This window comes from Neorhizobium petrolearium (genome assembly GCF_029854435.1).
In the GTDB taxonomy this organism is placed as follows: Bacteria; Pseudomonadota; Alphaproteobacteria; order Rhizobiales; family Rhizobiaceae; genus Neorhizobium; species Neorhizobium petrolearium.
The window spans coordinates 167087-224098 of record NZ_CP123000.1 but is presented as its reverse complement, the minus strand read 5'-3'; the positions used below and the strand labels follow the sequence as shown (position 1 = coordinate 224098).

The 57012-nt window shown below is 61.9% G+C and carries 50 protein-coding genes and 1 pseudogene (1 of these 51 running past the window's edge); 32 read left to right on the top strand and 19 right to left on the bottom strand.

The window, feature by feature from the left end:
• Window positions 1–893: the end of a PAS domain-containing hybrid sensor histidine kinase/response regulator gene (locus tag QEO92_RS01165; protein WP_227701888.1), read on the top strand. Its footprint begins 2623 nt before the window's first position; 893 of the gene's 3516 nt are visible here — the last part of the coding sequence; the start codon falls outside the window, past its left edge; it ends in the stop codon at window positions 891–893.
• A 218-nt stretch (window positions 894–1111) separates the two neighbouring features.
• The gene (locus tag QEO92_RS01160; RefSeq protein ID WP_227701887.1) at window positions 1112–2353 is read left to right on the top strand and encodes an OpgC family protein; all 1242 of its coding nucleotides are present in this window, start codon (window positions 1112–1114) and stop codon (window positions 2351–2353) included.
• A 199-nt stretch (window positions 2354–2552) separates the two neighbouring features.
• On the opposite strand, the gene QEO92_RS01155 is transcribed toward QEO92_RS01160, so the two are convergent.
• Together QEO92_RS01155 and QEO92_RS01150 are read right to left on the bottom strand one after the other, a co-directional pair.
• Complete coding sequence (locus QEO92_RS01155) at window positions 2553–4085, bottom strand: UxaA family hydrolase (RefSeq protein WP_227701886.1); 1533 nt, start codon at window positions 4083–4085, stop codon at window positions 2553–2555.
• A 30-nt stretch (window positions 4086–4115) separates the two neighbouring features.
• Window positions 4116–4817, bottom strand: coding sequence for a FadR/GntR family transcriptional regulator (locus QEO92_RS01150; RefSeq protein WP_227701885.1), 702 nt, complete (start codon window positions 4815–4817; stop codon window positions 4116–4118).
• A gap of 298 nt (window positions 4818–5115) precedes the next feature.
• Here QEO92_RS01150 and QEO92_RS01145 point away from each other — a divergent pair, with 298 nt between their 5' ends.
• The 9 genes from QEO92_RS01145 to QEO92_RS01105 all read left to right on the top strand — a co-directional run bounded on the left by QEO92_RS01145 (window position 5116) and on the right by QEO92_RS01105 (window position 14064).
• Window positions 5116–6648, top strand: coding sequence for a sugar ABC transporter ATP-binding protein (locus tag QEO92_RS01145; protein ID WP_227705064.1), 1533 nt, complete (start codon window positions 5116–5118; stop codon window positions 6646–6648).
• Window positions 6649–6656: 8 nt separating this feature from the next.
• Window positions 6657–7685 carry an ABC transporter permease gene (locus QEO92_RS01140; protein WP_227701884.1) on the top strand — a complete coding sequence of 343 codons (1029 nt, stop codon included), beginning with the start codon at window positions 6657–6659 and terminating at the stop codon, window positions 7683–7685.
• 92 nt (window positions 7686–7777) lie between these two features.
• Entirely contained in the window at window positions 7778–8719 is a 942-nt protein-coding gene (locus QEO92_RS01135) for an ABC transporter substrate-binding protein (RefSeq protein WP_037158903.1), read from the top strand.
• 67 nt (window positions 8720–8786) lie between these two features.
• Window positions 8787–9800, top strand: a complete 1014-nt coding sequence (locus tag QEO92_RS01130) for an aldo/keto reductase (protein ID WP_037158906.1) — start codon at window positions 8787–8789, stop codon at window positions 9798–9800.
• A 1-nt stretch (window position 9801) separates the two neighbouring features.
• On the top strand, window positions 9802–10620 hold the full coding sequence (locus tag QEO92_RS01125) for an amidohydrolase family protein (protein WP_037158909.1): 819 nt from the start codon (window positions 9802–9804) through the stop codon (window positions 10618–10620).
• A gap of 4 nt (window positions 10621–10624) precedes the next feature.
• Complete coding sequence (locus tag QEO92_RS01120) at window positions 10625–11632, top strand: zinc-binding alcohol dehydrogenase family protein (RefSeq protein ID WP_227701883.1); 1008 nt, start codon at window positions 10625–10627, stop codon at window positions 11630–11632.
• Window positions 11633–11642: 10 nt separating this feature from the next.
• Complete coding sequence (locus QEO92_RS01115) at window positions 11643–11972, top strand: L-rhamnose mutarotase (protein WP_037159978.1); 330 nt, start codon at window positions 11643–11645, stop codon at window positions 11970–11972.
• Between the two features lie 49 nt (window positions 11973–12021).
• A complete protein-coding gene (locus QEO92_RS01110) occupies window positions 12022–12756 on the top strand; it encodes an SDR family oxidoreductase (protein ID WP_037158915.1) in 735 nt (244 codons plus the stop codon).
• A 30-nt stretch (window positions 12757–12786) separates the two neighbouring features.
• Complete coding sequence (locus QEO92_RS01105; RefSeq protein ID WP_227701882.1) at window positions 12787–14064, top strand: L-fuconate dehydratase; 1278 nt, start codon at window positions 12787–12789, stop codon at window positions 14062–14064.
• Here QEO92_RS01105 and QEO92_RS01100 read toward each other — a convergent pair.
• Window positions 14061–15461: a mannitol dehydrogenase family protein gene (locus tag QEO92_RS01100; RefSeq protein WP_227701881.1), complete on the bottom strand. Its 1401-nt coding sequence runs from the start codon at window positions 15459–15461 to the stop codon at window positions 14061–14063. The genes QEO92_RS01105 and QEO92_RS01100 overlap by 4 nt on opposite strands.
• 195 nt (window positions 15462–15656) lie before the next feature.
• On the opposite strand from QEO92_RS01100, the gene QEO92_RS01095 reads away from it, so the two are divergent.
• Entirely contained in the window at window positions 15657–16940 is a 1284-nt protein-coding gene (locus QEO92_RS01095) for a cystathionine gamma-synthase family protein (RefSeq protein WP_227701880.1), read from the top strand.
• 126 nt (window positions 16941–17066) lie between these two features.
• Here QEO92_RS01095 and QEO92_RS01090 read toward each other — a convergent pair whose 3' ends face one another.
• Window positions 17067–17456: a hypothetical protein gene (locus QEO92_RS01090; RefSeq protein ID WP_227701879.1), complete on the bottom strand. Its 390-nt coding sequence runs from the start codon at window positions 17454–17456 to the stop codon at window positions 17067–17069.
• Between the two features lie 698 nt (window positions 17457–18154).
• Window positions 18155–18747: pseudogene (locus QEO92_RS01085) on the bottom strand (SOS response-associated peptidase).
• Between the two features lie 564 nt (window positions 18748–19311).
• Here QEO92_RS01085 and QEO92_RS01080 point away from each other — a divergent pair.
• Complete coding sequence (locus QEO92_RS01080) at window positions 19312–19596, top strand: GIY-YIG nuclease family protein (RefSeq protein ID WP_227701878.1); 285 nt, start codon at window positions 19312–19314, stop codon at window positions 19594–19596.
• Window positions 19597–19729: 133 nt separating this feature from the next.
• On the opposite strand, the gene QEO92_RS01075 is transcribed toward QEO92_RS01080, so the two are convergent.
• A complete protein-coding gene (locus QEO92_RS01075; RefSeq protein ID WP_227701877.1) occupies window positions 19730–20503 on the bottom strand; it encodes a hypothetical protein in 774 nt (257 codons plus the stop codon).
• 142 nt (window positions 20504–20645) lie between these two features.
• Between QEO92_RS01075 and QEO92_RS01070 the strand changes: the two genes are divergently transcribed.
• The 3 genes from QEO92_RS01070 to QEO92_RS01060 all read left to right on the top strand — a co-directional run bounded on the left by QEO92_RS01070 (window position 20646) and on the right by QEO92_RS01060 (window position 22866).
• A complete protein-coding gene (locus QEO92_RS01070) occupies window positions 20646–21683 on the top strand; it encodes an IS110 family RNA-guided transposase (RefSeq protein ID WP_210058920.1) in 1038 nt (345 codons plus the stop codon).
• A gap of 120 nt (window positions 21684–21803) precedes the next feature.
• Complete coding sequence (locus tag QEO92_RS01065; protein WP_227701876.1) at window positions 21804–21995, top strand: hypothetical protein; 192 nt, start codon at window positions 21804–21806, stop codon at window positions 21993–21995.
• A gap of 37 nt (window positions 21996–22032) precedes the next feature.
• Entirely contained in the window at window positions 22033–22866 is an 834-nt protein-coding gene (locus QEO92_RS01060; RefSeq protein ID WP_210058921.1) for an IS5 family transposase, read from the top strand.
• On the opposite strand, the gene QEO92_RS01055 is transcribed toward QEO92_RS01060, so the two are convergent.
• The 4 genes from QEO92_RS01055 to QEO92_RS01040 form a co-directional block, all read right to left on the bottom strand.
• Window positions 22860–23354 (bottom strand): hypothetical protein, encoded by a 495-nt coding sequence (locus tag QEO92_RS01055; protein WP_227701875.1) that lies wholly within the window; start codon window positions 23352–23354, stop codon window positions 22860–22862. The genes QEO92_RS01060 and QEO92_RS01055 overlap by 7 nt on opposite strands.
• Window positions 23355–23587: 233 nt before the next feature.
• A complete protein-coding gene (locus QEO92_RS01050; protein WP_227701874.1) occupies window positions 23588–25804 on the bottom strand; it encodes an FAD-dependent oxidoreductase in 2217 nt (738 codons plus the stop codon).
• Between the two features lie 134 nt (window positions 25805–25938).
• The gene (locus QEO92_RS01045) at window positions 25939–27147 is read right to left on the bottom strand and encodes an acetyl-CoA C-acetyltransferase (RefSeq protein WP_227701873.1); all 1209 of its coding nucleotides are present in this window, start codon (window positions 27145–27147) and stop codon (window positions 25939–25941) included.
• Between the two features lie 194 nt (window positions 27148–27341).
• A complete protein-coding gene (locus QEO92_RS01040; RefSeq protein WP_227701872.1) occupies window positions 27342–29135 on the bottom strand; it encodes an acyl-CoA dehydrogenase C-terminal domain-containing protein in 1794 nt (597 codons plus the stop codon).
• A 492-nt stretch (window positions 29136–29627) separates the two neighbouring features.
• On the opposite strand from QEO92_RS01040, the gene QEO92_RS01035 reads away from it, so the two are divergent.
• The 3 genes from QEO92_RS01035 (at window position 29628) to QEO92_RS01025 (ending at window position 35492) form a co-directional block, all read left to right on the top strand.
• Window positions 29628–33509 carry an SEL1-like repeat protein gene (locus tag QEO92_RS01035; protein WP_227701871.1) on the top strand — a complete coding sequence of 1294 codons (3882 nt, stop codon included), beginning with the start codon at window positions 29628–29630 and terminating at the stop codon, window positions 33507–33509.
• A gap of 253 nt (window positions 33510–33762) precedes the next feature.
• Window positions 33763–34689 (top strand): sulfite exporter TauE/SafE family protein, encoded by a 927-nt coding sequence (locus QEO92_RS01030; protein ID WP_037159984.1) that lies wholly within the window; start codon window positions 33763–33765, stop codon window positions 34687–34689.
• Entirely contained in the window at window positions 34689–35492 is an 804-nt protein-coding gene (locus QEO92_RS01025; protein ID WP_227701870.1) for a TIGR02186 family protein, read from the top strand. Before QEO92_RS01030 ends, QEO92_RS01025 begins: the two co-directional genes overlap by 1 nt.
• A gap of 27 nt (window positions 35493–35519) precedes the next feature.
• Here QEO92_RS01025 and QEO92_RS01020 read toward each other — a convergent pair whose 3' ends face one another.
• The gene (locus QEO92_RS01020) at window positions 35520–36026 is read right to left on the bottom strand and encodes a winged helix-turn-helix transcriptional regulator (RefSeq protein ID WP_037158953.1); all 507 of its coding nucleotides are present in this window, start codon (window positions 36024–36026) and stop codon (window positions 35520–35522) included.
• A 95-nt stretch (window positions 36027–36121) separates the two neighbouring features.
• Between QEO92_RS01020 and QEO92_RS01015 the strand changes: the two genes are divergently transcribed.
• The 3 genes from QEO92_RS01015 (at window position 36122) to QEO92_RS01005 (ending at window position 39087) form a co-directional block, all read left to right on the top strand.
• Window positions 36122–36682 (top strand): dihydrofolate reductase family protein, encoded by a 561-nt coding sequence (locus QEO92_RS01015; RefSeq protein ID WP_227701869.1) that lies wholly within the window; start codon window positions 36122–36124, stop codon window positions 36680–36682.
• Between the two features lie 96 nt (window positions 36683–36778).
• Window positions 36779–38566 carry a chloride channel protein gene (locus QEO92_RS01010; protein WP_227701868.1) on the top strand — a complete coding sequence of 596 codons (1788 nt, stop codon included), beginning with the start codon at window positions 36779–36781 and terminating at the stop codon, window positions 38564–38566.
• Between the two features lie 83 nt (window positions 38567–38649).
• Complete coding sequence (locus QEO92_RS01005) at window positions 38650–39087, top strand: universal stress protein (protein WP_227701867.1); 438 nt, start codon at window positions 38650–38652, stop codon at window positions 39085–39087.
• On the opposite strand, the gene pdeM is transcribed toward QEO92_RS01005, so the two are convergent.
• Window positions 39088–39822, bottom strand: coding sequence for a ligase-associated DNA damage response endonuclease PdeM (gene pdeM / locus QEO92_RS01000; RefSeq protein ID WP_407720661.1), 735 nt, complete (start codon window positions 39820–39822; stop codon window positions 39088–39090).
• A 153-nt stretch (window positions 39823–39975) separates the two neighbouring features.
• Window positions 39976–42552: a ligase-associated DNA damage response DEXH box helicase gene (locus QEO92_RS00995; protein WP_227701866.1), complete on the bottom strand. Its 2577-nt coding sequence runs from the start codon at window positions 42550–42552 to the stop codon at window positions 39976–39978.
• Window positions 42553–42647: 95 nt separating this feature from the next.
• On the opposite strand from QEO92_RS00995, the gene QEO92_RS00990 reads away from it, so the two are divergent.
• Window positions 42648–43148 carry an RrF2 family transcriptional regulator gene (locus QEO92_RS00990; protein WP_037158964.1) on the top strand — a complete coding sequence of 167 codons (501 nt, stop codon included), beginning with the start codon at window positions 42648–42650 and terminating at the stop codon, window positions 43146–43148.
• 45 nt (window positions 43149–43193) lie between these two features.
• Window positions 43194–43655, top strand: a complete 462-nt coding sequence (locus QEO92_RS00985) for a carboxymuconolactone decarboxylase family protein (protein WP_227701865.1) — start codon at window positions 43194–43196, stop codon at window positions 43653–43655.
• 70 nt (window positions 43656–43725) lie between these two features.
• On the opposite strand, the gene QEO92_RS00980 is transcribed toward QEO92_RS00985, so the two are convergent.
• The 3 genes from QEO92_RS00980 to QEO92_RS00970 form a co-directional block, all read right to left on the bottom strand.
• Window positions 43726–44370, bottom strand: coding sequence for a YitT family protein (locus QEO92_RS00980; RefSeq protein ID WP_227701864.1), 645 nt, complete (start codon window positions 44368–44370; stop codon window positions 43726–43728).
• Window positions 44370–45023, bottom strand: coding sequence for a YitT family protein (locus tag QEO92_RS00975; RefSeq protein ID WP_227701863.1), 654 nt, complete (start codon window positions 45021–45023; stop codon window positions 44370–44372). The genes QEO92_RS00980 and QEO92_RS00975 overlap by 1 nt, the downstream gene beginning before the upstream one ends.
• 103 nt (window positions 45024–45126) lie before the next feature.
• Window positions 45127–46056, bottom strand: coding sequence for a class I SAM-dependent DNA methyltransferase (locus QEO92_RS00970; protein ID WP_227701862.1), 930 nt, complete (start codon window positions 46054–46056; stop codon window positions 45127–45129).
• 136 nt (window positions 46057–46192) lie between these two features.
• On the opposite strand from QEO92_RS00970, the gene QEO92_RS00965 reads away from it, so the two are divergent.
• Genes QEO92_RS00965 through QEO92_RS00955 form a run of 3 tightly spaced genes read left to right on the top strand, consistent with a single transcriptional unit; the run spans window position 46193 to window position 48295 of the window.
• The gene (locus QEO92_RS00965; protein WP_037158979.1) at window positions 46193–46459 is read left to right on the top strand and encodes a DUF6460 domain-containing protein; all 267 of its coding nucleotides are present in this window, start codon (window positions 46193–46195) and stop codon (window positions 46457–46459) included.
• 1 nt (window position 46460) lies between these two features.
• Complete coding sequence (locus QEO92_RS00960; RefSeq protein ID WP_227701861.1) at window positions 46461–46949, top strand: CAP domain-containing protein; 489 nt, start codon at window positions 46461–46463, stop codon at window positions 46947–46949.
• Window positions 46950–46951: 2 nt separating this feature from the next.
• On the top strand, window positions 46952–48295 hold the full coding sequence (locus QEO92_RS00955) for an MATE family efflux transporter (RefSeq protein ID WP_227701860.1): 1344 nt from the start codon (window positions 46952–46954) through the stop codon (window positions 48293–48295).
• Here QEO92_RS00955 and QEO92_RS00950 read toward each other — a convergent pair.
• Both QEO92_RS00950 and QEO92_RS00945 read right to left on the bottom strand, forming a co-directional pair.
• Window positions 48271–49362, bottom strand: coding sequence for a quinone-dependent dihydroorotate dehydrogenase (locus tag QEO92_RS00950; RefSeq protein ID WP_227701859.1), 1092 nt, complete (start codon window positions 49360–49362; stop codon window positions 48271–48273). The two genes, QEO92_RS00955 and QEO92_RS00950, sit on opposite strands and share 25 nt — an antisense overlap.
• Window positions 49359–49709, bottom strand: coding sequence for a DUF952 domain-containing protein (locus tag QEO92_RS00945; protein ID WP_407720656.1), 351 nt, complete (start codon window positions 49707–49709; stop codon window positions 49359–49361). Before QEO92_RS00945 ends, QEO92_RS00950 begins: the two co-directional genes overlap by 4 nt.
• Window positions 49710–49785: 76 nt before the next feature.
• On the opposite strand from QEO92_RS00945, the gene QEO92_RS00940 reads away from it, so the two are divergent.
• The 3 genes from QEO92_RS00940 to QEO92_RS00930 all read left to right on the top strand — a co-directional run bounded on the left by QEO92_RS00940 (window position 49786) and on the right by QEO92_RS00930 (window position 51787).
• The gene (locus QEO92_RS00940) at window positions 49786–50193 is read left to right on the top strand and encodes a hypothetical protein (protein WP_037158996.1); all 408 of its coding nucleotides are present in this window, start codon (window positions 49786–49788) and stop codon (window positions 50191–50193) included.
• An 88-nt stretch (window positions 50194–50281) separates the two neighbouring features.
• Entirely contained in the window at window positions 50282–50929 is a 648-nt protein-coding gene (locus QEO92_RS00935; RefSeq protein ID WP_037158999.1) for a response regulator, read from the top strand.
• Between the two features lie 192 nt (window positions 50930–51121).
• Window positions 51122–51787, top strand: a complete 666-nt coding sequence (locus QEO92_RS00930) for a S24 family peptidase (RefSeq protein ID WP_037159993.1) — start codon at window positions 51122–51124, stop codon at window positions 51785–51787.
• Between the two features lie 56 nt (window positions 51788–51843).
• On the opposite strand, the gene QEO92_RS00925 is transcribed toward QEO92_RS00930, so the two are convergent.
• Entirely contained in the window at window positions 51844–52728 is an 885-nt protein-coding gene (locus QEO92_RS00925; protein ID WP_227701857.1) for a transporter substrate-binding domain-containing protein, read from the bottom strand.
• Window positions 52729–52788: 60 nt separating this feature from the next.
• Between QEO92_RS00925 and QEO92_RS00920 the strand changes: the two genes are divergently transcribed.
• Together QEO92_RS00920 and QEO92_RS00915 are read left to right on the top strand one after the other, a co-directional pair.
• Entirely contained in the window at window positions 52789–54714 is a 1926-nt protein-coding gene (locus QEO92_RS00920) for a glycosyltransferase family 2 protein (RefSeq protein ID WP_227701856.1), read from the top strand.
• A gap of 186 nt (window positions 54715–54900) precedes the next feature.
• Window positions 54901–56892, top strand: coding sequence for a methyl-accepting chemotaxis protein (locus tag QEO92_RS00915; protein ID WP_227701855.1), 1992 nt, complete (start codon window positions 54901–54903; stop codon window positions 56890–56892).
• Window positions 56893–57012 lie beyond the last annotated feature (120 nt).

Below are 57012 nucleotides of genomic sequence, written 5' to 3'. Positions count from 1 at the left end.
CATCCGTGCCGCTCGAGGATCTCTTCCGTCGCATCGAGACGGACTATGCACCCATGGCGCGCGAGAAGAACCTGCAATTTGTTGTTGTTCCGACGTCGCTGCGGGTTCGGTCGGACGTCAATCTTCTGCGCCGTCTGGTGCAAAACCTCGTCTCCAACGCGATCAAATACACGATCAGCGGCAAAGTTCTCGTGGGCGCGCGCCGGCGGGGTGACCAGGTGGTCATCGAAGTTCTGGATTCGGGCATCGGCATTCCCCCCTCGAAGTTCCGCACTGTCTTCAAGGAATTCGCAAGGCTGGACGAAGGCGCAAGGACGGCGGGAGGGCTCGGGCTTGGCCTGTCGATCGTCGATCGCATCTCCCGTGTCTTGGACCATCCCGTCCGGCTTGCCTCGACGCCCGGTCGCGGCACGATATTTCGCGTTCAGGTGCCCATGGATCTCTTGGTGCAGCAGACAGCCCGCGCCGCCGATCAACCCGAACGCCGCAAGCGCTCGCAGCCGCTCAACGGGCTGCGCGTCCTCTGCATCGATAACGAACCGAGAATTCTTGAAGGCATGGCACTCCTCATCACCGGCTGGGGCTGCACGGTCGGCCAGGCGGTTTCGATTGCCGCCCTGGACGACATCGTCGACCATCGCGAACCGCCGCCTGAAGTGATCATCGCCGATTACCATCTCGACGATGGAGATGGCATCGACGCGATTCTGAAGCTGCGTGCCCTATATCAGGCCGAGATCCCTGCATTGCTCATCACCGCCGACCGGACGCCGGAAGTCCGGGCCGAAGCGGAGAGGCACGACATCAGCGTGCAGCACAAGCCGGTCAAGCCCGCTGCCTTGCGCGCCTACCTCACACAGGTTGCAGGCCTCAAACGCGTCGCGGCCGAATAGACCTGAACACCGGCCAACCTTCCGTTCATCGTAGGGTCATCACGCACAGTTTACGCTCGATCCTGCTTAAACTGTCTAGAAGAACCGTGCTTACCGATTTGCAGACGGAACCCTCAGGCTTTTTTCGACGTTTAGGCGGGTAAGTTCCCGGCCCGGAGAGGCCTTACGGACCGACCGGCGCCAGCCATCGGGACCGGCAAAGACGGAGACCGCGACCGATGAAACGCTTTGATATAATTGACGGAATGCGAGGATATTTCCTCGTTTTCATGCTGATCAATCACCTGATCTTCGCCGGCGGCTACTTCCTGGTGAAAATCAATCACAACCAGCTTGCTTTCGTGGAAGATGCGCAAGGCTTCGTCTTCTTGTCCGGCCTGCTGATCGGCATGGTCTATGCCAAGAAGATGATGAGAAACGGCTATGCTGCCGGCCGTGCCGCCATCTACACCAGGGCGTTCGAACTTTATCGTTATGCGATGGGCATCGTCCTGGTTGTACTGGCCGCACAGATGCTGCTGCCCGGCGCCTATACGATCTGGTTCAATTGGCTCGGCTACACGAACTTCGACGATCCGCTGCGTCTGGCCGCGATCGCCTCCTTCCTGTACCAGCCGACCTTCATGGACATCCTGCCGCAATACATCGTCTACATGCTCTTTGCGCCGATGCTCGTGAAGCTCGTGCTGGAAGACAAGTGGCACTATGTCATCGCCGGCTCGATCATCCTCTGGATGACCGCGCAGCTCGGTCTGCAACAGATCGTCACAACCCCGCTCAATGACGTGGTTATGGGCGTGGACGACCAGGGCGTCCGCGTGTCGTTCAACCTGCTCGGCTGGCAGATTGTCTTCTATTCGGCCCTGGTGCTCGGTGCGCTGACCTCGGCGGACAAGATAGACTGGAAGAAGATCCTTTCGCCGGACAACACCTTCATCCCCAAGGTGGCGCTGGTGCTGGTGCTGTTTTTCCTGCCGCTGCGCCTCATCACGGCACATGAACTGATGCCGCCGCACATGATCGGCAAGTTCGCCTCAATGGAAATCCGCGCCGATTTCGGCCCGGTCTATCTCCTGAACTTTGCCGCCGTGGCTATGCTCGTCACCTGGCTGATCGTCGCGGGTCCGAAGCACAAGGCTGCGTGGGTTCGCCGTATCGCAGGCGCTCTCACCTGGGTCTTCTCGCTGAAATACCTGCAGCTTCTCGGCCGCCATTCGCTCTATGTCTATGTGTGGCACGTCGCGATCGTCTATTTCGTCTATTATTTCGACGGGCGTTCGCCGGAACTCGATGAGCTAACGAAGACCGCGATCGCCTTTGTCTCGATCGCCCTCCTGTCGATCCCGGCGCTGTGGCGCGAGCGGGACAAGCTGTTCGGCACCTCGTCACAGCAGTCCACCCCGGTCAAGGTGCATCAGTCGGCCAAGTCCGGTGCACGGCAGCAGATGGTTATTCGGTAAGGCCATCTATGGCTAGGGAAAAAGGGCAGCGGCTCAGGCCGCTGCCCTTATTTTCTGGACTTAGCGATTTTCGAAGAGCGTTTCGCGTGCGCTCTGCGTCATTCTCGGGCTTGTCCCGAGAATCTGTCCACATTGAATTCGGAGAGCCGGCTTAGATCCTCGGGACAAGCCCCGAGGATGACGGAGGTGAAGTCGGCTCTTAGGTCACCGCCCCGACCTGCCACGGCACGAATTCGTTGTCGCCATAGTCGTAGATCTCGCTCAGCGTCTTCTTGCCGGAAGCCACCGCGATCACATCCTCGAAAATGCGAACTCCTGCCTCCTCGATCGTCTCCTCGCCGGTGACGATGCCGCCGCAGTTCAGGTCCATGTCTTCCTTCATGTGCTCGTACATTTCGGAGTTGGTGGCGATCTTGATGCAGGGCGCCGGCTTGAAGCCCGAGACCGAGCCGCGGCCGGTGGTGAAACAGATGACATTGCAGCCACCCGCAACCTGGCCCGTCACCGCCACCGGGTCGTAGCCCGGCGTATCCATGAAGACAAAACCCTGATCGGTGACGGTCTCCGCGAATTCGTAGACCGCCTTCAGCGGCATGGAACCACCCTTGGCGACCGCCCCGAGCGACTTTTCAAGAATGGTGGTCAGGCCACCCAGCTTGTTGCCATGAGAAGGGTTGTTGTTGAGCTCGTCTCCGTTGCGGGCGGTATAGTCCCGCCACCAGTCGATCCGCTGCAGAAGTTTCCTGGCGACATCCGGCGTCACTGCACGCCGCGTCAGGAGATGTTCGGCGCCGTAGATTTCCGGGGTTTCCGAGAGCACGGTCGTCCCGCCGTTGCGGACGATGAGATCGGAAGCATGGCCAAGCGCCGGGTTGGCGGAAATACCGGAGTAACCGTCCGAACCGCCGCATTCCAGCGCAAGCTTCAGTTTCGAAAGGGGCTGCGGCGTGCGTTTCGCCGCATTCACACCTGGCAGCATCTCCTTGATGATGGCGATCGCCGCATCGATGGTCTTCCTCGTTCCGCCATGCTGCTGGATCGTCATGGTCCTGAGCCGATCGCCCTCTTCCATGCGATAATGTTCGAGGATCGGCGCGATCTGGTTCGTCTCACAGCCCAGCCCGATCATCAGGATGCCACCGAAATTCGGGTGTTTTGCATAGCCCTGGATGGTGCGGATCAGGAGCTGGTAGCCTTCCGACTTGGTATTCAATGCACAGCCGCCGCCGTGGGTGAGCGCCACCACGCCGTCGACGTTCGGGAACCCGTCCAGTCCCCCCATTCGATTGAAGTAGTCGGCGATGTAGCGCGACACGGTGGCGGAACAGTTCACCGAGGAAATGATGCCGATAAAGTTGCGCGTGCCGGCACCGCCCAAACCCCGGTCGTAGCCTAGGAAAGTGCGCCGCTCCGCTTCCGGCAGCATGCCCCTTTCCTCGATATCGACGCTGAACTGATGCTTGTGCTCTGAGGGCAGCATGGCAAGATTGTGCAGATGCACGTGACTGCCTGGCTCGATATCCTGCGTCGCGATACCGATCACCTGGCCGTATTTCTTCACTTCTCGACCGGCCGGGATTGGCCTGATCGCCACCTTATGGCCGCGGCCGATCAGCTCGCGTGCCACAAGATCGGCGTAACCGGTCGGTCCGCCCGCCGGCAGAGACCGCCGCGCGACCCCCACATCATCGGCCGGATTCAAAATGATGATCGGCGAAACCGCCTCGTTCATGCCTGTCTCCTCCCCAGACCGGCGCAAATATCACCGGGCCTCATTGTTCATCCAGCGCTGTTTGGATTCCTCTAGATGCGCATGCATCATCGCCTGGGCCAGAAGCGGATTGCGCGCCTCCAGCGCCGCATAGATCGCCTCGTGCTCGGCAAGCGCGAAACCCCAGGTCTCGGGCGTTTCGAAACGGACACGGATCTGCGCCGAGAGCGGGCTGTGCCGTTCGTCGAAAAGGTCGCCCACGATATGCGCCAGCACGGAATTCCCCGACTGGCCGGCAATCGTCAGATGGAAAAGCCGGTCAAGATCGAGCGGCTTGCGGCCTTCGGCGATCTCCGCCCGCATCTGGTCGAGCGTCTGGCGCAGCGATTTGAGCCCATCCTGGGTGATCCTCGCCGCCGCCAGAAGGATGACCGCGCCTTCGACGGCGGCACGCGCCTGCATCAATTCCAGCGGGCTCTCACCCATGGAGCCGGTCTGCCACGGGCGCCTATCCGGCTCGGCCGTTACATAGATGCCGGAGCCCATGCGGATTTCGACGCTGCCGTCGATTTCGAGCGCGATCAGCGCCTCACGCAGGGAGGGGCGCGACACGCCGAGTTGCTGGGCCAGTTCCCGCTCCGCCGGCAGGCGCGCACCCGCCGGAAACTGTCCCGCCTGAATGAGGGACCGGATCTGGTCGGCAATCTGCTGATACAGCCGCCGCGGCTCAGCCGCCTTGATGGATTCGTTCATGGATTTCGTCATCCCGAATATTTGGCCTTACCATAAGCCCACCGACCGAACAGAGCAAGGCGCAAATCATATAACTGAAATACCGTAACTTTTCCTGTTTTCAGGTCAGAAAGCCCCCATCAGTCAGCAACCATTCCGCTGCTTGAATAAAAATTGGCTTGACCACTTTTCCCCTGAGGGTTACCCATTAAGCAACGCCAGCGGGAGGAGCCGAAGGCGGATCGGGCCATCCGGGCCCCGGGAGGAGATCATGGAAAGCAGGCCCGCCGAGCCACGCCAGAGCGCCCATAGGCCCGCCATGACGGCGGGGCCTGCGCTTTCGGCTTCCGGCGAGCCGCTGCTCCGCCTCGACAATATCAGCAAGGAATTTCCCGGCGTCCGGGCGCTCTCCAACGTGCATTTCGATCTCCGGCGCGGCGAGGTGCATGCCGTCTGCGGCGAGAACGGCGCCGGCAAATCGACACTGATGAAGATCATCAGCGGCGTCTACCAGCCGAGCAGCGGCACGATCAGCTACAAGGGCGAGGAACGGCAGTTTTCCTCGACGCGGGAATCCGAGGCGGCCGGCATCGCCATCATCCACCAGGAGCTCAATCTCGTCCCGCATCTCTCCGTCGCCGAGAACATCTATCTCGCCCGCGAACCACGCCGCGGTTTTCTGGTCGATCGCAAAAAGCTGCGTGCCGACGCCAAACGCTGCCTCGACCGGCTCGGTGTCGACATCAACCCGGACCGACCGGTGCGCGGGCTTTCCGTCGCCCAGTGCCAGATGGTCGAGATCGCCAAGGCGCTGTCGCTCGACGCCGAAGTATTGATCATGGACGAGCCGACCTCTTCGCTCACCGAGCAGGAGACGCGCCTCCTCTTCAAGGTCATCCGCGACCTGAAGGCCTCAGGCGTCGGCATCGTCTATATCTCGCACCGGCTGGACGAGATGGCTGAGATCGTCGACCGCGTCACGGTGCTGCGCGACGGGCGCTATATCTCCACCGACGATTTTGCCACCACCAGCATCGACGCGATCGTCTCGAAAATGGTCGGCCGGTCGCTGGAGGAGAAATTCCCGGACCGCACCTCGGTGCCCGGCGACGAGATCATCTTCAGCGCCGAGCGACTTACCCGCGCCGGCACCTTCCGCGACGTTTCCTTCACCCTTCGCCGCGGCGAGATCCTCGGCTTCGCCGGGCTGATGGGCGCCGGCCGCACGGAAGTCGCCCGCGCAATCTTCGGCGCCGATCCGCTCGATGCCGGCACGGTCACGCTGCACGGCGAGACGCTGTCGATCACATCGCCACGCGACGCGATCGCGGCCGGCATCGCCTATCTTTCGGAAGACCGCAAGGCGCAGGGGCTGGCGATCAAGATGCCGGTCGACGCCAACATGACGCTCGCCAACATGGAAGCCGTCTCGAACCGTTTCGGCCTGATCGACTTCGCCAAACACGCCAAGGCGGCCAGGGATTATGTCGATCTTCTCAACATCCGCACGCCTTCGATCAGGCAGCCCGTGCGGCTGCTCTCCGGCGGCAACCAGCAGAAGATCATCATCGGCAAGTGGCTGTTCCGCAAATCGAAAGTGCTGTTCTTCGACGAGCCGACGCGCGGCATCGACGTCGGCGCCAAGCTCGCCATCTACCGGCTGATGGACGAGCTGGCGGCAGACGGCATCGGCGTCGTGCTGATCAGCTCGGAACTGCCGGAAATTCTCGGCATGACCGATCGCGTCGCGGTCTTCCACCAGGGCCGCATCACCGGCGTGCTGGAGACGCAAAAGACGACCCAGGAAGAGATCATGCGATACGCTTCCGGCTATGCACGGCCGGCGGGATGAGGAAAGACATGGCCGAAATCACCGAAGTTTCGAAGCAGAAAAGCGTCTCGTTCAGTGACCGGCAGAAGGACATCATTCAGAAGTTCGCCGCACTCGGCAGCCTGTTCGTGCTGATTGCCGTCTTCTCTTTGACGAGCAGCGCTTTCTTCACCCTCAACAACGGCATGACGATCGCACTGCAGGTGACGTCGATCGCACTGCTCGGCATCGGCGCCACCTGCGTCATCATCACCGGAGGCATCGATCTTTCCGTCGGCTCGGTGCTGGCGCTGTCCGGCGTCGTCGCGGCGCTGGCGGTCAAGGATTTCGGCACGCCCATCTGGCTCGGCATGATCGCCGGCATCCTGACCGGAACGATCTGTGGCTTCATCAACGGCATGCTCGTCACGAAGATGAGGCTTCCGCCTTTCATCGCCACGCTCGGCATGATGCTGATCGCCCGCGGCGTTGCGCTGCAGATCACCGGCGCCCGCGCGGTTTCCGGCCTTGGTGAATCCTTCGGCGAACTCGGCAACGGCTCTTTCCTGCGCGTGGTCAATATCGGCGACGACGGGTTTCCGACCGTCGTCTTTCCGGGCATCCCCTATCCCGTCATCCTGATGGTGGTGATTGCGATCGCTGTTTCCCTCATGCTGAACCGCTCGGTGCTCGGTCGGCATATCTATGCCGTCGGCTCGAACCCGGATGCCGCGCGGCTTTCCGGCGTCAACGTCACCCGCATCGTCAGCTTCACCTATGTGCTGTCCGGCACGCTGGCCGGCCTCACCGGCTGCGTATTGATGTCACGCCTCGTCACAGCCCAGCCCAACGAGGGCGTCATGTACGAACTCGACGCCATTGCCAGCGCCGTCATCGGCGGCACCTCGCTTATCGGAGGGGTCGGCACGATCTCGGGCACGGCAATCGGCGCCTTCGTCATCGGCATCCTGCGCAACGGATTGAACATGAACGGCGTCTCCGCCTTCACGCAGCAGATCATCATCGGCCTCGTCATCCTGGTCACCGTGTGGATCGACCAGCTTCGAAATCGCCGTTGAGAGAGGGGTGCGGACCCGTTTCCGCAAGACTTCAGGGAGTGAGGAGCTCTCTCGAAAACCGGCCGGTCAGGCCATCAAGAGGAGGAAGACAAATGAGAAAGCTTGCTGCCGCACTGCTGACATCCGTGATCGCGCTCGCCGCCGTTCCGGCCCAGGCCGGCGAAATCGCGGTCATCGTCAAGACCGTCAATTCCACGTTCTGGCAGAACGTCCAGAAAGGCGCCGATGCCGCCATGAAGGCCGGTGGCGGCGACAACACCATGACCTTCCAGGGGCCTGCCGCGGAATCGGCCATCGCCGACCAGGTGAACATGGTCGAGAACGCCGTCAACCGGAAAGTTTCCGGCATCGTGCTGGCGCCTTCCGATCCGGATGCGCTCGTCCCCGCCGTCAAGAAGGCCTGGGAAGCCCGCATCCCGGTCGTGATCGTCGACTCGATGCTCTCCAAGGATGCCGAGCAATATTATCAGTCCTTCCTCGCCACCGACAACAAGAAGGCGGGTGAGCTTGCCGCCCAGGCGCTGATCGACAAGGTCGGCACCGAAGGCAAGATCGCGGTCATGTCCTATGTGGCGGGCGCCGGTTCCGAAATCGGCCGCGTCGGCGGTTTCACCGACTATATCAAGGCGCATTCCAAGCTTCAGATCGTCGGCCCGTTCTATTCGCAGTCCCAGATGGCCACCGCACTCAACCAGACGACCGACGTGCTGGCCGCCAATTCCGACCTCAAGGGTATTTTCGGCGCCAACGAACCGACCGCAATCGGCATGGGCCGCGCGCTGAAGCAATCCGGCAAGGCGGGAAAGGTCGTGGCGATCGGCTTCGACGGAAACCAGGATCTGCAGGAATTCGTCAAGGACGGCACGCTGTCGGCCATCGCGGTGCAGGGCTCGTTTCAGATGGGCGAACTCGGCATCCAGACCGTGCTCAAGATCATGAACAAGGAGAAGGTCGAGAAATTCGTCGATACCGGCGTCGTGGTCGTCACCAAGGACAATATCGACAAGCCGGAAGCCAAGAACGTCCTCTACTGAGCCGCCTCCTGCGGACACGCATCGTCAATGATGCGTGTCCCTTATTGCTTATCCAGGGATTACACCGATGCACGTCGCCGACCGCCGAAAGCTGCCCAACGCCACCGTCGAACTGACCGTCATGGGGCTCGGCTGCGCGCAGATGGGCAATCTTTACCGCAAGACCTCCTACGAAGAGTCCGCCGGCGCGTTCAAGGCGGCCTGGGATGCCGGCATCCGCTATTACGACACGGCGCCCTTCTACGGCTACACGCGTTCGGAACGCCGGCTCGGCACCATGCTGACCGACCTCGATCGCGGCGACTATGTGCTCAGCACCAAGGTCGGCCGCGTTATGGTGCCGGACGAAACGGTCGGCCCGGAAGAGGATGGCTACATCGCGCCGCTGTCCTTCCGCCCGGTCTATGACTACACCCATGACGGCATCATGCGCTCCTTTGAGGCGAGCCAGCAGCGGCTCGGCATCCTGAAACCCGATATCCTCTATGTGCACGACATCGGCAGCATGACACACGGGGATAGGCACCTGCACTATTGGGAGCAACTGACCGACGGTGGCGGCTTCCATGCGCTCCGCAAGTTGCGTGAGCAGAACCTCACCAAGGCCATCGGCCTTGGCGTCAACGAATGGGAGATCATTCGCGACGCCATGGGGGTTTGCGACATCGACGTCGCGATGCTCGCCGGGCGCTACACGCTTCTCGAACAGCGGAGCCTTGCCTTCATGGACGAATGCGCAAAGCGGGGCGTCGGCATCGTCGTCGCCGGTCCCTTCAATTCCGGCCTGCTCGCCGGCAACCGCAAATTCAACTACACGGACGCGCCAGCCGAAATCCTGGCGCAACTCGACACCCTCAACACGGTCTGCGAAGAAGAGGGCGTGACCCTGCAAGCGGCTGCGCTGCAATTTCCCCTCGCCCATCCCGCTGTAATGACCATCGTCTCTGGCGCCCGCACCGCCGAACAGATCAAATCCAATGTCGACTGGTTCTCCGAAAGCATTCCGGCATCGTTCTGGGTTCGGCTGAAGGAGCGCGGGTTGATTGCCGAAGGGGCTCCCATTCCACGGGAGGAGGCCTGAGATGCGGATAGACGCCCACCAGCATTTCTGGCGGATCGCCGACCGGGCCGGCCAATGGCCGCCACCGGAGCTTGCCGCCATCCATCGGGACTTCACGCCGGAAGACATGCGGCCGCTTCTTGCCGACGCCGGTGTGGACGGCACCGTTCTGGTCCAGACAATGGAGAACGAGGCCGATACCGCTTTCATGCTGGACCTTGCGGACAGGACGCCCTTCATCCTCGGCGTTGTCGGCTGGACCGACATGAAGGCTTCGGATGCACCTGCAAAAATCACCCGGCTGGCGCGGCATCCGAAGCTGAAAGGCTTTCGCCCGATGCTGCAGGATATTTCGGACGACCGCTGGATCGACGATCCGCGCCTCGATCCCGCGGTCGTCGCGATGATCGAACAGGGCCTTGTCTTCGACGCACTCGTCCTGCCGCGCCACCTTGAGCCTTTGCTTGCATTCGCCCGACGCTATCCGAACCTGCCGATTGTGATCGATCACGGCGCCAAGCCCCCCATCGTGGAGGGCCGCATTATCGGCTGGCATGTCCATATGAAGGCGCTCGCGGAACTGCCGCATGTTCATTGCAAGCTTTCCGGCCTGCTGACGGAGGCAGGCGACCAGAGACCACAGGCAGTGCGGCCTTACGCGGAAACCATCCTCGATCTATTCGGCTCGGAACGGGTCATCTGGGGCAGCGATTGGCCGGTTCTGCGGCTGGCAGGCGAATACGGCACCTGGCTCGATCAATGCCTGGACATCGTGCCTGCCGAACATCATGCGGCGGTCTTCGGGGGCAATGCCAACCGCTTCTATCGGCTTGGAGTGTAAGTATATGCTAACTATAATCTGCGACGCGCCCGGCAAGCTCAGCGCCATCGACCGCCCGAAGCCTGCCCGCGGCGAAGGCGAGGTGCTGGTGAAGCTCCGCCGCATCGGGGTTTGCGGCACGGACCTGCATATCTTCACCGGCAACCAGCCCTATCTTTCCTATCCACGGGTCATGGGACACGAGCTTGCGGCGACCGTCGAGGAAGCGCCCCCCGGCAGCCACCTTTCGCCGGGCGATACCGTTTCGATCATTCCCTATATTTCCTGCGGCCGCTGCCATGCCTGCCTGAAGGGCAAGACCAATTGCTGCCGCACCCTCGGCGTGCTCGGCGTTCATCGCGACGGCGGCATGAGCGAATATCTCAGCCTGCCGCAGGAATTCGTCTTGAAGGCCGATGGGCTTTCGCTCGACCAGGCCGCCATGGTGGAATTCCTGGCGATCGGCGCCCATGCGGCGGCCCGCGCCCGGGTCGAACCCGGTCAGAAGGTTCTGGTGACCGGCGCCGGGCCGATCGGCCTCGCCGTGGCGATCTTCGCACTGCTCGATGGCGGCGACGTAACGCTGCTTGACGGCCGGACCGATCGGCTCGATTTCGCCCGACGACATCTCGGCATCACCTCGATCGTGCAGCTCGGCGCCGAAGACGAGGCTCAGCTTTCGACTGTGACCGATGGCGATTTTTTCGATGTGGTCTTCGACGCCACCGGCAACCCAAAGGCGATCGAACGCGGTTTCGGCTTCGTCGGCCATGGCGGCACCTATGTGCTGGTCTCCATCGTCTCAAGCGACATCGCCTTCTCCGATCCGGAATTCCACAAGCGCGAGACTTCCCTGCTCGGCAGCCGCAATGCGACACGAGTGGATTTCGAGCGCGTCATGCAGGCCATGCGGGAGGGCCGAATCCCCGCGGCGCTGGTCACCCATAGAATGACGCTGGCGGATGTGCCGGAACGTTTTCCGAGGCTGACCGATCCGGCGGCCGGCGTGGTCAAGGCGCTGGTGGAGGTCTGAGGAGGAAATGATGCAACGCATGGGCATGCTGATCGGCGTCGAACCGCATATGATCGCGGAATACAAGCGGCTGCACGCCGCCGTCTGGCCGGAAATTCTCGACCTCATCAGCCGCTGCAACATCAGGAACTACACGATCTTCTTGCGCGAACCGGAGAACCTGCTGTTCGGCACCTGGGAATATCACGGCACGGATTTCGAAGCCGACACGGCGAAAATGGCGGCCGATCCAAAAAATCTGGAATGGTGGTCCTTCACCATCCCTTGCCAGAAGCCGCTTGCGAGCCGCAAAGAGGGTGAATGGTGGGCAATGATGGAAGAGGTCTTTCATCTGGATTGAGGATTCCTCAATCAGACTGACCGGCCACACCACGAACCGAGGACATGACATGACGACCAGACTGGATGGAAAGACCGTACTCGTGACCGCCGCGGGCCAGGGCATCGGCCGCGCGACCGCGCTCGCCTTCGCCGAGGCTGGAGCGACCGTCCGTGCGACCGACATCAACGAGGCCCTGCTCGCGGAACTTCCGAATATCGGCCATCTCACGACCGCCCGGCTCGACGTGCTGGACGATGCCGCCGTCAGGGCTTTCGTCGAGAAGACCGGGACGATCGACATTCTCTTCAACTGCGCCGGCATGGTGCATGCCGGCTCCATCCTCGACATGAAGGATAGCGATCTGGACCTCGCCATCAACCTCAACGTCAAATCCATGGTGCGCACCATCCGGGCCGTGCTGCCCGGCATGCTGGAGAAGAAGGACGGGGCCATCATCAACATGTCCTCTGTCGCCTCCAGCATCAAGGGCGTGCCGAACCGGTTTGCCTACGGCGTCACCAAGGCGGCCGTCATCGGGCTCACCAAATCGGTCGCCGCCGACTATGTGACGCAGGGCATCCGCTGCAATTGCATCTGCCCCGGTACGGTCGAAAGCCCCTCTCTTCAGGACCGCATGAAGGCGCAAGGCGACTACGAGGAAGCACGTGCTGCCTTTATCGCCCGCCAGCCGATGGGCCGGCTCGGGACGCCGGAAGAAATCGCCGACCTCGCCGTCTACCTTGCCTGCGCCACCTATACGTCAGGTCAGGCTTACGTAATCGACGGCGGCTGGACCATCTGAATACACGAGAGACCCCAACACGAGAGCCCCATGACCCGCATCACCGATCTCCGCGTCTTCGACCTGCGTTTCCCGACATCGCAAAGCCTCGACGGCTCCGATGCCATGAATCCGGACCCGGACTATTCGGCAGCCTATGTCATCCTCGACACCGATCGCGACGGTCTTGCCGGCCATGGCCTGACCTTCACGATCGGCCGCGGCAACGACATCTGCTGCATGGCAATCAAGGCGATGCGGCATCTGGTGGTCGGCCAGGAACTCGAGGCCTTCGCGGCAGCGCCCGGAAAGTTCTGGCGGCATCTGACAAGCGACAGCCAGCTTCGCTGGATCGGTCCCGAGAAGGGTGCGATCCATCTCGCTACCGGCGCGGTCGTCAACGCCTTCTGGGATCTTTACGCCAAGGAGCGCGGCAAGCCGGTCTGGCAGCTCGTCTCCGAGCTCTCGCCGGAACAGATCGCCGATATCGTCGACTACCGCTACCTCACCGACGTTATCACCCGCGAGGATGCGCTGGCGATCCTGAAAAGGGCCGAAGCCGGCAAGGCGGAGCGGACCGGGACGCTGAAGCGCGAGGGTTACGCCTGCTACACGACCTCCGCCGGCTGGCTGGGATATCCGGAGGAGAAGCTGCGCCGCCTCTGCCGGGAAGCCGTCGATGCCGGCTTCAACCACGTCAAGATGAAGGTCGGCCGCGATCTCGAAGACGATATCCGGCGGCTGACCATCGCCCGCGAGGTGATCGGCCCCGACCGCTACCTGATGATCGACGCCAACCAGGTCTGGGAAGTCGGGCAGGCGATCGACTGGGTGAAGAAACTCGCCTTCGCCAACCCCTTTTTCATCGAGGAGCCGACCAGTCCGGACGACATCGCCGGCCACCGCAAGATCCGCGAGGCGATCGGCCCGGTCAAGGTCGCGACCGGCGAGATGTGCCAGAACCGCATCATGTTCAAGCAGTTCATCGCGGAAGGCGCAATCGACATCGTGCAGATCGATTCATGCCGCATGGGCGGTCTGAACGAGGTGCTGGCGGTGCTGCTGATCGCCGCGAAATACGGCCTGCCCGTCTGGCCGCATGCCGGCGGCGTGGGCCTTTGCGAATACGTGCAGCATCTGTCGATGATCGACTATGTCGCCGTATCCGGCACCAAGGACGGAAGGGTGATCGAATATGTCGACCACCTGCACGAGCATTTCGTCGATCCCTGCGTCATCAAAAATGCCGCCTACATGCCGCCGGTGCGGCCCGGCTTCTCGATCGAGATGAAGCCGCAGTCGATCGCCGATTACACATTCCGGGGTTAAAGCTTTTCGAGCTCCGCGTTCACCAGCGCACGCCAGGCGCGGTTCTCGACCAGGGCCTGCGGAAACAGGCCCGGAATTGCGAAGAACGGCGCCGAAGGATCATTCGGCATCGATTTCGCGGCCGCAGCCTTGAGTTCGGCGGCGCGCGGATCGTTGATGTCGCTTATCTTCATCAGATAGGCCATCCAGACCGCCGATACGTAAGCGAATGCCGACGCATCCTTGCCTTTAGCAAGCTCTTCCACGGCCGGCACCATGATCCGCTGAGGCAGTTTCTGCGATCCGTCCATGGCGACCTGGCGCGTCAGATGGGCGATGCCGGGATTGGAGAAGCGCTCGATGAGTTCGTCCTGATAGGCGGAGAGATCGATGCCGGGGACCGGATCGAGCGTTTCCAGAACCGCCGCCATGTGCCGCCGGACTCTTTCACGGTATTCCGGCACGGCGATCACGTCGCGGATATAGGTGAGGCCGTGAAGCTGCCCGAGATAGGCCATCATGGAATGGGAGCCGTTCAGGAGCCGGAGCTTCATCTTCTCGTAGGGCTCGACATCGCCGACGAAAAGCGCGCCGCCGGCTTCCCATTTCGGCCGGCCGGAGACGAAGCGGTCTTCGATGACCCATTGCAGGAACGGTTCGGTGTCCAGCGCCAGCTTGTCTTCCGCGCCGAGCAGCTTTTCGGCGCGGGCGCGGGTTTCCTCCGTTGCGGCGGGGACGATACGATCCACCATGCTGCAAGGGAAGGCGCCCTCGCCGGCGATCCAGGTGGCGAGCGCCGGATCGCGGCTGCCGGCCATCTCGATCGTGAGCCGCCGGACGATGCGGCCGTTGGTCGGCAGGTTGTCGCAGCAGAGAACCGTGAACGGCGGCAGGCCGGCGGCATGGCGGCGCGCCAGGCCCTCGACGATATAACCGATCACCCCGACGGGGGCGGTGGGGTTGGCGAGATCGGCCACGACGGCTTGATGGTTGCGGTCGAGGCCGCCCGAAACCGGATCGTAGCCATAGGCCTTTTCGGTCACCGTCATGGTGACGATCCTGATCGCCGGATCGGCCATCAGGGACAGGATTTCCTCCTGGTCCTCCGTGCCCGACAGCCCCTGCACCACCGAACCGACGACCCGGGCGCTGTCTCCCGCGGCACTGCGGGCGATGACCGTATAAAGCCCGTCCTGCGCCCTCAGGTCATGGACGATATCGACCGAGCGTAAGCTGACGCCGACAATGCCCCAGTTCCCGAACTCCTCCGCCAGAGCCGCGTCCGTATAGACCGCCTGATGCGCCCGGTGGAACGCGCCAAGCCCTATATGGACAATACCGGGCTTTAACGAAGCACGGTCATAGGCAGGCTTTATAACATGGGCCGGAAGGGGGGTGGACGCGGTAAGACGCTGCATTTTTGATCAATGATGCCCGAGACTTCGTGGCATCCTCCCGTTTGGAACCGAAGCAGTGATAGCCTCCGCCGGACGGGAGGGTCAACGTCATACTTGCGACATTGCGGACCTTTTCTCCTTCTCCCCGCGGTGCTTGAGAATGCCGGCGGCGACCTTATTTCAAATGATGCAGCTTCTCACCCGCAGGAGACGAAAATGACCGCGCCGCACCCTTCCAAGACGCATATCGGCAACCACAAGCTCCATCCCGAAACGCAGATGCTGAACTACGGCTACGATCCGGAGCTTTCCGAAGGGGCGGTCAAGCCGCCGGTCTTCCTCACCTCCACCTTCGTGTTCAAATCGGCGGAAGAGGGCCGCGACTTCTTCGATTTCGTCTCCGGCCGCCGCGAGCCGCCGCCCGGCACCGGCGCGGGCCTCGTCTATTCCCGCTTCAACCACCCGAACAGCGAGATCGTCGAGGACCGGCTGGCGGTCTACGAACAGGCGGAAAGCTGCGCGCTCTTTTCCTCCGGCATGTCGGCGATCGCCACGACGCTGCTAGCCTTCGTCAAGCCGGGCGACAGCATCCTGCATTCGCAGCCGCTCTATGGCGGCACCGAAACGCTGCTTGCGAAAACCTTCCTCAACCTCGGCGTCGCGGCGGTCGGATTTGCCGACGGGGTCAACGGGTCGTCGGTCACCGCCGCCGCGGAAGAGGCGATGGCGAAAGGCCGCGTCTCGGTGATCCTCATCGAGACGCCGGCCAACCCGACCAACAGCCTGGTCGACATTCCGCTGATGCGGAGCGTGGCGGAGGCGATCGGCAAACGGCAGGGCCACACGCCGGTGATCGCCTGTGACAACACGCTGCTTGGCCCGGTCTTCCAGCGGCCGATCGAGCACGGGGCCGACATCTCGCTCTATTCGCTGACCAAATATGTCGGCGGCCATTCGGACCTGATCGCCGGGGCGGCACTCGGCTCCAAGGCGGTGATGAAGCAGGTGAAGGCGCTGCGCGGGGCGATCGGCACGCAGCTCGACCCGCATTCCTGCTGGATGCTCGGCCGTTCGCTCGAGACGCTGTCGATCCGCATGGAAAAGGCGAATGCCAATGCGGCCGCGGTCGCCGAATTCCTGCTCAGCCATCCGCGGGTGGAAAAGCTGCACTACCTGCCCTTCAACGATCCGCAATCGCCGGCCGGAAAGGTCTTTTCCCGGCAATGCAGCGGCGGCGGCTCGACGTTCTCCTTCGACATTCAGGGCGGGCAGCCGGCCTCTTTCCGGTTTCTCAACGCACTCTCCATCTTCAAGCTGGCGGTGAGCCTCGGCGGCACGGAATCGCTTGCCAGCCACCCGGCGACCATGACCCATTCCGGCGTGCCGGCGGAGGTGCGCGAGCGGATCGGCGTGCTCGACAGTACCATCCGGCTTTCGATCGGCATCGAGCACCCGGACGACCTGATCGCGGATCTCACGATCGCGCTCGACAAGGCGTGAGCGGGGGGCGTGAGCGGGGGGCGTGAGCGGGGGGCGTGAACGGGGGCGTGAACGGACCCGCTTCCCAAATCCTGCAAATCTGTTAGCAAGGATGGCGGGTAAAGGGGACAGGCGGCGGACCGCATGTCAGCACTCCTCCACACCGTCCGACGGCCGCCCCGCGTATTTAGGCTCGTCGTTCCTGGAGGGGAAAAGTTTCTCAAGCCCGTCATAGAGGATTTTTGCGCGGCGCGTCTCTTCCCCGCGGGCGCAGGGCGGATAGGCCGCGTTATAACCGGCCTTGTATTGTGCATCGCTGAGGAACCCGACGCAGCGTTTTGCGCGACGGCATTTGCCCAGGGCACAATCCTTCCAGAAGCCGACATGGGTGGCGCCGAACTGGGTGACCCTTTGGCGTATTTCGTGCTGCTTTCGCTCCGGCAGCCGGCGGAATTCGCCCCAGGTCATGCCAAAATACCAGGGCTCGGCATCCTCCTCTTCCTCTCTGCGCTTCCATTCCGCCTCACTCAATGCCATTGCTCGCCCTCCTTTCGCGCATGCTTTCTCGTTCACGCGACCGGTCCGGCCCGTGGTTTGCTGATTGATGGAGAGCCCACACGAATGCGGAACCTCAAATGATTTTAGTATGTGGCTCCGCATTCGCGTGGCCTTCGGCGTCTTGTCAGGGCTTCCGGCCCCTACAGGTGATCACCTCGCCTCGCTGCATGGCTTCATTCGCGGTCTCCTTTCGGGAAACCCTGCCACTTGGACGGCTCAACCGAACCCGGCCCGGCGGCCAGGGGAAGGCTTGATAGGAGCGTTTGTCTTGCGACGAACTCTCCATGGCTTTCACCTCCTTGACCTTTCCTGCACGTTACAGGTCCAGCCAAGGCGCCGGCTCCCGCCTGCCCGCGAACGTCTCGCGAAACACTCCGGCGACGGAAGCGAGGGGGATTGTAGGCATAGAACGGGAGGGCGGGGATGAAGAGCAGAGAATTTACCCCCTCACCTGAAAAATCTAGCACTTAGCTTTCAGCTAAGATGCTGATTTTTCTTCCTCTCCCGCCAAGGGAGAGGTAGGGTGCCACGATTGCCCGTCGAGCAAGCTTCCACGTTTCTCAGAGCAAAAGCAGTACGGCTGGCGCGTTATCTCTCCCCTTGCGGGAGAGAAAGCAATTTCGAAGCCTTAGCGAAGCTAAGCTTCAGAAATTGCAAGTGAGGGGAAACTCTGCCCCTCAATCGCTGCCGCCGCGCACCTCTTCCACCGCAAGCGAGCCCTCCGGCAACGGCCGCAACAGTTCGCTTTCCGGCTTCGTCAGATGCAGCCAGTGGCGCCAGTCTTCCGGCCTCAGCACCACGACCTGGCGGTTGTGGACCGGCGCGACATCCGGCCCCGGCGCGGTGGTCAGCATGGTGAAGGCGGGCGGCTGGTTTCCCTGCCCTTCCCTCCAGAGGCCGGCGATCGCCATGAACGGCGCGTCGTTCAGCGTGAAGCGGTGTTTTGCCTTCGGATATTTCGTGCCGGTGAATTCGAAGAAGGCCGAGGCCGGGACGAGGCAGCGGCGGCTTGCCGCAAAACTGCGGCCCTCCGAGCGGAAATTGAAGACCGGCCCGCCTTTTCTCCCCTCCGGTGGCGGAAAACCGAAGGTCATGGGGAAAAGCTCGACCACCTCGCCCTCCGCAAGCCGCATCACCGGACTGGTATCGCCGATGCGGATGTCATCGGCCTGAGGCAGCGCGAGCTCGGTCTCGTGCGGCGGGACGCGAAGGTCTCCATGGCCTTGCGGTATTCGGCGTAGCGGATGTGTTGTTCGTAGTCGTTGCACATGGAGAGGAAGGTAGGGCGGGAGGTGGGCGGTGGGGAGAGGGCTTCCTTGGGATAAAAGAGTGTCGCACGCTGCCTGCTTGTGTCTGGATCATCGGGTCACCCTCGGGCCTGACCCGAGGGCCGAGGTTTCCACACGGTGCGGCGAGCGGACGTGGCCAGAGCAAGGTCGGTCCATTTTGCTGCCAGTTTGGCTTGTGCTCGGATCCTCGGGTCAAGCCCGAGGATGACTAAAGAGAGGGGGGTGCCAAAGGTGCCAGACGAGAGGTGGTGCCGTAATAATTCTCCCCACAGTCGGCTGCCGAGGCGAGATCTTGTAAGCAAACCACTTACCGAGTCCCGCCCTCCATGATGCTTTGAGGCATACGCAACGGCAACTTGGGGCACCTTAGCTCCGCTCCTCTCCGTAGTCATCCTCGGGCTTGACCCGAGGATCCAGACACAAGCAAACTTTAGGATTTGAGGCACCTCGGCCCTCGGGTCGGGCCAGAGGACCAAAACCAGCAAACGAAACCCCTCAAAACCCACGGATTGACGAGGCGTATTCGACACAAGCATCCTGCTCGCATGGCGGGATATGTCTACATCGTCACCAACCACAAGCACGGGACGCTTTATATCGGCGTGACGTCCGATCTTGAACGCCGCATCTACGAACATCGCGAAGCGCTCACGCCCGGCTTCACCTCGAAATACGGTTGCAAGCAGCTCGTCTGGTACGAAGAGTTCTGGAACATCCAGGACGCCATCCAGCGTGAGAAATCATTGAAGCGCTGGTATCGGAAATGGAAGATCGACCTGATCGAGAAGATGAACCCGGACTGGCGGGATTTGTATTATGAGTTGGGGTGAGAGTGGGTTGGGCTTGTTTTTGGATCCTCGGGTCAAGCCCGAGGATGACTAAAGAGAGGTGGGAACAAGGATAGCACGGCTGCCGTTAAGTTCTGCGCTTACGCTAATCAAGTGATGGAAGTGGCGATTGACGCTATTTGGCCGCCAACAATAGGCCAGACTTTTCGACGAGCGTCTGGCCCGGAGGAAGTATCTCGGCAGTTCCCTTTTCCTCATCGAAATGTATGAGGGCCTTCTTGTGAAGGTCCTTAAGAATTTTCCGCTTGAAGTCGGTTCCATTCTTATATTCCACCCATGTCTGCAACAGTGCGGTTTTAACCGGCTTAGTCTCCGCATATAAGAGGATTAGAACTTTCTGTCCTGCGGTCTTTGCTGGTTCCAGGATGCGGCGAACATCACCACTTGACCAAACAACTTGAAAAGTACGGGCAGTAACCGCTTCGACCAAAGAATGAGAGTCGTCTAAGGGAAGCTGGGAGAAAAACCGCACGAATTCTGCCATCACCCATTTCATAGCACGCAGGAAGAATTCGGCGTCCATGTGATTAGGACTTACCTCGCCGCCTACATGACCGATCGCTCGATTGTTCCGCAACTCATAAAGTCCTAGCAGAATACGTGGAATTTGGATGCAGAGAGAGCGGCCCTTTGTCTTATTGTACTGCTCCAAGTTGAGGCAGCTTGTCTTGAAGTCCGAGGGCTTGGTTGCCGAAGCGGGAAAAGTCCCAATAGCGTGCCCAGCACAGATGCAGAAGGCTATTTCACAAAATTTACCTGCCTTAAGACCGACTTTTTCCCAATCGCTTGCTCGATATTCATCTAGAGCTTGCTCAAATTGATCAATAAGCGGTTCTCTCAATCCATCAGGAAGGACCTGAAGTGCGCTGCGGATAGAGGATACGCTCAACGCTTAGAGCCTGACCGAAAAAGATAGGATATTCGGCTTGCGCCCCACCTCGGACGGTGATGCGGGAAGGTGCTGCGCTTCGAGCTGATGATAGAACGTGGTCTGTCGCGACAGCCACAAGCATCAGGAAAGGAAGCGCAGCATGAAGCACTTTATCGGCCTCGATGTCTCGGTGAAAGAGACCGCCGTTTGCATTGTCGACGAAACGGGCAAAATCTGCCGGGAGGTGAAGGTTCACAGCCACCCCGACGATTTGCTCGCGGTCGTGAAGGATCCGAGCTGGAACATCGAACGGGTCGGGCTCGAGGCTGGGCCCTTGTCGCAGTGGCTTTTCGAGGGGCTTGCAAGCGCAGGATTGCCGGTCATCTGCATCGAGACGCGCCATGTGAAGGCGTTCCTGAAGGCCCAGCCGAACAAGACTGATCGTAACGACGCGCGTGGAATCGCGCAGATGATGCGGGTCAACCTGTATCGTCCGGTGCATGTGAAAACGCTGACGAGCCAGAAGCGGCGGGCGCTCTTGACGGCCCGCAAGCTCCTGCAAGGCAAGGCGATAGCCATCGAGAATGACATCCGCGGCCTTCTGCGCAACTTCGGCCTCAAGGTTGGTGTTGTGGGAACGGTGAAGTTCGACGAGCGCATTCGAGAGCTCGTCGAAGGCATGCCCGACCTGGAAGACCTCATCGGGCCACTGCTTTCTGCCCGGAACAAGCTGCGCGCCGAATTTGCTCGTCTGCACAAGAAGGTGCTGGCGTCCGCCGAGGAGGATGCGACCTGCAAGCGCTTGATGACGATCCCCGGTGTCGGTGCCGTCACGGCGCTGGCCTATACCGCAACCATCGACATTCCGCAGCGTTTCAGAAGCTCCAAGGCAGTGGGTCCCATCCTCGGGCTGACGCCGAAGCTCAACGAGTCCGGTGAAAGCAAGCGTGTGGGCCGCATCTCCCTGTGTGGGGACGGCATGATGAGAACGCTGCTCTATGAGGCCGCACAGACGCTGCTGACGCGCGTGACGAAATGGTCATGGTTGAGAGCCTGGGCAATGAACGTCGCGAAGCGGCGCGGGATGCGCAAAGCCATTGTCGCACTTGCGCGTCGCCTTGCAGTCATCATGCATCGCATGTGGCTGGATGGCGCTGGGTTCCGCTGGACGCGGGAAGCTACGGCCCCGACCATCTGATCCGGACGGCCAGGAAGGAGAGAGACAGAAAGTTCCGCCCCGGCGGACAAGCGTCCTTCGCAGGACGATGGATGAGGTAAGTTCGTACTCAACTCCGTGCCGACCGCACTCGATGACTCGATGTCGGTCAGGACGCTAAAAAAGATAGGACTGCCTCATTCTCCTGATCCTATGCTGGGAGGGCAAAGCGCCGATCCCGTAGAGAAGCAAGGACCTGCGAAAGACGTCGATGCCGGGCACATGGAAAGGCTCGAAGCGCTTGACCTGAACACGCCGAATAGAGAAGAGTTGAGTGAAATCAGCCAGTTGTGATTCCTTCGGATTTGCTTAGGATTCGATGGAGACCGCAATGGGCTGGACTGATTTCACCCGCCGCCAATATGGCCGACGGACGGTGCGTTATGCAAGTGATCTGACGGACAGGGAATGGCTGCTGATCGCTCCCTTTATGCCGACGCCACGCAGGCTCGGTCGACCGCGCAAGACGGAATTGCGTGAAGTTTTGAACGCACTGCTTTACATCGCATCGACCGGATGCCAATGGCGGATGCTGCCGAAGGATTTTCCACCCTATTCAACCGTGCAGGGTTACTTCTACGAGTGGCGGGCGACTGGCTTGTGGCTGCGGATCAACCATCATCTCGTTATGGAGACGCGCGAGCTGGAGGGAAAGGAAGCCTCGCCAACGGCGGGCGTGATCGACAGTCAGAGCGTCAAAACGACCGAAAGTGGCGGGATTGCGGGCTATGACGCGGGCAAGAAGACCAAAGGTCGCAAGCGTCATATTGTCGTCGACACGCTCGGCTTGATGGTGGGGCTCGTCGTTCACGGCGCAGACATTCAAGACCGCGACGGTGCGGCTGCAGTCCTTAAAACCATCCTCAGACGCTGGCCGTGGCTCAGGCACATCTTTGCTGACGGCGGTTATGCCGGTCCGAAACTGCGGGCAGCATTGCAGAAGGTCGCGAAGTTCACGCTCCAGATCGTCAAGCGAACAGACAAGGCAAAGGGCTTCGAAGTGCTGCCGCGTCGCTGGGTCGTGGAGCGCACATTCGCCTGGCTTGGTAGATGCAGGCGACTGACCAAAGACTGGGAGAAATCAATCGCCTCCGCTGAAACCTGGATGCTCATCGCCCACATCCGCATTCTCACCCGGAGGCTCGCAAGGTATTATGTCTATTGAGCTCTTTTCGAGTCAGGCTCTAAGTCCCTGTCCCAGAAATATTTGAAGGGCCCGTTGCCTTCTTTAGTTCTTTGCAACTGGCCACGGTCAAAGAGCTTTCCTGCCGCAGCGGCAACTTGGTTACTTTTGTGGGTCCAGCCCTTAGCTTTTAGGCCAGCAATGATGTCTCCTCCACCTCGATGTTCCTTAAAGAACCCATCAGCTTTTAGGGCCAGCAAACGGTCACCGCAGGATTGACCTTTTGGCGGAAGACTTCCCCTTCTGCGTTTAATTTTTTGCTTAACGGCTTCCTCTGCGTTCCCTTCATCGAGGATCACAGGAGAATCATCTTCGGTGTCCTGACTGTTTGATTGACCTTGTGGCCGACTGCCGAAGCCGACTTCTTCGATTAACGGGAAGAGTTTGGCGAGCAGGCCTTCGACGAAGTCCTTCTCGCCTTCAATGTCAATGACACCTGCGGGGGCGTCGATGTGCACTCGGTTCGTCATATGATTGAATCTCGTTAGATATTAACTCCATGGTGGAGGGAGTTCTTTATTTAATCAAGATCCGTCGAGGCGGTGCTATATTTCCTACCGGAGTTACACACAGCTTAAGACAGAAATCTGCAAAGTTTAGACTAAAACAGCGACACAGGCGGTCTAAACTTGCGAGTCTGTTCACAAATAAACAAACAGCAGGCCTCAAGAGGCCTGCTGTTTGTGTCGGTATTCGACTTGATTTACGCCGCCTCCCTCGCTTTCCCATACGGGTCAAACCGCCCGTAAAACGTCTCGCCCTTCGCCGCCATGTCCTTCAGCAGCTCCGTCGGCTTGAAATGCGGGCCGTAGCTCGCCGCCAGCTTTTCGCAGAGCGCGACAAAGGTCTTCACGCCCATGCCGTCGATGTAGGAGAGTGTGCCGCCGGTATAGGGGGCGAAGCCGAAGCCCAGGATGGAGCCGACGTCCGCCTCGCGCGGGTCGGTGACGATGCCCTCTTCCATGGTGCGGGCGGCTTCCAGCGCGATGGTCACCAGGAGGCGCTGCTTCAAGGTGTTGACGTCGACCTCTTCGGCCTTTTTCTGCGGGTAGAGCGTCTTCAGCTCCGGCCAGAGATATTTTTTGGCGGGCTTGGCCGGGTATTCGTAGAACCCCTTGCCGTTCTTGCGACCGCGGCGGTCGAAGACGTCGACCATCTGGTCGATGAGCGCCATATGCTCCGGCTTGACGGCGTTCGGCCCGAGATCAGCGATCGAGGCCTTCATGATCTTCTGGGAAAGATCGACGGCGACCTCGTCGTTGAGCGATAGCGGGCCGACCGGCATGCCGGCCATTTTCGCGGCGTTCTCGATCATCGCCGCCGGCACGCCCTCGGTCAGCATGTCATAGGCTTCGTTGATGTAACGGAAGACGCAGCGGTTGACATAAAAGCCGCGGGTGTCGTTGACGACGATCGGCGTTTTCCTGATCGCGGCGACGTAATCCAGCGCCACGGCGAGCGCCTTGTCGCCCGACTTCTCGCCGAGGATGACCTCGGTCAGCATCATCTTTTCCACCGGCGAGAAGAAATGCACGCCGATGAACTGGTCGGGGCGTTTTGAATTTTCCGCAAGGCCGGTGATCGGCAGGGTCGAGGTGTTGGAGGCGAAGACGGTGGTTTCCGGGATGACCGCCTCGACCGCCTCGATGACCGCCTTCTTGACGGCGCGATCCTCGAAGACCGCCTCGACGACGAGCGAAGCATCGGAAAGTGCGCCATAATCCGGCGTGGGCGTGATCAGCGACAGCAGCTTCTCGCCTTCTTCCTTTGTCATCCTTCCCTTACCGATGGAATCCGCTACCAGCTTTTCGGAGACGGCCTTGCCCTTGTCGGCTGCCTCCTGGTCGCGGTCGATCAGGGTGACGGGAATGCCGGCGGCGGCCGTGACATAGGCGATCGAGGCGCCCATGAAGCCCGCGCCGACGACGCCGACCTTTTTGAACTCCGTCTTCGGGAAACCGGCAGGACGGCAGGCGCCCTTGCCGAGCTCCTGCATGGAGACGAAGAGCGAGCGGATCATCGAGAAGGCTTCGGTGGTCTGCAGGATCTCGGTGAAATAACGCTGCTCGACCTTCAGGCCCAGATCGAAGGGAAGCTGCAGGCCCTCGTAGACGCATTTGAGGATCGCCAGCGCCGCCGGATAATTGCCGGCCGTCTCGCGGCGCAGGATGGCCGGGGCCGCCGGCCAGAGCTGGGCCGATGCCGGCGTCCAGATGCCGCCGCCCGGCACCTTGAAACCCTTTTCATCCCACGGGGCGACGGGCTTCAGCCCGTCCCTGATCATCTGTTTTGCCGCATTGATCAGCTCGCCCGGCTCGACCACCTGATGGACGAGGCCCATGGCCTTGGCGCGCTGGGGGGTGAGCGTCTGGCCGGTCGTCATCATCTGCAGGGCATCCTGCGTGTTGGCAAGGCGGGAGACGCGCTGGGTGCCGCCCGCACCGGGGAAGATGCCGACCTTGACTTCCGGCAGCGCGAGCTTGACGCCTTTCGAACTGGCGGCGACGCGGCCATGGCAGGAAAGCGCAAGCTCGAAGGCGCCGCCCATGCAGGTGCCGTTGACGGCGGCAACCCAGGGCTTGCCGCAGGTCTCGACCTTGCGCCACAGCCAGGACATGCGGCCGGCGGCATCGAAGAGCTTTTTCACCGCGGCTTGCGGGTCCCTCGCCTTTTCCTCGGCGAGCATCGAGAACATCGACTTGATCATGGTGAGATCGGCGCCGCCGGAGAAGGACGATTTTCCGGACGTGAAGACCACGCCCTTGACGGCGCTATCCGCGACCGTGGCGTCGACGATCTGTTCGATCTCGTCCATCACCTCCTGGGTGAAGACGTTCATCGACTTTTCCGGCATGTCCCAGGTGACGAGTGCAATGCCGTCGGCGTCGGTTTCGACGGTGAAGTTGTTGTAGGTGCTCATGGCGGGATTTCCTCTTCCCTTGAAATCTATCGGCCGTTCCGCTTCCTTCGTCATCCTCGGGCTTGTCCCGAGGATCTACCACCGTGGTTAGATGCTCGGGACAAGCCCGAGCATGACGGAGGGGCTGTTGCGGCTCAAACCCGTTCGATAATCGTCGCCGTGCCCATGCCGGCGCCGATGCAGAGTGTCACGAGCGCGGTGTTCAGGTCGCGCCGTTCCAGCTCGTCCAGCACTGTGCCGAGGATCATCGCGCCGGTGGCGCCGAGCGGATGGCCCATGGCGATCGCGCCGCCGTTGACGTTGATGCGGTCGTGGCTGATCCCGAAAGCCTGCATGTAGCGCAGCACGACGGCGGCGAAGGCCTCGTTGAGTTCGAAGAGGTCGATATCGGAAAGCTGCATGCCGGAACGCGCAAGCAGCTTTTCCGTGACATCCACCGGACCGGTCAGCATCAGCGCCGGTTCGGAGCCGATATTGGCGAAGGCGCGGATGCGGGCACGCGGTTTGATGCCCATCGATTCGCCGCCGGCCCTGGAGCCGAGGAGGACCGCACCGGCGCCATCGACGATGCCCGACGAATTGCCGGCGTGGTGGACGTAATTGATGCGCTCGACTTCCGGATGGGCCTGGATGCCGACGGCTTCGAAACCGCCCATCTCACCCGGCATCTGGAAGGACGGATTGAGGGAGGCCAGCGCCTGCATGTCGGTTTCCGGGCGCATGTGCTCGTCGCGGTCGAGGATCGTGAGCCCGTTCTGGTCCTTCACCGGGATGACCGATCTGGAGAAATAGCCGTTCTTCCAGGCATTTGCGGCGCGCTTCTGGCTTTCGACCGCATAGGCATCCACATCGTCGCGGGTAAAGCCGTATTTCGTCGCGATCAGATCGGCCGAGACGCCTTGCGGCATGAAATAGGCGGGGAAGTTGACGGAAGGGTCCATGTACCAGGAGCCGCCGGACATGCCCATGCCGACGCGCGACATGCTCTCCACCCCGCCGGCGATCACGATATCGTCGGAACCGGCGATGATCTTGCCGGCGGCGAGGTTGACCGCGTCGAGCGCAGAGGCGCAGAAGCGGGAGATCTGCATGCCGGGCGCCCTGAAGGAGTAGCCGGCCTCGAAGGCGGCGGCCTTGGGGATGACGGCGCCGGCATCCATGACCGGATCGACGCAGCCCATGATGATGTCGTCGACCTCAGTCGTGTCGAGGCCGTTCCGGTCGCGCAGCGCTTCCAGCGTCTTGGCGGCGAGGCGGACGGAAGGCACTTCGTGGAGGCTGCCATCCTTCTTGCCGCGCCCGCGCGGCGTGCGCACATGGTCGTAGATAAAGGCTTCGGTCATGGTGTCATCTCCCTATCGGCGTACGGACGCCGTTGAATTCCTGTTTCCCTTCTCCCCAGCGGGGAGAAGTGCCGAGCAAATGCGAGGCGATGAGGGGCTCCGGCGAAAGCCGTAGCTAAAAAAGACGCCTCGTCATTCGCGGCCCCCTCATCCGGCCCTTCGGGCCACCTTCTCCCCGGAGGGAGAAGGGGAAATCAAAACGCTTCCGCCGCCAGTTCCATCAGGCTGTCGGCACCCGCCTCGATCCGGGCCTTGCGCAGCGCCGTTTCCGGCATGACCTTTTCCATGAAGAATTTCGCCGTGACCAGCTTGTTCTTCAGGTAATCGGCGCGGGCATCGCCGGCGGCAAGCCTCTCCTGCGCGGTCTTCGCCATCTTCGCCCACATGTAGCCGAGTGTCACGAGGCCGAAGAGATGCATGTAATCGGTCGCGCCGGCACCGGCATTGTCGGGTTTGGCCATGGCGTTCTGCATGAACCACATCGTCGCCGCCTGCAGGTCGTTCAGGCCCTTCTTGAGAGCCTTGGTGAACAGGACCATGTTCTCGTCGGCGCGGTTCTCTTCGCAGAAATCGCCGATTTCCTTGAAAAAGGCCATGGCGGCGCGGCCGCCGTTCAGCGCCAGCTTGCGGCCGACCAGATCGAGCGCCTGGATGCCGTTCGCCCCCTCATAGATCATGGTGATGCGGGCATCGCGCACATACTGGCTCATGCCATGCTCTTCGATATAGCCGTGGCCGCCGAAGACCTGCTGGGCCATGACGGCATGCTCGAAGCCCTTGTCGGTCAGGACGCCCTTGAGGATGGGGGTCGCGAGGCCGAGCAGGTCGTCGGCGTTCTGGCGCTCCTTCTCGTCTTCCGAGCGGTGGGCGATGTCGGATTTCAGCGCGGTCCACAGGAGGAAGGCGCGGCCGGCCTCGTTGAAGGCGCGGATGGTCATCAGCGTACGGCGGATATCGGCATGCACGATGATCGGGTCGGCCTTGCCGGCAGGGTTCTTCGGGCCGGAGAGCGAGCGGCCCTGAAGACGCTCGTTGGCATAGGCGACAGCGTTCTGGTAGGCCGTCTCGGCGACCGCCAACCCCTGCAGGCCGACACCGAGGCGCGCCTCGTTCATCATCACGAACATGGCGGCGAGGCCCTTGTTTTCCGCGCCGATCAGGTAGCCCACCGCATCGTCGTAGTTCATGACGCAGGTGGCATTGCCGTGAATGCCCATCTTGTGCTCGATCGCGCCGCAGGCAACCCCGTTGCGATCACCAAGAGAACCGTCCCCCTTGACCAGGAATTTCGGCACGATGAAGAGCGAAATGCCCTTGGTGCCCTCCGGCGCACCCTCGATGCGGGCAAGCACCAGATGCACGATATTGTCGGTCATGCCGTGCTCGCCGGCGGAGATGAAGATTTTCTGACCGGAGATCTTGTAAGTGCCATCACCTTGAGGCACCGCCCTGGTGCGCAGCAGGCCAAGATCGGTGCCGCAATGGGGCTCGGTCAGGTTCATGGTGCCGGACCAGGTACCTTCCACCATCTTCGGCAGATAAGTCTGCTTCTGCTCATCGGAACCGTGCACGAGGATCGCGGCGATGGCGCCCTGGGTCAGGCCCGGATACATCATCAGCGACATGTTGGCCGACGACATGTATTCGCCGACCGCGGCATGCAGCGTGTAGGGAAGTCCCTGTCCGCCGAATTCCGGCGGTACGGCAAGGCCGATCCAGCCGGACTGGCAATACTGGTCATAGGCTTCCTTGAAGCCCCCGGGCACGGAAACGGTGCCGTCGTCGTGGCGGGTACAGCCCTCCTGATCTCCGGAGAGATTGAGCGGAAAAAGCACGTCTTCCGCGACCTTGGCGGCCTCTCCGACGATCGCTTCGAGCATGTCCGGCGAAGCATCCGCAAAGCCCGGCAGGTTGCCGTAGCGTTCCAGCCCCAGCACATCGTTCAAGATGAAAAGCGTGTCGTTTACCGGCGCCTTGTACACTGGCATGGTCGAGCTTCCTCCTATCCTCGTCTGAATCCTCGCTCCGGCGCCTTCGGCTCCGCGGCAAGATCCGTATCCTGCTCCCATGAATAATTGACGTTTGCGTAAACGTCAAATGTGCTGGAAACGAAATTTTCCGTCCACGGACCGCCTCTTCTTCTCCGTTCAAGCCGACGCATCAACACGCGGAACAGATCCAGGCTCAAGACAAGCGGGAAGACTGCGCTCGCCAATCGAACGTCATGCCACATAAGAGCCCGAACCTGCCGGAAAAGGTTAAAATTTTCACTCCGGTTAACGACTTGTTTACCACGTTTCGGGAAATAGTGGGGCCTGGAGCGACGCAGAGCATTTACTTCAGAAATGCCGCGCCCGCCGGAAATGGCAAGTCTTGTGTAGGGGTATCCCAATAAACGGCCGATTTTGCGGGAGAAGCAGGCTCTCTCAACCTGGCCTTGGACGAGAGCCTACCGGACCAACGTCGAAACGAGCGAGCAAATGAACGGATCACGATCGACCCCTTACCGTCATGGCGACCGCTCTTCCCTGGATGCGCTGAACCGCACCATCGAAGGTCTCGAGGCGCGGATCGAGGGACTGATGTCGGGCGCCAGCCGCGAAGCTCGTCCGAGCGATCAGCGTCACGAACGCCGCGCCGTGCCGGCGGCAGGCGCTCATCGCGTCACCGATTTCTCCAGCGATCCGCTTGCCGAGATTCGGGAGCGCCAGCGCGTGCTGGACTCCGATCGCGACCGCAGCACGAGAACCGAACCTTCGCGCATATCCGAGATGCGTCGCGGAGAGCCGCGTTACGGGGAAGCCCGCCGCAACGACGTGCGCCCGCCGGAAGCCTTGAGGCCGGAGCAACCCCCGGCCCCGTCTCACGTTGAAATGCCCCGTTACGCAGAAGCCCGCCGCACGGCTCCGCCGCACCGCGAAGACCTCCGCCGTCCGGTGGTGCAGCCACACTCGCAGGCACCTCAGCCTCCGCAGCCCGACGGCGGTGTGCAGGACATAGCCATGGCGCTGGTAAACCTGCGCCAGGAGCTGAAACAGGACATTTCCGAAGGTGTGGCGAGAGAGATGAACGCGCTGCGCGCGGAAATCCGTTCGATCAAGTCGATTGCCGAGGACCAGCGCTTCACCGACGACCTGCGCAGCGATCTTGCCCGCCTCGCCGAAGGCATCGACCAGCTCGGCCATCAATCGACGCCGGAAGCGGCCGGCCTGCGCGCCGACTTCGAGGAATTGCGCACCGCCATGGACGGCCTTGCGCGGGAAGATTCCGTGCAGCGCATGGAAAGCCGGTGGCAGGGCCTGGCAGAACGGATGGGTGACCTCGATTCGGCGGCGCTGCGTGAAGAACTCGTCTCGCTCGCCTACCGCATCGACGAGATCAAGAGTCAGCTCGGCGAGATGAGCGACAGCCCCGTCATCCGGGCGCTCGAACAGAAGCTGATCGCCGTAGCCAGCGCCATGGAACAGCTCGGTTCTCGCATGCAGCCGAACGACGCAGCGATCGCCGAGCAGTTTGCGACCCTCGACCACCGGCTGGATGAAATCAGCCGGGCGATCGCCGCCGGCAGCCGCGCCGCCGCCTCGGCCTCGCTCGACCAGTCGTTCCTGCAAAGGCTGGAAGGCCGAATCGGCGTGCTTGCCGACCAGATCGACGCCATGAGCCAGGCAGCCCATCGACAAATCGATCCGACAGAGGCGCTATCGGCCCGCATCGAAGCCCTGACAGGCCGCATCGAGGAGCTGACCGACGAACAGGCAGCCATGCGCCTGGAAGAGCGACTGGAACAGCTCTCGCTCATCCTCGAACAGGCTCAGAAGCCTGTTCCGCAATCCGACCTCTCCGACCATCTCGCCGACATTTCCCGCAAGATCGACGGGCTTGAACATGGTGCGGTCAATGACCTGCTCGCCGAGCGCCTCGACTATCTTGCCCGGCGGATCGACGAGATGGATTTCCAGCCGCCGATCCAGCCGGTCATCGACCAGAACGCCTTCGGCCGCATCGAGGACCGCCTGGGCGATATCGCCACCCGCCTGGACGAGGCAGCGGCAGCACCGCGCAGCGACGAAAGCGCATTGCGCAACCTGGAAGACCAGATCGCGCATCTTTCGACCCTGATCAGCCAGCCGCAGCCAGCGGCCAGCTCGCTTCCCGCCGAATTCGAAAGCCGCATGACGGCGATCGAGAACTATATGGCGACCAATGACGAATACATCATCGAGGCCGCCCGCCAGGCGGCTGAGGCAGTGGTCGAGGCCTATTCCCGCGACACAGCCGCCGGCACTCCGGTCGCCGCTGCCGACATGGCGGTACTTTCCGCGCTTGCCGACGATCTCCGTCATCTCGAAGACCTGACGCGCAGTTCCGAAGAACGGACGCACCAGACCTTCGAGGCCTTGCACGGCACGCTGGTGAAGATCGCCGATCGTCTCGACGGAATGGAGGGGCGGATCACCGCCTCCGCCCATATCGAGCGCCACTATAGCGAGCCGGAGCGGCAAGAGGTGCATCGTCCGGCCCCTGCCATGCCGGTTGCCGCGCAGCTTTCCGCCTCTTCGCTTGAAGAGGCGATGCATGAGGAGAGCGCGGCCCTGGAAGCGCCGGTCGCGACGTTCGGCACCCGCAACGGGCCAGCCGATGCCATGCAGGATACCGGTGAACTGTTTTCGGCAGCCACTGCCGACACCCAGGCCCTTTCCAGGGCGAAGGTCACCAAACCCAGCCTTCTCACCGAGCTGTCGCGCCGCTTCCTGCCGGGCGGCAAGGGAGACACGACCGCCGGCCGCACAATCGTGGAGCCGGCGCCGTCGATCGACCCGTCCGACGTCCTGCCGCCCGACCATGAGAACGACCTTCTGGAGCCCGGTTCCGGTGCGCCCGATGTGAAAAAGATCCTGGAACGCGTCCGTGCCAGCCAGGCGGCCGGCGAATTCGATAGCGACCGGACAGCGGGAGCGACGAAAGCGGACTATATCGCAGCCGCACGCCGTGCCGCCAAGGCGGCCGCCCAGGAAACCGATCCGTCGCAGACCAACTCGTCGGCGAGGGACATGCGGAAAGCCGCCGCCACCGGCAAGGGCCTCGGCGCCATGCTCTCGAGCCATCGCCGGCCGATCCTGATGGCCGTCGGCGCCGTGCTTCTGGCTCTGATGGCCATGCCGCTTGCCAAGACGCTCATCAGCGGCGACAAGGCTCCGTCTGCGCCCCCTGCCGCGATCGAAGCACCGGCCGAGCCCTCCGCCCCCCCGGCCGACGAGACCGGCGAGCGCGAAACTCCGGCAATCGACAACCAGGCCGCGACCGACGGCGTCGACAGCAATGCGGACGTGGCAGGCACGCAGGCTGCTCCGCCCGCAGAGCCGCCGAGACAGATCAGCCCCGGCGATCACCTGACCGATCCGACACCGGGCGCAGGCGAGATTTCCGCCATGGAGCCGGCCGGAAGCGCCACCCAGGCTCAGGACGATTTCGTGCCCGCGCAGCAGGTGGATGCCCCTGCCCAGATCACCGTTCCGGCCGGCATCGAGCCAAAATCGCTCGCCGATGCTGCCGCGGCCGGCGATCCGAACGCGCTGTTCGAGATCGGCGCCCGCTTCACCGAGGGACGCGGTGTGGCGCCGGACCTGTCGGAAGCCGCAAACTGGTACAAGCTTGCCGCCGATCGCGGCTTGCCCCCGGCGCAATACCGGCTCGCCAACCTCTTCGAGAAGGGTTCAGGCATCACGCGTGACCTCACAAAGGCCATGACCTACTATAAACAGGCTGCCGAAGCGGGTAATGCGAGCGCCATGCACAATCTCGCCGTACTCTACGCTTCAGGCGCCGCCGGCCAGCCGGATTACACCGCCGCCGTCGAATGGTTCGGAAAGGCCGCCGATTTCGGCGTTGCCGACAGCCAGTTCAACCTCGCGATCCTCTATGCCCGCGGCAATGGGGTGAAGCAGGATCTGGAGGAGTCCTACAAGTGGTTTGCGATCGCGGCCAAGAGCGGCGACAAGGACGCTGCGCAGAAACGGGACGAAGTGGCGAACGCCATGCGCAAGGAACAGCTCGAAAGCGCCCGCGCCAAGGTGGACCTCTGGAAAGTGAAGCCGCTCGACCCGAAGGCCAATTCCATCAACCTGCCGGACGAATGGGCTTCGGGCAAGCCGCTGACCACGGCCTCCGTCGACATGGAAAAGGCGATCCGCAACATCCAGGCGATCCTCAACAAGAACGGTTTCGACGCCGGCCAGCCGGACGGCAGGATGGGCGCCAAGACGGTCGGCGCGATCAAGGCCTTCCAGACTTCCGTCGGCCAGGAGCCGACCGGCAAGATCAACGATGCGCTGGTGAAAGAACTGCTCGCCCGCAACAAGTAAGTAAGGCGACTTACCCGACCGATATTAGGGAGAAGCGGCATATTAATCACGCCGTCACAAAAAGGGTAAAATCGTCGCTTTATCTGACACTTGCGATTTGACTCGGCAGATGCCCGGGCGCATGACGGTATAACCCTTCATGCCCTGTTCAGGCGGCATGTGAGAATCATTTCCCATCACCGCAGTGGGCGGATCAGAGACATCGCGAACCGCCCGCGACGGTGTCGCTTTTTGCCTTTTTCGGGGTTCGATCGTGACTGTCTACCTGCCGATCGCAGAGCTTTCGGTGAACATCTTCATCATTCTCGGCATGGGTGCGGCCGTCGGCTTCCTGTCCGGCATGTTCGGGGTGGGCGGCGGCTTCCTCATCACGCCTCTGCTGATATTCTACAACATCCCTCCGGTCGTGGCGGTGGCGACCGGCGCCAATCAGGTCGTCGCCTCCTCGATTTCCGGCGCGATTACCCATTTCCGGCGTGGCACGCTGGATATGAAACTCGGCACCGTGCTGCTGGTCGGCGGTCTGGCGGGCGCCTCGGTCGGCATATGGATTTTCTCCTGGCTGCGCCGTCTCGGACAACTCGACCTCCTCATCTCGATCCTCTACGTCGTGCTGCTCAGCACCATCGGCGCCCTCATGCTGCAGGAAAGCCTGCGAGCCATGCGCCGTGCGAAACAGAACCAGCCGGTGGCGCTGAAGCGCCCGGGACAACACATCTGGGTGCACCGGCTGCCCCTGAAGATGCGGTTCAAGAAATCGAAGATCTACCTCTCCGCCATTCCGGTCGTGGCGCTCGGCTTCGCCATCGGCGTGCTCACCTCGATCATGGGTGTCGGCGGCGGCTTCATCATGGTGCCGGCGATGATCTATCTCCTGCGCATCCCGACGAATGTCGTTGTCGGGACCTCGCTCTTCCAGATCATCTTCGTGACCGCCTATACGACCATGGTGCAGGCGGCGACGAACTATTCCGTCGATATCGTGCTGGCAACGATCCTGATGGTGGCCGGCGTCATCGGCGCGCAATACGGGGTACGCGTCGGGCAGAAGCTGCGCGGCGAGCAGCTCCGCGCACTCCTGGCGCTCCTCGTGCTTGCGGTCGGCATCCGCCTCGCGATCGGGCTCGTGGTGACGCCCGACGACATCTATTCCGTTGCGGTGGGAGGCCTGTCCTACTGATGCGCCTGCTCCTCCACACCGCCTTCCTCGCTTTTCTCCTCGGCCTTTGCCAGCCGGCCCTGGCGCAGGTGCCGCTCGGGCAGGCATCGACGGTGAAGGAGGGGCTGGAAATCGGCGCCTCGACCAGTGAAATCGCCATCACCTCGGATTTCCGCGGTGCCGATCTGACGATCTTCGGGGCGCTCAACAACGCCGACGAGCTGTTCTTGGCGATCGGGCAATACGACGTGGTCGTCACGCTCGAAGGCCCGAAGGATTATGCGACGGTTCGCAAGAAGGAGCGGGTCCTCGGCATCTGGATGAACACACAGTCGATGACCTTCGAACAGGTGCCGGAAAGCTATTCGCTGGCCAGCACCCGCCAGATCGACAACATCGACCAGCCCACAAGCCTCAACAATATCGGCGTCGGCATCGATCACCTGGCGCTCAATCCGGTCGGCTACATTCCGAATTCCGGCCTGATCGGCGAATTCCGCGAGGCTTACCGGCGCCTCAAGCTGTCGAACGGGCTTTATCAGCGTGACACGGATGGCGTGCGCTTCGTCTCCACCAGCCTGTTCCGTGCCTCGCTGAGATTGCCCGCCAACATTCCGGACGGCATACACATGGTGCGCGCCTATCTCTTCAAGAGCGGCCAGCTCATCGTGCAGCGGGAGCTGCCGCTTCGGGTCGTCAAGACCGGCATCGAGCAGGCGATTACCGATGCGGCACATGAACGACCGATCGCTTACGGTTTCTTCTGCGTGCTGATCGCGGTCATCACCGGCTGGGGGGCCAGCCTGATCTTCCGCAAGGATTGATCACCGGAAACCGAGTATCAGGGCTGATCATTCGGCGGCTGCCTTTCGCGCTACCACTTCAAGGTAGGCGGCGTGCAGCCGATCGAAGACCGAAGGTTTCGAGGGATCGCGCGGGACGTGCAGATGCAGGACGCGCAGTTCCTGCATGAAATCCTCCCAGAGCGGCCGCCCGCCCTCCTCCAGCAGCTCGGCGCGGATCGAAAGCTCCTCCGAAACGGGAAGGAAACGGCGTCCCCAGGCCCCCATTTCCGCGAAGATCGGCACCAGCCTGATCGACATTTCCGTCAGGCTGTAAATCGCTTTCTGCTTGTGGCTCGGGTCGTCCTCACGGGTGAGCAGGCCCCTTTCCAGAAGCCGCTTCAGGCGGTCGGCAAGGATGTTGGAAGCAATGCCCTCCTCCGAATTCTGCAGGAGTTCGCGAAAGTGGCGGCGGTTGCCGAACATGATGTCGCGGATGACGATCAGGCTCCAGCGGTCACCCAGGACTTCCAGCGTGAGATTGATCGGGCAACCCGACCGATGCGCGTCTTCCATTTTTTTCTCCAAAAACCGCTTGCATTATAAAATCAGTTTCGCTAGCTTTCAACTGCTTGTTTATTGCAACTGGTTTCGACGTGATGGAGGATGACATGAGAAAGCTGGTAGCCTGGAACCTGATGACGCTGGACGGCTATTTCGAAGGCGAGAAGCCGTGGGACCTCGCCTTCCACAACTATGCCTGGGGACCGGAGCTCAAGAAGCTCTCGGAGCAGTTCGGCGAGGAGAGTGATCTTCTCGTCTTCGGCCGCAAGACCTACGAGGGCATGGCCGCCTATTGGCCAACCGCCGAAGGAGAAGGCAAGGTCAAGGATTACATGAACAGCTTCGCCAAGATCGCCGTCTCGAAGACGATGAAGGAGGCCACATGGAACAATACGCGCGTCGTCAGCGATCCGGTCGCGGAACTCAACAAATTGAAGGCTGAGGACGGCAAGACGATCCTCGTCTTCGGTAGTGCCGAGCTGATAGCATCGCTGATGCGGGAAGGCCTGATCGACGAATACCGCATCTGCATCGTTCCGGTGCTGCTCGGTTCCGGAAATCCGCTTTTCAAGAAGGCGGCGCAAAAGACGGAACTCAAGCTGATCAGTTCCAGCACCGCTGCCAACGGTGCGGTGATCCTCACCTATGAGGTGGGCAAGGTGGCCTGAGACCGATTGCCGAAGACCAGAAAAACACCAAGGACGGTTGGACTGACAGGACATTTGCGCTAGACACGCGCTACCCCTCGTTTCCGCGAGATGTCCATGTTCCGCCGGCTCCTTCCCCCTCTGCGCTTCGCCCGCGTTCTCCTCGATCCGGGCCGGCTGCGCGTGCTCATCCGGCGCACGGAGTTCGGCCTCATCATCGCCGCTGCGATGGTCGGCATCATGGCCGGCTTCGCCGTTGCGCTCATGAGCTGGATCTCCCAGCAACTGCACCGGTCCATTTTCCGGCTCGATGCCGGCGAAAGGCTGAGTTCGGCCGCCGAAATCGACCGCATCCTGATTCTCACCGCGCCGATTGCCGGCGGCATCCTCATGGGCGCGGTCTTCCTCATCCTGCGGAAATGGCGCAAGAAGCCGATGGTCGACCCGATCGAAGCCAATGCGCTGCACGGCGGCCGGCTTTCGCTGACCGACAGCATCATCGTCGCCATCCAGAACCTCATCTCCAACGGCTTCGGCGCCTCCGTCGGGCTGGAGGCCGGCTACACCCAGCTCTCCTCCGGCCTTGCCTCGAAAATCGGCCTCCTGCTGCAGTTACGCCGTTCCGATCTCAGGATCCTCGTCGGCTGCGGCGCAGCGGCGGCGATCGCCGCCGCCTTCAATGCTCCGCTGACCGGCGCGTTCTACGCATTCGAACTGATCATCGGCACCTACACGATCCTCAGCCTGGCGCCGGTTGTGGTCTCGGCATTGATCGCCACGATCATCACCCGTCTGTTCGGCGACGCGCCCATGATCGACGTCAGCCAATTCGGCGCGGTCGTCCCGGCCGACTATGTGCCCGCGATCGTGCTCGGCATATTCTGCGCTTTCGCAGGCATACTTCTCATGCAGGGCGTAACCTTCGTGGAGGAACTGGCGCGCAGGAGTTCGATCTCGCCGGTCTTCAGGCCGGCACTCGGCGGCATCGTTGTCGGCCTGCTCGCGCTGGCGGATGCGCAGGTGCTGGGGGCCGGCCACGGCGCACTGCATCTCAATCTCGACCTGAACCTGACCATCCCGGCACTGCTGACGATCCTCGCCCTGAAATTCCTCGCCTCCGCGGTGTCGATCGGCTCCGGCTTTCGCGGCGGGCTCTTCTTCGCATCGCTGTTCATGGGCGCATTGCTCGGCAAGCTGTTTGCCTTCAGCACGCCCTATATTTTCGCCCACGCCACCGTAACACCCGTCATCTACGCCGTGGTCGGCATGAGCGCACTTGCGGTCGCCGTCATTGGTGGCCCGCTCACCATGACGTTCCTGGCGCTGGAAGTCACCGGCGACTTTCCCATCACCGTTCTTGCGCTGGCCGCCGTCATCACCTCCTCGGTAACGGTGCGCACCACCTTCGGCTACTCGTTCGCGACCTGGCGTTTTCATCTGCGCGGCGAAAGCATCCGCAGCGCCCACGATATCGGCTGGATCCGCAACCTCACCGTCGAGCGGATGATGCGCGCAGACGTGCGGACGGCATCCGCCAGCATGAGCCTCAGCGAGTTCCGTAAGGATTTCCCACTGGGCTCCACCCAGCGGGTCATCCTCACCGACGAGGCCGGAAAATATGCCGGCATCATTCTTCTTCCGGATATCTATGCGGCGCCTCTGGAGGATTCCGCCGAGCCGCGTACCCTCGCCTCCTTCGCGAAATACCACAACGATGTTTTGCTCGGCACGATGAACGCCAAGCAGGCTGCAGCGATCTTCGACAAGCTGGAGGCGGAAGCACTCGCCGTCGTCAACAACCAGATCGAACGCAAGGTCGTCGGGCTCCTAACGGAGAGCCACACGCTCAGGCGCTACAGCGAGGAACTCGACCGGCGGCGGCGCGAAATGTCCGGTGAAATCTGAGCGTTTCATCTCGCAGTCTTGACGCATGTCAATGACCGCTTGCGCTACACGGCAAAGATGGTTGTCAGATATTGGAGGTACCCATGTACAAGCATATCCTGATCCCGACGGACGGGTCGCCCATTTCCACCGAGGCGCTCAAAAAAGCCCTGGACTTCGCCCGTGAAATTGGCGCGAAAGCCACGGTATTGGTGGTCATGGAGCCCCTGCAGGTCATGACGCTCAATCCGACCGGCATGGAAGTCGCCTACGCGGAATACGATCGTTTCAACAACGAAGCGGCAGACCGGATTCTTGCCGATGCCAAGGAAGCGGCAAAGCAGCGCATGGTCGCCTGCGAGGCGGTGAAACTCGACAGCGGCGACGCAGCGAAGACGATCGTCGAGACTGCAGAGAAGAACAATTGCGACCTGATCGCCATGGCCTCGCACGGCCGCTCCGGCTTCAAGGCCTTCATGCTCGGAAGCGTGACAATGAAGGTGCTGGCGAACTCCAAGACGCCGGTGCTGGTCTATCGCTGATCAGCCGATAAGATTGTTATAGCGAACGGAATAGATGCGGTCGCGGCCAAGCAGGTGCGCGACCAGCTTTTCATGGTCGAAGAGGCCGCGCATCGCCTTGTGGCGGAGATCGAGGCCACCTGCCAGCACACCGAAAGCCGGCATGAGAAGACGCGAGCCGTCACTCGCGAAGCACGGGCGGCGGACAGATTTCTCCCGCCGGCGGACGGTGGCTGCCGGATGCAGGTGCCCGGCGATCTCGCCCTTTCCGGAAATCAGGCTCGGCTCATGGCGGAAGGCAAGGCCTCCGTAAAACAGTTCATCGGCGCAGGTGCCCGGCAGATCGACGGTGCCATCCGGATCGTGGTTGCCGTTGATCCAGATCCAGTCGCGGCCACGCGCCATGGCGGTGATCAGCGAGCGTAGTTCTTCCGGCAGATGTTCCGAGCCCTTCCGGTCATGAAAATTGTCGCCGAGCGAGACGACGATCTTCGGATCGTAGCGGTTGACCACGGCAGCCAAGATATTGAGGGTGGCGATCGTGTCATAGGGCGGCAGCAGCATGCCGCGCCGGGCGAAGGCCGCCCCTTTTTCCAGATGCAGGTCGGAAACGACGAGCATGCCGGTTTCCGGCAAATAGAGACTGCCCAGCGGATCGCAGACGGCGACGACGCCGTTCACGACGATTTCTTCCGCCCCGCTGGCGGCTCCGGTCATCGATGTCGAGCGGGCGGCAAGCCCGAGGCGGTGCATCAAGTTCGTTTCGTCTTTCCGTTCCGGGCAAAAGCCCGGCATGATGTCTGTTGTATGTGGTTAGATCCTCGGGACAAGCCCGAGGATGACGACAGATGCCGAAGAGCAGGTGCCCAAAAACGCTGCAGCAAGCCGCAACAGTTCTTTTGGCAGATCTTAAACCCCAGGTTCGTCATCCTCGGGCTTGTCCCGAGGATCTAACCACGCATCTGATAGTCCGGCCTCCGCGATCAGTTCCTCGGCGGCTTCCTTCAGCACCGCATCCTGCGCCTCGCCCGGCACCGGCTCCTTGCCGATCTCCAGCATGATCGGAATGGCGAGCGGTGAGACGCGGTCGAGATCGCGGTGGGTGATGTGCCCCCTGATTCGCTTCAGCATATCGCCTAACCGGCCGAGATCCAAAAGCCCGGATGCCGCATCCCGCCGCGTCGCCTCCAGAAGCACATGGTCCGGCTCGTGGGTTCTGAGAACATCGTAGATGAGGTCGGTCGAGACCGTCACCTGCCTTCCGGTCTTTTCCTTGCCCGGATGGCGGCGCTCGATCAAACCGGAAATCACGGCGCAATTGCGGAACGTGCGCTTCAGCATGTAACTTTCGTTCAGCCAGGCCTCCAGGTCATCGCCGAGCATGTCCTCGTCGAAAAGATCGGAAAGGCTCAGACGGCCGGAGCGGATCATCATGCCCATGTCATCGAGCCCCCAGACGGCAAGCGAATAATCCGTCGCGACGAAGCCGAGCGGATGGGCGCCGATGCGATCCAGCCTGCGGGTGAGCAGCATGCCGAGCGTCTGGTGCGCCAGCCTGCCCTCGAAGCAATAGGCGATCAGGAAAAAGCGCTTTCCCCTGGGGAATGTCTCGATCAGAAGTTCGTCCTGCTTCGGCACGATGGAGCGCTCCCGCTGGATGCTCAGCCAGTCGCGCACCTGATCCGGCAGGCCCCGCCAGCGATCCGGATCGGCAAGCATGGAGCGGACCTGCGCGGCCAGATAGGTGGTCAGCGGAAACTTGCCGCCGGCATAGGCCGGGATCTTCGGATCGAGCGAAAAGGCGTTGGAGACGAGGCATTCATTTTCCCGGATGCCCTCGAAGCACAGCACCTTGCCGGCGAACAGGAACGTATCGCCTTGCACCAGTTGTTCGAGAAAATATTCCTCGACCTTGCCGAGTGACAGCCCTCCCCGGCCGAGCGAACCGTTGTTGTTGCGTCGGACGAGCCGGACGTTGAGCTCGGTCGCTTCGACGATCGTGCCGAGGTTCAGGCGGTATTGCTGGGCGACCTGCGGATTGGAGATGCGCCAGAGGCCGTCCTTGGTTTTCCTGATTTTCGCATAGCGCTCGTAGGAGCGCAGCGCATAGCCGCCGGTTGCGACGAAATCGACGATCCGCTCGAACATTTCCCAGGAGAGACCGGCATAGGGCAAAGCGGTGCGGATTTCCTCGTAGAGTTCGACCGGATCGAAGGGTTCGGCGCAGGCCATGCCGAGCACGTGCTGGGCGAGCACGTCGAGCGCGCCTTCGCCGACCGGCGGCGTATCCTGCGCGCCGAGATAATTGGCGTCGAGGGCTGCCTGACACTCCAGGACCTCGAAACGATTGGCGGGCACGAGGATCGCCTTCGAAGGCTCGTCCATGCGGTGGTTCGACCGGCCGATGCGCTGGGCAAGCCTGGAGGCCCCTTTCGGCGCACCCACGTGAACCACCAGATCGACGTCTCCCCAGTCGATGCCCATGTCGAGCGTCGATGTGGCGACGACGGCGCGCAATTTGTTGGCGGCCATGGCGGCCTCCACCTTGCGGCGCTGGCCGGCATCGAGCGAGCCGTGATGCAGCGCGATGGCCAAGTTGTCGTCGTTGATCGTCCAGAGCGTCTGGAACAGAAGCTCCGCCTGGAAGCGTGTGTTGACGAAGATCAGCGTCATCCTGTGGCGCCTGATCTCATCGTAGACTTCCGGCATCGCATAGGTCGAAACGTGACCCGACCAGGGAATTCGGTCATCGGTCTTCATGATGGTGATGTTCGGCGCCGCACCGCCCGTGACATGCACGAGGCCGGCCGGCTGCGCCGGGTTCTCGCCCTGGGGCACCAGCCAGCGCTGCAGGTCCATCGGATCGGCGACAGTGGCCGACAGACCAATGGTCTGCACCCGTGGAGCGTGCCTTCGGATGCGGGCGAGATCGAGAGACAGAAGATGGCCGCGTTTCGAGGTCACCAGCGAATGCAATTCGTCGAAGACGACGTATTTCAGGTCCTTGAAGAAGCGCTCCGCCTCCTTGTTGGCGAGCAGCAGCGCTACCTGTTCCGGCGTCGTCAGCAGGATATCCGGCGGATTGAGCTTCTGGCGCTGGCGCTTGGCCTGCGGCGTGTCGCCGGTGCGATTCTCGACGGTGACGGACAGCCCCATTTCCGTCACCGGCTTCATCAGGTTGCGCTCGATATCGACCGTCAGCGCCTTCAACGGCGAGACGTAGAGCGTATGGATGCCCACAAAAGCCGAGCCCGGGGGGATCTTTCCGCGACGCGTGAGATCGGTGAGCGACGGCAGGAAGCCGGCAAGCGTCTTGCCGGCGCCGGTCGGCGCGATCAGGAGCATGTTCTCGCCGGCCGTGGCGCGGGAAAGCAGCTCCAGCTGATGGGCGCGCGGCTGCCAGCCCTTTTCGGCGAACCATTTCAGGAACGGCCGGGGCAGGAGCGCGGCATCTCGGCCGGAAGACTGGGTTTCGATCACATCCACGCCGCTCAAGATAAGCGGAAACAGCCGAAAAAGAAGAGCACTTGACGGCCGGATATAATCATGGATAAATATTATCCGCGATTAGGAGATGATTGATGAAACTCGGCGACGGCGTCGAACAGGCGATCCACTGTGTGACCATGCTTTCGCGCGTTTCGGAAGACGGCGTACTCTCGGCTGCGGCACTGGCGGAGTTTCACGGCGTCTCAACGAGCTATCTCCTGAAGCACCTGCAGGCGCTTTCGGGCGCCGGTCTGCTCGACACCGTGCCGGGGCCGAAGGGCGGCTATCGGCTGGCGAAGCAGCCGGAAGAGATCTCGCTGCTCGATATCGTGCTCGCCGTCGAAGGACCGGCTCCCGCCTTCCGCTGCGCGGAAATCCGCCAGCGCGGGCCGAACCCCTTGCCCGGGCGTTATTTCGCAAAACCCTGCGGCATCAATGCCGCGATGCTGAAGGCCGAAAGGGCCTATCGCGCCGAACTCGCCAAGGTGTCGATCGCCGACATCCTGGCGGACCTGGAGGCTACCGACGACGGCGGGATTGCCGCCCGCGGCTGCGCCTTCCTCGACATCCACGAACGCAAGACGGCCCGCTGAAGGTTGAAAGCTCAACCTATAGGCCACACCCCAAGGAGAAGATGGATGCAGCCACGCCTGAATTTCTACAAGGCCTCGCAGGAAGCCTACAATGCCGTCAAGAACCTCGAAAACTACGTCCAGGGGTGCGGCCTCGAACCTCGCCACATCCACCTCATCAAGCTGCGCGCCTCGATCATCAACCACTGCGCCTACTGCATCGACATGCATGTGAAGGAAAGCCGGCATGACGGTCTTTCCGAGCAGTGGATCAACCTGATGAGCGCGTGGGAAGAATCGCCGATCTATGATGACAAGGAACGCGCGCTCTTAACCTGGGTCGATGCGGTCACCCGCGTTGCCGATACCCATGTTCCCGATAGCGCATACGAGACGCTGAAAGCGCATTTCACGGAAGAGGACATGGTCAAGATTACGGTGGCGATCGGCGTGATCAACATCTGGAACCGGCTCTGCGTCGGCTTCCGCGCCATGCATCCGATCGATCAGCCGGCAAAGGCTGCGTGAAGAGGCCGACTGATCTTTTGTTTGGTGCAATTCCGGACGGAAAACCGCCACGCACTTTTCCTGGACCTGCTTACCGGACGATGTAGCGGTCCGTGCGGTGGTTGATGGCGAGCGTCAGGTTCAAGGTCACTGCCGCAAGGATCGAGCAGAGAATGACATAGGGGCTGGCGACGAAGAAGGAGAGCGCCAGCACCACGCCGTCGAGGCCGAGCTGGACGAAGCCGGCCCGCCAGCCGAACCGATCCTGCAGGTAGAGAGCCAGTATGCCGAAGCCGCCGAGGCTTGCTCGGTGGCGGAAGAGGGCCAGCATGCCGGTGCCGATCAGCAGGCCGCCGAACAGGGCCGCCACGACCGGATGAATATGATCGAAGGCGATCAGGCCGGGCAGGAATTCCGTCAGTACCGAGGTGAATGCCACGGCCGCGAAGGTCTTGATCGTGAAGGCAAGGCCAAGCCGCTTGTAGGCAATCCAATAGAACGGCAGGTTGAGCGCGAAAAAGACGAGGCCGAAGCTCAAGCCGGTCGAATAGCGGATCAGGAAGCCGAGACCTGCCGTGCCGCCGATCAGGAGATGCGCCGACGAGAGCATGGTGACGCCGAGTGCCGCGAGCATGCTGCCGGCGGCGATCCCCTGCATGTCCTCCAGCGGGGAATGGCGGTCCGAACTGGAGGACCAGAAGCCGACCGGGCTTTTCTTCGCAGCAGCATCCGCCATCAGCGCACCACGATATAGCGGTCCGAGCGATGGTTGATCGCCAGGAACAGGTTGAGGACGACAGCACCGACCACCGACCACGCCACCGTCACGGGACTGACCACCGCGAAGGCGCAGAGCATGACGCAGAGATCGAAGGCAAGCTGGATCAATCCGGCCTGGATGCCGAAACGGTCCTGGATATAGATCGCCAGGATGCCGACACCGCCGAGGCTCGCCCGGTGACGGTAGAGCGCCAGCAATCCGTAACCGAGCAAGAGGCCGCCGAGCAGGGCTGCCCAGAATGGATGAAGATAATCGATCAGGAAAAAACGGCTCTCGATTTCCGAGATCACCGAAACGAGGCCGATGGCGATGAAGGTCTTCAGCGAGAAGGCCAGGCCGAGGCGGCGGAAGGAAAGATAATAGAACGGCAGGTTGACGATGAAGAACAGCAGGCCGAAGGAAATTCCAAACGCGTAATGCAGCAGGAAGGCGACGCCCGCCGTGCCGCCGGTCAAAAGCCCGACCTTGTTCAGGAAGTAGAAGCCGAGAGCCGCAACCATCGCGCCGGTGACCAACCCCTGCGCGTCTTCAAGCAATGTGTGCTTCGACGGATCGATGCTGTAGAAGCCAAGGCTTCTTTTCTGAACCTGCTTCGGCTGTCCAGCCAACGTTTGCCCCTTTATTTTCGATAATATTGCACTGCAATAAAACCGTCATCAAGAGGGTTCAAGCCGCGATGAGCCGGCAAGGAAAAAAGCAAGAAATGGTCAATCAGGCGGGCTTGCGCGACAGAAACAGAATGCCGTGGACGGGTTTTCCAGCATCCAGACGAATGACGGTCTTCCGCATGTCCAGAAGCGCCAGGCCGTAACGGACAAGCAGCGATCGGATATAGGCCTCAGAATGAGCGTAGCGGAGAGTTTCCCGCAAAAGGTAAGCTTCACCGTCGCCCGCGTCCTCGACGGAGAAAGCGAAGAAGCCGCCGGGCGCCAGAAGCTCCAGCACAAGCGGAAAGACGGTCTCCAGTGAGCCGAGATACATCAGCACGTCGGCGGCGGAAACGAGATCGGCGCGATGTTTGGGAAGAGCATCGGAGAAGAGACCGGTTTCTTCGGAGGACCGGCTGAGATCGGATTGGCCGAGATGGTCGTAGAGGCCCTTCGCCTCGGCTCTCGCCAGCATATTGAGGGAAAGATCGAAGCCTTCGAGATGGCCTGCCTGCCCGCGGATTTCCGCGCCGAACAGGCCGGTTCCGCAGCCGAGATCGACCACGTTGCGGAACGGCGCATGAGGCGCAACCAAGGCGGCGAGCTTGCCGGGCACGGAATAATCCAGCTTTTCGACCAGCGCCGTATCGAACCGGTCGGCATAATCGTCGAACAGGCCTTCGACATAGCGGCTCGGAGGTTGATCCGGTATCTCCTCCACGCCGAGCAGCGCGAGCTTCAAACGAGCACCGAAGACGTCTTCCGGTTCGAGCGCCAGCGCCTGCCGGTAGGCTTCATCGGCGGTTTCGAGGCCTGCCTTTTCCCGGAACTCGCCGAGACGGAACCAGCCGGCCGCCCAAGCGGGCACCAGTTCGAGGGCCTGCTCCATCAGTTCGGCGGCTGCGCCGAAATCCTCCGCCTCCGACAGCATGCGGGCATAGTCGGCGCGGCGGTCGGCGATCACATCGCCGGAAGAAAACTGGCTGGGCAGCATTGGCGCATCTCAAGAGGGTGCGGGTTATTGGCCGAAGTCACAAAAAAACTCAAGTTCTATTTGAGGGAACCCAAAAGACTTGCGGCGGCTGCGGCTGCCGACTATCTCTCAGGGTGCAATTCGGAGAAGGAAAAGGATGGCGGACGGGGTCAACAGGTTCCTGGGCGACACACCAGGCCGCACGATCGTGAAGCTGATCGTCGTGTGCCTGATCGTGGGTTTTGTTCTCGCATTCTTCGGCTTCACGCCGGACAATATCGTGGACAGCATCCGCTATCACGTTCTCGACTTATGGTATAACGGCTTCAGGGCGCTCGGACGGGTGGGAAGCTACCTTCTGCTCGGCGCAATCGTCGTCATCCCGGTCTTCATCATCCTGCGCATCTTCAGTTACCGCCGCTGACATGACCACCTTCCAGACTTCTTCGCGACGGGGTTTTCTCGTGCTTTCCGGAATGGGCCTACTGCTCGCCGGCTGTTCCACCACGTCGGTTCTGACACCGACGGCAGGTGCGGAGGACGAGACGGAAGCCGCACTTCCAATGGTCAACACGCTGCGCCAAGGCCGTGGCCTGCCCACCCTGGCGCTCGATTCGCCTGCCCGCAAGGCAGCCGTCCAACAGGCGGTGCGCATGGCGAAAGCAAACGAGATGAAGCACCTGATCGGCTTCGGCGACGATTTCGGCGCGAGGATGAAGAACAACGACGTGGCACTGCCGGCCGCTGAAAACATCGCCAGCGGCCAGAACACGGTCGAGGCCGCAGTCCGGGCCTGGATCGATTCCCCCAAACATCTTGAAAACATGCTCGGCTCCTATCGGGGTCTCGGCGTCGCCATGGCCCGCACATCAACCGGCGCCCCGCCCTATTGGGCCATGGTCCTGTCGGGCTGACCATGGATAGCCGGGGGCAGGAGGTTCGGCCTTTCGACGTGACGCACCGGCTGGTGCTCGGCATCGCGATCCCCATGACACTCGGGTTCCTGACGACGCCTCTCCTCGGCCTGACCGATACCGCCGTGGTCGGCCGGCTGGGGCAAGCGGAAGCACTGGCCGGGCTGGCGATCGGCGCCATCCTGTTCGACCTGATCTATGGCAGCCTCAGTTTCCTGCGCACCTCGACCACCGGCCTGGTCGCGCAGGCCTTCGGGCGCGGCGACAATCGGGAACAGCAGGCGGTCTTTTGGAGGGCGCTCCTCAGCGCGCTCTGTCTCGGGTTCGTCATGCTGGGGCTGTCGCCGCTTGTCCTCGCCTTCGCGCCTGAATTGATGACCAACGACCCGGCCGTCGCCGAGGTGACGCGGCAATATTTCGGCATCCGGGTGCTGACGAGCCCGGCGACCTTCGCCAATTTCGCCATTCTCGGCTTCGTGCTCGGGCGAGGCCAGGGCGTGCTGGGCCTGACCCTGCAGATCATCCTCAACGGGACCAACATCTGCCTGTCGATCTTTCTCGGCCTTGGTCTCGGCTGGGGGATCGTGGGGGTCGCCTGGGGAACGGCGCTTGCGGAAGTCACTGGCGCGGTGATCGGCTTTCTCGTCGTCAGCCGGCAGTTTTCGGCCGCATACCGGCCGAGCCGTGCGGATATTTTCGATACGGCCAAGCTGAAGCAGCTCTTCCATCTCAATGCGGATATCCTGATCCGCTCGCTCATCCTCAACGGCGCCTTTGCGCTCCTGACCCGCGTCGGATCGAGCTTCGGCGCGGTGACGCTGGCGGCCAATGCCGTGCTGATGAACGTCTTCATGCTCTCGGCCTTCTTTCTGGACGGACTGGCAGGGGCCGCCGAACAGCTCGCCGGCAGGGCGGTTGGCGCGCAGTACCGGCCCTCCTTCGACCGGACGCTGAAGCTTACCGGCTTCTGGTCCTTTGCCATGGCCGCCTTGGTCGGGCTGTTCTTCATCAGCTTCGGCCAGCCGATCATCCATCTTCTCACGACCTCCGAAGAGGTTCGGCAGGAAGCCTATACCTATCTCGCCTGGGCCGCGCTGACGGGGCTTGCCGGGGCGCTCGCCTTCCAGATGGACGGCGTTTTCATCGGTGCCACCTGGTCACGCGAGATGCGCAACATGATGCTCATGTCGTTCGCGTGCTATTGCGCAAGCCTTGCCGTGTTCGTGCCGGTGATCGGCAACCACGGGCTCTGGCTGTCGCTCAACCTGTTCCTGATGATGCGCGGCTTCTTCCTGGCGGCCATGGTGCCGCGCAAGGCGCGTCAGAGCTTCGTGTCAACCCACTGATCAAGCCGTGTGTCGCGCAACTCCCGGATCGAGGAGACCTTTTCCCGGTCGAGAAGCGAGGACAAGCCCCTGACGATCGTCGCCGGCAGGCCCGGACCTTCATAGACCATGCAGGAATAGAGCTGCACGAGATCGGCGCCGGCGCGGATCTTTTCCAGCGCGTCCCCGGCGCTCGACACGCCGCCGACGCCGATGATCGGCAGGTCCGGGCCGACGCGACTGCGCATCTTCGCAAGAACCGCAGTGGAGCGCCTGAAGAGCGGCGCGCCGGACAGGCCGCCGGCCTCCTTCGCCTGAACCTGATCCTTCAGCCCGTCGCGGGAAAGCGTGGTGTTGGACACGATCAATCCGTCGAGCGGGTGGGAGGTCGCTTCCGCCGCGATATTGTCAAGCCCCTCCTCCGTCAGATCCGGTGCGATCTTCAGAAAGACCGGCACGGATTTCCCGTGGCGCATCGCCTCCTCCACGCGCGCAGCGAGCACTGCATCGAGCAGCGCCTTCAGGCTGCCGCGCGCCTGGAGGTCCCTGAGGCCCGGGGTATTCGGCGAGGAAATGTTGACGGTGAAATAGGTGGCGAGGCCGTAGAACTTGCGGATGCCGAGGACATAATCGGCGACGCGATCGGCCGTGTCCTTGTTCGCACCGATATTGACGCCCACAATCCCCCGGGCATTGCGCCGCGCGGAAAGCCTGGCAAAGGCGGCCTCGTGACCCTCGTTGTTGAAACCGAGCCGGTTGATGACGCCGCGGTCGTCCACCAGCCGGAAGATGCGGGGCTTGTCGTTGCCCGCCTGAGGCTTCGGCGTCACCGTGCCGACCTCGGTGAAACCGAAACCGAGCTTCAGGATCGCATCCGGCACCTCGGCGTTCTTGTCATAGCCGGCGGCAAGGCCGATCGGATTCGGGAAGGGGATGCCGGCAACCGTTTGCGCAAGCCGCGGGTCGGCAGGCACCCGGCAGGCAGGCACGACGCCGGTCTTCAGCGCGGCGATCGAAAGTCCGTGGGCGGTTTCCGGATCGAAAACGAAGAGGCTGCGGGAGGCAAGCCCGGCAAACGGGCCGATCATGGCATCTTCTCCGGAAAGGCGTGGAGGCCGTCGACGCCGATCAAGAGCGGCATTTCCCAAAGGACGGCGGAGAAAGGCAGCGTCCCATAGAGATGCGGGAAGAGATCGCCGCAACGCGAAGGCTCGTATTTCAGCGCTTCGCCAAGCGTCAGTGCGTTGACCGCGACGAGCAGCAGGCCTGCGACGCCTGAAAAATGCAGCCGCGCCGTTTCGCGCGCCTGTGTGCTGGTCGAGAAATGGATATAACCGTCCTTGAGGTCGATCTCGGCCCCTTCGAAAACGCCTTTTTCCTTGGCCCGACGCCAGAGCGTTTCCGGCACGATCTTGTACACTATATCCGTCATCATGGACTCTCGATGATCTGTTACTCTTCGAGCGTTTGCCGCAAAGCTCGCCACTTGTCCACCGTGGGAGGACGATAAGATGAAGGTTCTTGCATTAGCGACTTCGGCGCTTTTCCTCGCCGGCCCGGCCCTGGCGCAGCAGGCGCAACCCAATCGTTTCCAGCTCGAGCGCACCGAAAGCGGCATTGTCCGGCTCGATACCCAGACCGGCGCAATGACGCTCTGCCACGACGAGAATGGCACGCTCGCCTGCCGCATGCAGCCGGATGAAAGGGCAGCCTACGAACAGGAGCTCGACCGGCTCGAGAAACGCGTGACCGCACTGGAGGAAAGACTGAGCCATACGCCGCCGAACGCGCTGCCCAGCGACGAGGAAGTGGACCGGTCCCTCTCCATCATGGAGAGATTCATGCGGCGCTTCATGGCAATTGTCGGCGAATTCATAGACGAGCGGGAAGACAATAAGCCGCAACCCAATCGTACGTAAAATCCAGCACTTGTTTCCGCCTCTCGAGAGGTTTACAACTTTCAAAGATTTGAAAGGCACGACTATGCTCTTGGGAGGGAGCGTGGAAATGCAGACACTGACAATCATCATCGCAGACGATCATCCGCTCTTTCGCGGAGCTCTCAGCCAGGCGGTCAAAGGCATTGCGGAAGAGCTCGTCATCATCGAGGCGGGTGATTTCGAAGCCGCACGGCTTGCCGCCGAGAAGACCCCCGATGTCGACTTGATGCTGCTCGATCTTGCCATGCCGGGTGTCAGCGGCTTTTCCGGACTAATGTCGCTCCGCGCGGAGTTCCCCAGCCTGCCAATCGTCATCGTCTCAGCAAGCGACGACGGCGCCACGATCCGCCGGGCACTGGAACTCGGCGCTTCCGGTTTCATTTCAAAATCTTCTGGACTCGACGATATCCGCGCCGGCATCCAGGCGGTGCTGGATGGCGACATCTGGGTGCCTAAGGGCGACTTCACCGCGCCAGAGGAAGATCCGGGACTTGCGGAACTCATCGACCGGCTGAAGACGCTCACTCCGCAGCAGAGCCGGGTGCTGAGCATGCTCGGAGAGGGCCTGCTCAACAAACAGATCGCCTATGAGCTCGGCGTCTCCGAGGCGACCATAAAGGCACATGTCTCGGCGATCCTTTTGAAGCTCAATGTCGACAGCCGCACCCAGGCCGTGATCAAGCTCAGCAAGATCAACATGGCCCTGGTGGCCTGAACGCAGAGCCGGAACAGGATTTTATTCCTCTCCTCTCTTTACGTGAGGTCGCGATTCCGTTAAAATTAGGGGTGTCTGCGCGGGCTTGATGATGCTTGAAAGCTGCGCGAAAGGGGTTTCGATCGAAGGGTGCCGCCGAGCGCCGGGGCTGTCCGGCTTCCGTCTCGCGCGCCGGTCACGGGTACGGGCAAGATGCTGTCACATGAAACGATCTGGAACGCGATCGACACGCTCGCCGAACGCCATCAACTGACGCCCTCCGGGCTTGCGCGTCGCGCCGGTCTTGATCCCACCTCCTTCAACAAGTCGAAGCGGCTGGGGCCGGACGGGCGGCTGCGCTGGCCTTCGACGGAGTCCATCGCCAAGGTGCTGGAGGCGACAGGTGCCACGGTCGACCAGTTCATGAGCTATCTTCCCGCCTCCTCCAGTCGCTCGACGCTTCCGGAAGGCAATTTCCCGCCGCAGGGCGGAACCATCCCGCTGCTTGGTTTCGCACAGGCTGGTGCCGGAGGTTTTTTCGATGATGGAGGCTTTCCGGCCGGACAGGGCTGGGATGTGGTGGAATTTCCGGTCGACCCGTCCCGCAAAGCCGGGGTCTATGCACTGGAGGTCCAGGGCGATTCGATGCTACCGCTCTATCGCGACGGCGACGTGCTGATCGTCGAGCCCGGCGCGCAGGTGCGGCGCGGCGACCGTGTCGTGCTCAAGACCAAGGAGGGCGAGGTGATGGCCAAGGTGCTTGCCCGCCAGAGTGCCCGGACGGTGGAACTGACGTCGCTCAATCCCGACCACCCCAACCGGGCCTTCGACATCGCAGACGTCGAATGGATCGCGCGGATCATCTGGGCGAGCCAGTGAGCGGGAAATAGCGAATAGCGAATAGCGAATAGGAAAGAATTCGTAATCCACGAAGGTCAGTAAAGGCCGTTCGGGAAATAACGCAGGTAGATATCCTGCAGGCGGCCATTGCGTGACAAAGCGCTGAGCGCCTGGTCGAAAGCGGCGACGAGTATCGGATCGCCCTTGCGCAGCATGACGGACAGGCCCTCGCCCAGGAATTTTTCCGAAAGATAAGGGCCGTCGAAGAGCGCGCAGCATTTTGCGGCATCCTCGCCCGCCACCCAGAAGGGAAGCCGCAATCCATCAGAAAAGACGGCATCCACCTTGCCCGTCTTCAGCGCCTCCAGCATGGCGTCGTAGCTATCGAAGGGTGTGGCGGATACATTCGGAAAAAAGGCCTTCAGCATCAACTCATGGGCTGTGCCCCTGACGACGCCAACCGGCCTGCCGGCAAGTGCCGCGGCCGTATCGCCATCGATCTTTGCGGTGAGATTGCGGGCAAAACGGGCCGGAACACCAAGATACGGCCTTGAAAAGGCAAAACCCTGGCGCCGTTCCTGTGTCACCGCAATGCCGGCCATCGCCGCCTCGCCGGCGCCGCTTTCCAGCGCCTTTTCCAGTTCATCGAACGGAAGCGCCTGGATCTGGCATTTCGCCTCGATCTCCAATTCGGCGCAGATCTCGCGGGCGAGGTCGACATTGAAGCCTGAAAGCCGGCCGGTCTGGTCGGCAAAATTGAAGGGCGGAAAATCGACGGTCGTCAGAATCCGCACGCGTATGATCGCCGAGAGATCTGGCCGCGACAATCGCTCGCGGGCATCGAATGTCAAAGGGAACGCATTGTCGCTGCCGGCCGCCTGTCCCGGCACAGCGCCAGCAAGCAGCCCGCCTGTCACAAGGCAAAGCTGCAGAAGGTTGAAAAACCCCTTGATTCTCGGGGATGCAATCAGAAGACGCATCGCTATGATCCAAATCGGGACAGGTTGGGGACATCCGCTTGCGGGCGGTGTAGCAGAGTCATGCGTTTAGGGGAATATCCGCCGGCATCGCCGACGGCGCAAGATGATGCGTGGCAAACGCCGGCCCCACCCGGAACCGGACCGCAAGAGCATGTCCGCGATCCCGTCGATGATCCGGAACTGGCCGCCCTTGCCGCGCTTGGTTTCTCCAAGCCGCTGTTGTCCATGCTCTCCGACAGGGCGTGGCGAAACGGCACCCGTGTCGAAAGCGAGCTGCTGCATAGCGGTCAGGTCAGCGAGACCGCCTACTACGGCGCAATCGCCCGCTTCCTGCGCCTGCCTTTCGTCGAGACGATCGATCCGCCCCTTATCACCGATGCACCCTTACTCGACATGCAGTTGCAACGTCCGAACCAGATCCGCATCAACCACCGGCATCGGGCTCCGCAGGTGGCCGTGGTGCCGGAAGCCGCCAGGCTTGCCGATCTCGGGGCGGCCCTCTCCGCCATGCCGCAGCTTGGCCGGGATCTTGCGATCACGACACCTTCGGCAATCCGCCGGGCGGTCTGGCAGGCTGGAGCCGGACGGCGCGTGCGCGATACGGTCAACGAACTCTTCGACCGCTTCCCTTCCTTCTCGGCGCGCATCGTCCTTTCGGGTCACCAGGGTTTCTATGCCGGGCTCGGGCTCGCAGCGCTCCTCTCCGCACTGATCATCGTGCCTTCGACAACGCTGATTTTCCTTCATGTCCTGCTGTCGCTCATCTATCTGGCATCCCTGCTTCTCAGATTTGCAGCGTTCACCCGACAGCATTTCGGGCAGCCTATGCGGCCGGCCTTGCCGGCACCAGAGGGAACGCTTCCCTGTTATACGGTCATGGTGGCGCTTTACCGCGAGGCGGCGGTGGCCGAGCAACTGATCGCCAGCCTGAAGCGGCTCGACTGGCCGGACGCCCTGCTCGACATCAAGCTTGTCTGCGAAGCTGACGACCACGAGACCATCGCGGCGCTGAAGGCGCTCTCCCCCGGCGCCCATTTCGAAATCATCGAAGTGCCACCTTCGAGCCCGCGCACCAAGCCCAAGGCGCTCACCTATGCGCTCGGCGCTGCGCGCGGAGAATTCCTGGCGATCTACGACGCGGAGGACCGGCCGCATCCGCAACAATTGCGCGAGGCCTATGCCCGCTTCAGGGCGATGCCCGCCGAACTCGCCTGCCTGCAGGCGCCGCTGATCATCACCAATGCGAAGGAGTCCTGGATCAGTGCGCTGTTCTCGCTGGAATATTCCGGCCTTTTCCGCGGATTGCTGCCGATGCTGGCGAGAATGCGAATGCCACTGCCGCTCGGAGGCACTTCCAATCACTTCCGCACCCGATCCCTGCGAGAGGCCGGCGGCTGGGATCCCTTCAATGTCACCGAGGATGCAGACCTCGGGCTGCGCCTCTATCGCCTCGGTTACCGGTCCGATGTCATCGCAAGGCAGACACTGGAGGACGCGCCGACCACCATCCACATCTGGATGGGGCAGCGCAGCCGGTGGTTCAAGGGCTGGCTGCAGACCTGGCTGGTGTTGATGCGCGATCCGCGCCGGCTCATCCGCGAGATGGGCCTGCTGGCCTTCTGTACCTTCCAGCTCATGATCGGCGGCATGCTGATTTCCTCACTCCTGCACCCGCTGATCATCATCTTCATGGGAATCGGCGTCTATTCCATGCTGGAGGCGCCTGCCGATGACGTCCCCGCCGGCGTGCTCTCGCTATTCGTCATCGACAGCATCAACATCCTTGGCAGCTATCTGATCTTCCTGGGACTTGGGATGGGTTCGATGATCCATCACGAAAAGCGGCAGATCGGCTGGCGCTGGACCGGTGTCGCCCTCTACTGGCTGATGACCTCGGCTGCCGCATGGCGGGCGGTGCTGGAGCTGCGCTCGAAGCCCTTTTTCTGGAACAAGACGCCGCATGTCCCCGCCCGCAGAAGGACATGATCCCCTCCGCTCATGCGATTTGCCGCCGTCCGATGTTAGCCCTACGTTAAACTTTCTGCAATTTTATAGTATTGTATGACAAAGGTCGATTAAGACCGGCCACATGATGCGGGCTGTCGCACCTCTCAAGCATTTCCCCCTCTCACTTCCACAAGGCGGCGGTAGACCCGGCGCGGGCAGGACTCCATGTTGCAGAATATGAAAATCCGGACGAAGATCCTTTCGGTCGTCGTTCTTCTCGGGCTCGTTTCGGTGGCGGGCCTGATCTACATCGTGCAGGAATTCAAACACGCCGACGGGAGCTACAGCACGTTCATCGACCATGAAGCGTCGGCCGCCATGCAGGCTTCCCGCGCAAACGCATCTGTGCTGTCGTCGGTCCTTCAGGCGAGCTTCTCGCTGAACATGCCGGCCGGATCGAAGGAGGCGGAGACGGCCGCCAAGGCGGCATCGAAGTTCGGTCAGGCCCGGGAACGCCTGCAGCAGGCGGCCGAGCTCGTACCGAGCCGGAAAGCGGCGGCGGATGAGCTCATCGCGGATGTCACCGCTCTCGAGCAGGTGACCAAGAAAGCGCTCGACCTGCACAGAGTCGGCGATGAAAAAGGTGCAGCGGACGCAATGGCGCAGATCAGTGCGGGTATCGCCGCCATTACGCCGAAGATGATCGCCAACAACGACGCATTGATGAAGCTTCTGGACGACGGCGGCGATGCGCTCTCCGATACAGTCAACCAGCGCATCAATCTCTGCTTCGCCATCATCGGCATTGCTACCCTCGCGCTGATCGGATTCGGCATCTACGTCGCTCAGGTCGGCCTTGCGGCACCAATCAATAAGCTGAGCGAGCGAATGAAGCTGCTGGCGGAGGGTGATACGGTCAGCGACATCATCGGCCTCGATCGCCGGGACGAAATCGGTTTCATGGCGCAAGCAGTGCAGGTCTTCCGCAGCAACGAAATCGAACGCGTCAATCTTGAAGTGCGCGCCACCGCCGATCGCGACCTCAGCGACCGTGAACGCCAGGAGCGCGACGCACAGCGTGCGGCGGAAGCCGGCGAACTGGAACGTGCCATGCGCTCGCTCGGCGAAGGCCTGCGGCGCCTCGCCTCCGGCGACCTCATCTCGCGCCTGGAAACGCCATTCGCTCCGCATCTCGATTCGCTGCGTGTCGACTTCAACAATTCGGTCAGCACGCTCAACGAGACGATGATCGCGGTCGGCGCGAACGCCACGGCGATCAATAGCGGCGCCAGCGAGATCCGCTCCTCCGCCGATGCGCTTTCCAAACGCACCGAGCAACAGGCCGCTTCGGTCGAGGAGACTGCAGCGGCGCTCGAGGAAATCACAACAACCGTGAAGGACGCGGCAAAGCGGGCCGCGGAAGTGAGCCAGCTTGTGACCCGCACCCGCACCGGCGCCGAGAAATCCAGCGACGTGGTGCGCAAGGCGGTCAATGCGATGCAGGAGATCGAAAAATCGTCCGGTGAGATCTCCAATATCATCGGCGTGATCGACGACATCGCCTTCCAGACCAATCTTCTGGCACTCAATGCCGGTGTGGAGGCGGCCCGCGCGGGTGACGCCGGCAAGGGTTTTGCGGTCGTGGCCCAGGAAGTGCGCGAACTCGCCCAACGTTCGGCCCATGCGGCGAAGGAGATCAAGGCGCTGATCACCACGTCCGGCACGCATGTCCAGACCGGTGTCGCGCTCGTCGATGAAACGGGCAAGGCGCTCGAAACCATCCTTCACGAAGTGCAGGAGATCAACGGTCACGTCCATGCCATCGCGGACGCCTCGCGGGAGCAGTCCATCGGCCTGCAGGAGATCAACACTTCGGTGAACGCGATGGACCAGGGCACGCAGCAGAACGCAGCCATGGTCGAGGAAACGACCGCAGCGAGCCATAGTCTGGCGACCGAAGCGACGGCACTCACCAACCTGCTCGGCCAGTTCAAGCTGACCGGCACGGGCGGATATGCAACCGCAGCGGCGTCCTTGACCTCGCGGCCGGCTTCGCCGACCACCGCGGCGGCAGCCAAGCCGGCAGTCCGGGCTGCTTCCGATAGCGAGGCCCGTCCGGCTGCATCGCCGGCGCGGGCGCTTGCTCAAACGCTTGCCGGCGCCTTCGGCGGCGGTTCGACAGCAGCAAGCCAGAAAGCCGGACGGACGGAACTCTGAACCGAAGTACGGCAAAGCATCAGTCAGCACGATCAAGGGCGACCCAAGGGCCGCCCTTCCTCTAGAAATACAGGGAACATTTCACACTTCCGCAGGTCAGGTAGAGGTACTGACAATGGA

Excerpts from the sequence above, each read along its gene's own strand:
- QEO92_RS00970 (WP_227701862.1), bottom strand. The coding sequence starts at position 46,056 with ATGCTGCCCAGCCAGTTTTCTTCCGGCGATGTGATCGCCGACCGCCGC.
- QEO92_RS01065 (WP_227701876.1), top strand. The coding sequence starts at position 21,804 with ATGTCGGTCAGGACGCTAAAAAAGATAGGACTGCCTCATTCTCCTGAT.
- QEO92_RS00980 (WP_227701864.1), bottom strand. The coding sequence starts at position 44,370 with ATGGCGGATGCTGCTGCGAAGAAAAGCCCGGTCGGCTTCTGGTCCTCC.
- QEO92_RS01010 (WP_227701868.1), top strand. The coding sequence starts at position 36,779 with ATGTTCCGCCGGCTCCTTCCCCCTCTGCGCTTCGCCCGCGTTCTCCTC.
- QEO92_RS01120 (WP_227701883.1), top strand. The coding sequence starts at position 10,625 with ATGCTAACTATAATCTGCGACGCGCCCGGCAAGCTCAGCGCCATCGAC.
- QEO92_RS00985 (WP_227701865.1), top strand. The coding sequence starts at position 43,194 with ATGCAGCCACGCCTGAATTTCTACAAGGCCTCGCAGGAAGCCTACAAT.
- QEO92_RS01005 (WP_227701867.1), top strand. The coding sequence starts at position 38,650 with ATGTACAAGCATATCCTGATCCCGACGGACGGGTCGCCCATTTCCACC.
- QEO92_RS01070 (WP_210058920.1), top strand. The coding sequence starts at position 20,646 with ATGAAGCACTTTATCGGCCTCGATGTCTCGGTGAAAGAGACCGCCGTT.
- QEO92_RS00920 (WP_227701856.1), top strand. The coding sequence starts at position 52,789 with ATGCGTTTAGGGGAATATCCGCCGGCATCGCCGACGGCGCAAGATGAT.
- QEO92_RS01055 (WP_227701875.1), bottom strand. The coding sequence starts at position 23,354 with ATGACGAACCGAGTGCACATCGACGCCCCCGCAGGTGTCATTGACATT.
- QEO92_RS00965 (WP_037158979.1), top strand. The coding sequence starts at position 46,193 with ATGGCGGACGGGGTCAACAGGTTCCTGGGCGACACACCAGGCCGCACG.
- QEO92_RS01015 (WP_227701869.1), top strand. The coding sequence starts at position 36,122 with ATGAGAAAGCTGGTAGCCTGGAACCTGATGACGCTGGACGGCTATTTC.
- QEO92_RS01150 (WP_227701885.1), bottom strand. The coding sequence starts at position 4,817 with ATGAACGAATCCATCAAGGCGGCTGAGCCGCGGCGGCTGTATCAGCAG.
- QEO92_RS01105 (WP_227701882.1), top strand. The coding sequence starts at position 12,787 with ATGACCCGCATCACCGATCTCCGCGTCTTCGACCTGCGTTTCCCGACA.
- QEO92_RS01110 (WP_037158915.1), top strand. The coding sequence starts at position 12,022 with ATGACGACCAGACTGGATGGAAAGACCGTACTCGTGACCGCCGCGGGC.
- QEO92_RS00960 (WP_227701861.1), top strand. The coding sequence starts at position 46,461 with ATGACCACCTTCCAGACTTCTTCGCGACGGGGTTTTCTCGTGCTTTCC.
- QEO92_RS00950 (WP_227701859.1), bottom strand. The coding sequence starts at position 49,362 with ATGATCGGCCCGTTTGCCGGGCTTGCCTCCCGCAGCCTCTTCGTTTTC.
- QEO92_RS01045 (WP_227701873.1), bottom strand. The coding sequence starts at position 27,147 with ATGACCGAAGCCTTTATCTACGACCATGTGCGCACGCCGCGCGGGCGC.
- QEO92_RS01040 (WP_227701872.1), bottom strand. The coding sequence starts at position 29,135 with ATGCCAGTGTACAAGGCGCCGGTAAACGACACGCTTTTCATCTTGAAC.
- QEO92_RS00990 (WP_037158964.1), top strand. The coding sequence starts at position 42,648 with ATGAAACTCGGCGACGGCGTCGAACAGGCGATCCACTGTGTGACCATG.
- QEO92_RS00945 (WP_407720656.1), bottom strand. The coding sequence starts at position 49,709 with ATGATGACGGATATAGTGTACAAGATCGTGCCGGAAACGCTCTGGCGT.
- QEO92_RS01050 (WP_227701874.1), bottom strand. The coding sequence starts at position 25,804 with ATGAGCACCTACAACAACTTCACCGTCGAAACCGACGCCGACGGCATT.
- QEO92_RS00930 (WP_037159993.1), top strand. The coding sequence starts at position 51,122 with ATGCTGTCACATGAAACGATCTGGAACGCGATCGACACGCTCGCCGAA.
- QEO92_RS00935 (WP_037158999.1), top strand. The coding sequence starts at position 50,282 with ATGCAGACACTGACAATCATCATCGCAGACGATCATCCGCTCTTTCGC.
- QEO92_RS01125 (WP_037158909.1), top strand. The coding sequence starts at position 9,802 with ATGCGGATAGACGCCCACCAGCATTTCTGGCGGATCGCCGACCGGGCC.
- QEO92_RS01020 (WP_037158953.1), bottom strand. The coding sequence starts at position 36,026 with ATGGAAGACGCGCATCGGTCGGGTTGCCCGATCAATCTCACGCTGGAA.
- QEO92_RS01090 (WP_227701879.1), bottom strand. The coding sequence starts at position 17,456 with ATGGCATTGAGTGAGGCGGAATGGAAGCGCAGAGAGGAAGAGGAGGAT.
- QEO92_RS01145 (WP_227705064.1), top strand. The coding sequence starts at position 5,116 with ATGACGGCGGGGCCTGCGCTTTCGGCTTCCGGCGAGCCGCTGCTCCGC.
- QEO92_RS01155 (WP_227701886.1), bottom strand. The coding sequence starts at position 4,085 with ATGAACGAGGCGGTTTCGCCGATCATCATTTTGAATCCGGCCGATGAT.
- QEO92_RS00955 (WP_227701860.1), top strand. The coding sequence starts at position 46,952 with ATGGATAGCCGGGGGCAGGAGGTTCGGCCTTTCGACGTGACGCACCGG.
- QEO92_RS01100 (WP_227701881.1), bottom strand. The coding sequence starts at position 15,461 with ATGCAGCGTCTTACCGCGTCCACCCCCCTTCCGGCCCATGTTATAAAG.
- QEO92_RS01135 (WP_037158903.1), top strand. The coding sequence starts at position 7,778 with ATGAGAAAGCTTGCTGCCGCACTGCTGACATCCGTGATCGCGCTCGCC.
- QEO92_RS01080 (WP_227701878.1), top strand. The coding sequence starts at position 19,312 with ATGGCGGGATATGTCTACATCGTCACCAACCACAAGCACGGGACGCTT.
- QEO92_RS00925 (WP_227701857.1), bottom strand. The coding sequence starts at position 52,728 with ATGCGTCTTCTGATTGCATCCCCGAGAATCAAGGGGTTTTTCAACCTT.
- QEO92_RS01035 (WP_227701871.1), top strand. The coding sequence starts at position 29,628 with ATGAACGGATCACGATCGACCCCTTACCGTCATGGCGACCGCTCTTCC.
- QEO92_RS01140 (WP_227701884.1), top strand. The coding sequence starts at position 6,657 with ATGGCCGAAATCACCGAAGTTTCGAAGCAGAAAAGCGTCTCGTTCAGT.
- QEO92_RS00915 (WP_227701855.1), top strand. The coding sequence starts at position 54,901 with ATGTTGCAGAATATGAAAATCCGGACGAAGATCCTTTCGGTCGTCGTT.
- QEO92_RS01095 (WP_227701880.1), top strand. The coding sequence starts at position 15,657 with ATGACCGCGCCGCACCCTTCCAAGACGCATATCGGCAACCACAAGCTC.
- QEO92_RS01060 (WP_210058921.1), top strand. The coding sequence starts at position 22,033 with ATGGGCTGGACTGATTTCACCCGCCGCCAATATGGCCGACGGACGGTG.
- QEO92_RS01160 (WP_227701887.1), top strand. The coding sequence starts at position 1,112 with ATGAAACGCTTTGATATAATTGACGGAATGCGAGGATATTTCCTCGTT.
- QEO92_RS01025 (WP_227701870.1), top strand. The coding sequence starts at position 34,689 with ATGCGCCTGCTCCTCCACACCGCCTTCCTCGCTTTTCTCCTCGGCCTT.
- QEO92_RS00940 (WP_037158996.1), top strand. The coding sequence starts at position 49,786 with ATGAAGGTTCTTGCATTAGCGACTTCGGCGCTTTTCCTCGCCGGCCCG.
- QEO92_RS01130 (WP_037158906.1), top strand. The coding sequence starts at position 8,787 with ATGCACGTCGCCGACCGCCGAAAGCTGCCCAACGCCACCGTCGAACTG.
- QEO92_RS01115 (WP_037159978.1), top strand. The coding sequence starts at position 11,643 with ATGCAACGCATGGGCATGCTGATCGGCGTCGAACCGCATATGATCGCG.